At 66.2% G+C, this 41528-nt stretch carries 38 protein-coding genes; 21 read left to right on the top strand and 17 right to left on the bottom strand.

Translation table 11 applies throughout. The features are described 5' to 3' along the window. Positions 1-73: 73 nt before the first annotated feature. Both AC0Z2B_RS29105 and moaA read right to left on the bottom strand, forming a co-directional pair. Positions 74-958, bottom strand: a complete 885-nt coding sequence (locus AC0Z2B_RS29105) for a LysR family transcriptional regulator (protein ID WP_476301288.1) — start codon at positions 956-958, stop codon at positions 74-76. Between the two features lie 66 nt (positions 959-1024). Then, positions 1025-2023 carry a GTP 3',8-cyclase MoaA gene (gene moaA, locus AC0Z2B_RS29110; RefSeq protein WP_476301290.1) on the bottom strand — a complete coding sequence of 333 codons (999 nt, stop codon included), beginning with the start codon at positions 2021-2023 and terminating at the stop codon, positions 1025-1027. A 208-nt stretch (positions 2024-2231) separates the two neighbouring features. Here moaA and AC0Z2B_RS29115 point away from each other — a divergent pair, with 208 nt between their 5' ends. The 4 genes from AC0Z2B_RS29115 to AC0Z2B_RS29130 all read left to right on the top strand — a co-directional run bounded on the left by AC0Z2B_RS29115 (position 2232) and on the right by AC0Z2B_RS29130 (position 8113). Next, on the top strand, positions 2232-4556 hold the full coding sequence (locus AC0Z2B_RS29115) for an FdhF/YdeP family oxidoreductase (protein ID WP_476301292.1): 2325 nt from the start codon (positions 2232-2234) through the stop codon (positions 4554-4556). Between the two features lie 189 nt (positions 4557-4745). Beyond that, entirely contained in the window at positions 4746-5237 is a 492-nt protein-coding gene (locus AC0Z2B_RS29120; RefSeq protein WP_476301294.1) for a sugar dehydrogenase complex small subunit, read from the top strand. Then, a complete protein-coding gene (locus tag AC0Z2B_RS29125) occupies positions 5230-6828 on the top strand; it encodes a GMC family oxidoreductase (protein WP_476301295.1) in 1599 nt (532 codons plus the stop codon). Before AC0Z2B_RS29120 ends, AC0Z2B_RS29125 begins: the two co-directional genes overlap by 8 nt. 103 nt (positions 6829-6931) lie before the next feature. Beyond that, the gene (locus tag AC0Z2B_RS29130; RefSeq protein WP_476301297.1) at positions 6932-8113 is read left to right on the top strand and encodes an acetyl-CoA C-acetyltransferase; all 1182 of its coding nucleotides are present in this window, start codon (positions 6932-6934) and stop codon (positions 8111-8113) included. 72 nt (positions 8114-8185) lie between these two features. On the opposite strand, the gene AC0Z2B_RS29135 is transcribed toward AC0Z2B_RS29130, so the two are convergent. Next, positions 8186-9532: an MFS transporter gene (locus tag AC0Z2B_RS29135; RefSeq protein ID WP_476301299.1), complete on the bottom strand. Its 1347-nt coding sequence runs from the start codon at positions 9530-9532 to the stop codon at positions 8186-8188. A gap of 456 nt (positions 9533-9988) precedes the next feature. Here AC0Z2B_RS29135 and AC0Z2B_RS29140 point away from each other — a divergent pair, with 456 nt between their 5' ends. Next, a complete protein-coding gene (locus AC0Z2B_RS29140; RefSeq protein WP_476301356.1) occupies positions 9989-10420 on the top strand; it encodes an REP-associated tyrosine transposase in 432 nt (143 codons plus the stop codon). 255 nt (positions 10421-10675) lie between these two features. Here the strand turns inward: AC0Z2B_RS29140 and AC0Z2B_RS29145 are convergent, their stop codons facing one another. Next, complete coding sequence (locus AC0Z2B_RS29145; RefSeq protein WP_416424216.1) at positions 10676-12298, bottom strand: NADP-dependent glyceraldehyde-3-phosphate dehydrogenase; 1623 nt, start codon at positions 12296-12298, stop codon at positions 10676-10678. Positions 12299-12482: 184 nt separating this feature from the next. On the opposite strand from AC0Z2B_RS29145, the gene AC0Z2B_RS29150 reads away from it, so the two are divergent. Next, the gene (locus tag AC0Z2B_RS29150) at positions 12483-13421 is read left to right on the top strand and encodes a site-specific integrase (RefSeq protein ID WP_476301301.1); all 939 of its coding nucleotides are present in this window, start codon (positions 12483-12485) and stop codon (positions 13419-13421) included. Between the two features lie 47 nt (positions 13422-13468). On the opposite strand, the gene copD is transcribed toward AC0Z2B_RS29150, so the two are convergent. Together copD and copC are read right to left on the bottom strand one after the other, a co-directional pair. Next, the gene (copD, locus tag AC0Z2B_RS29155; protein WP_476301303.1) at positions 13469-14332 is read right to left on the bottom strand and encodes a copper homeostasis membrane protein CopD; all 864 of its coding nucleotides are present in this window, start codon (positions 14330-14332) and stop codon (positions 13469-13471) included. 4 nt (positions 14333-14336) lie between these two features. Further along, complete coding sequence (copC, locus tag AC0Z2B_RS29160; RefSeq protein ID WP_476301305.1) at positions 14337-14711, bottom strand: copper homeostasis periplasmic binding protein CopC; 375 nt, start codon at positions 14709-14711, stop codon at positions 14337-14339. Positions 14712-14853: 142 nt separating this feature from the next. Between copC and AC0Z2B_RS29165 the strand changes: the two genes are divergently transcribed. Then, a complete protein-coding gene (locus tag AC0Z2B_RS29165; RefSeq protein WP_476301307.1) occupies positions 14854-15390 on the top strand; it encodes a DUF4946 domain-containing protein in 537 nt (178 codons plus the stop codon). A 112-nt stretch (positions 15391-15502) separates the two neighbouring features. Here the strand turns inward: AC0Z2B_RS29165 and AC0Z2B_RS29170 are convergent, their stop codons facing one another. Then, entirely contained in the window at positions 15503-16627 is a 1125-nt protein-coding gene (locus AC0Z2B_RS29170; RefSeq protein WP_476301358.1) for an MFS transporter, read from the bottom strand. Positions 16628-16899: 272 nt separating this feature from the next. Here AC0Z2B_RS29170 and AC0Z2B_RS29175 point away from each other — a divergent pair, with 272 nt between their 5' ends. Continuing rightward, positions 16900-18258: an Nramp family divalent metal transporter gene (locus tag AC0Z2B_RS29175; protein WP_476301309.1), complete on the top strand. Its 1359-nt coding sequence runs from the start codon at positions 16900-16902 to the stop codon at positions 18256-18258. Positions 18259-18534: 276 nt separating this feature from the next. Here AC0Z2B_RS29175 and AC0Z2B_RS29180 read toward each other — a convergent pair whose 3' ends face one another. Further along, positions 18535-19212: a TetR family transcriptional regulator C-terminal domain-containing protein gene (locus AC0Z2B_RS29180; protein WP_476301311.1), complete on the bottom strand. Its 678-nt coding sequence runs from the start codon at positions 19210-19212 to the stop codon at positions 18535-18537. Between the two features lie 197 nt (positions 19213-19409). On the opposite strand from AC0Z2B_RS29180, the gene AC0Z2B_RS29185 reads away from it, so the two are divergent. From AC0Z2B_RS29185 to AC0Z2B_RS29230, 10 genes are all read left to right on the top strand, one after another. After that, on the top strand, positions 19410-20285 hold the full coding sequence (locus tag AC0Z2B_RS29185) for an alpha/beta fold hydrolase (RefSeq protein WP_476301314.1): 876 nt from the start codon (positions 19410-19412) through the stop codon (positions 20283-20285). An 89-nt stretch (positions 20286-20374) separates the two neighbouring features. Beyond that, on the top strand, positions 20375-21280 hold the full coding sequence (locus tag AC0Z2B_RS29190; RefSeq protein WP_416424226.1) for a LysR family transcriptional regulator: 906 nt from the start codon (positions 20375-20377) through the stop codon (positions 21278-21280). A 112-nt stretch (positions 21281-21392) separates the two neighbouring features. After that, a complete protein-coding gene (locus AC0Z2B_RS29195; RefSeq protein ID WP_476301316.1) occupies positions 21393-22193 on the top strand; it encodes a class II aldolase/adducin family protein in 801 nt (266 codons plus the stop codon). Positions 22194-22972: 779 nt separating this feature from the next. Further along, positions 22973-25408 (top strand): TonB-dependent receptor plug domain-containing protein, encoded by a 2436-nt coding sequence (locus AC0Z2B_RS29200; protein ID WP_476301318.1) that lies wholly within the window; start codon positions 22973-22975, stop codon positions 25406-25408. Between the two features lie 10 nt (positions 25409-25418). Beyond that, positions 25419-26375 (top strand): amino acid ABC transporter permease, encoded by a 957-nt coding sequence (locus AC0Z2B_RS29205; RefSeq protein ID WP_476301321.1) that lies wholly within the window; start codon positions 25419-25421, stop codon positions 26373-26375. After that, positions 26368-27153 (top strand): amino acid ABC transporter ATP-binding protein, encoded by a 786-nt coding sequence (locus AC0Z2B_RS29210; RefSeq protein ID WP_416424230.1) that lies wholly within the window; start codon positions 26368-26370, stop codon positions 27151-27153. The genes AC0Z2B_RS29205 and AC0Z2B_RS29210 overlap by 8 nt, the downstream gene beginning before the upstream one ends. A gap of 5 nt (positions 27154-27158) precedes the next feature. Continuing rightward, entirely contained in the window at positions 27159-28076 is a 918-nt protein-coding gene (locus AC0Z2B_RS29215) for an ABC transporter substrate-binding protein (protein ID WP_476301323.1), read from the top strand. 13 nt (positions 28077-28089) lie between these two features. Next, positions 28090-29667, top strand: a complete 1578-nt coding sequence (locus AC0Z2B_RS29220) for a flavin monoamine oxidase family protein (RefSeq protein WP_476301325.1) — start codon at positions 28090-28092, stop codon at positions 29665-29667. A 32-nt stretch (positions 29668-29699) separates the two neighbouring features. After that, complete coding sequence (locus AC0Z2B_RS29225; RefSeq protein WP_476301328.1) at positions 29700-30134, top strand: RidA family protein; 435 nt, start codon at positions 29700-29702, stop codon at positions 30132-30134. A gap of 153 nt (positions 30135-30287) precedes the next feature. Beyond that, positions 30288-31415: a GGDEF domain-containing protein gene (locus tag AC0Z2B_RS29230; RefSeq protein ID WP_476301330.1), complete on the top strand. Its 1128-nt coding sequence runs from the start codon at positions 30288-30290 to the stop codon at positions 31413-31415. 125 nt (positions 31416-31540) lie between these two features. On the opposite strand, the gene AC0Z2B_RS29235 is transcribed toward AC0Z2B_RS29230, so the two are convergent. Then, complete coding sequence (locus AC0Z2B_RS29235; protein WP_476301333.1) at positions 31541-32311, bottom strand: MetQ/NlpA family ABC transporter substrate-binding protein; 771 nt, start codon at positions 32309-32311, stop codon at positions 31541-31543. Positions 32312-32360: 49 nt separating this feature from the next. Continuing rightward, positions 32361-33026, bottom strand: coding sequence for an ABC transporter permease subunit (locus AC0Z2B_RS29240; protein WP_473006681.1), 666 nt, complete (start codon positions 33024-33026; stop codon positions 32361-32363). 502 nt (positions 33027-33528) lie between these two features. Between AC0Z2B_RS29240 and AC0Z2B_RS29245 the strand changes: the two genes are divergently transcribed. Continuing rightward, positions 33529-34005 (top strand): BRO-N domain-containing protein, encoded by a 477-nt coding sequence (locus tag AC0Z2B_RS29245; protein WP_476301335.1) that lies wholly within the window; start codon positions 33529-33531, stop codon positions 34003-34005. Between the two features lie 81 nt (positions 34006-34086). Here the strand turns inward: AC0Z2B_RS29245 and AC0Z2B_RS29250 are convergent, their stop codons facing one another. From AC0Z2B_RS29250 to AC0Z2B_RS29280, 7 genes are all read right to left on the bottom strand, one after another. Beyond that, positions 34087-34848 carry an amino acid ABC transporter ATP-binding protein gene (locus AC0Z2B_RS29250; RefSeq protein WP_476301337.1) on the bottom strand — a complete coding sequence of 254 codons (762 nt, stop codon included), beginning with the start codon at positions 34846-34848 and terminating at the stop codon, positions 34087-34089. Continuing rightward, positions 34841-35491, bottom strand: coding sequence for an ectoine/hydroxyectoine ABC transporter permease subunit EhuD (ehuD, locus tag AC0Z2B_RS29255; protein ID WP_476301339.1), 651 nt, complete (start codon positions 35489-35491; stop codon positions 34841-34843). Before ehuD ends, AC0Z2B_RS29250 begins: the two co-directional genes overlap by 8 nt. Before the next feature lie 2 nt (positions 35492-35493). Beyond that, positions 35494-36165, bottom strand: coding sequence for an ectoine/hydroxyectoine ABC transporter permease subunit EhuC (gene ehuC / locus AC0Z2B_RS29260; protein WP_476301341.1), 672 nt, complete (start codon positions 36163-36165; stop codon positions 35494-35496). Then, complete coding sequence (gene ehuB, locus AC0Z2B_RS29265; RefSeq protein WP_476301343.1) at positions 36153-37007, bottom strand: ectoine/hydroxyectoine ABC transporter substrate-binding protein EhuB; 855 nt, start codon at positions 37005-37007, stop codon at positions 36153-36155. Before ehuB ends, ehuC begins: the two co-directional genes overlap by 13 nt. A gap of 125 nt (positions 37008-37132) precedes the next feature. Then, complete coding sequence (locus AC0Z2B_RS29270; RefSeq protein ID WP_476301346.1) at positions 37133-38170, bottom strand: ABC transporter substrate-binding protein; 1038 nt, start codon at positions 38168-38170, stop codon at positions 37133-37135. A gap of 99 nt (positions 38171-38269) precedes the next feature. After that, positions 38270-39037, bottom strand: a complete 768-nt coding sequence (locus tag AC0Z2B_RS29275; protein WP_476301348.1) for an ABC transporter permease — start codon at positions 39035-39037, stop codon at positions 38270-38272. Further along, the gene (locus AC0Z2B_RS29280) at positions 39034-40008 is read right to left on the bottom strand and encodes an aliphatic sulfonate ABC transporter substrate-binding protein (RefSeq protein WP_476301349.1); all 975 of its coding nucleotides are present in this window, start codon (positions 40006-40008) and stop codon (positions 39034-39036) included. Before AC0Z2B_RS29280 ends, AC0Z2B_RS29275 begins: the two co-directional genes overlap by 4 nt. On the opposite strand from AC0Z2B_RS29280, the gene AC0Z2B_RS29285 reads away from it, so the two are divergent. Then, positions 40007-40180, top strand: a complete 174-nt coding sequence (locus AC0Z2B_RS29285; protein WP_476301351.1) for a hypothetical protein — start codon at positions 40007-40009, stop codon at positions 40178-40180. The genes AC0Z2B_RS29280 and AC0Z2B_RS29285 overlap by 2 nt on opposite strands. Positions 40181-40332: 152 nt before the next feature. Next, entirely contained in the window at positions 40333-40887 is a 555-nt protein-coding gene (locus AC0Z2B_RS29290; RefSeq protein ID WP_476301353.1) for a DsbA family protein, read from the top strand. Positions 40888-41528: the final 641 nt, after the last annotated feature.

Consider the following 41528-nt stretch of genomic DNA (forward strand, 5'->3'; position numbering starts at 1 on the left):
CGACCAAGGTCGGCTCCTACCACGGACCGCGTAGGAGCCGACCTTGGTCGCGATGCAGACGACGCGGTGTTTGTCACGAAGCCAGCAACTGCCGTGCCTGGGCGAAGCATTTTTCGGCGATGGCCGAGCGCGGCTCGGTGCGGCGCATGATCAGGCCCAGCGGCGCCAGTACTTCGGCGTCGGGCAGCTCCAGCACGCCGATGTGTTCGCTCAGCCCCTCGAAGCCGCCGTCCAGAGGCATGACTGCGCAGCAGAAGCCGGCCTGCAACGCCTGGATCAGCTGGAAGGTGGAATCGCTTTCCAGCACCGGGCGCGGGCTGAGGCCGCGGCTGCGGAAGCTCAGGTCCACGGACTTGCGGAAGTGCATGCCGTTGAGGATCATGCCCAGCGGCAGTTCGGCGGCCTCTTCCCAACTGATGTGCGCGCTGGCAAAGCTGAAATAGCGTTTGTCGTAGAGCACGCCGATGCGGGTCGAGGACAGTTCGAAGTACTCGAAGTGGCTGGCGTTGACCTGGTCCAGGTAGCAGATGCCCAGGTCGATGTGGTTGTTGGCCAGGCCGGCGACGATGTCGTCGCTGGTCAGCGTCGAAACGCTGAAGCCCAGTTCGGGAAACTCCTTGGCCAGCGCCTGGATGAACTGCGTGGTGTTGAAGCTGCTAAGCGGCACCACGCCCAGGCGCAGGTCGCCGATTAGCTGGCCGCGGCAGGCAGCGGCTTCCGCGTACAAGCCATCGTGGGCGGCGATCAGCGTGCGCGCCCAAGCCAGCACGCGCTCGCCGGCGGGGGTAAAACCCTCGAAGCGCTGGCCGCGGTTGACCAGCACGATGTTCAGTTCGTCTTCCAGGTTGCGCAGGCGCATGGACAGGGTCGGCTGGGTGATATTGCAGCGCGCGGCGGCCTGGCCGAAGTGCCGGGTCTGGTCCAGGGCAATGAGGAACTTGAGCTGTTTGATATCCAAGGCAACACCGGGGGCTAGGCAGGGGGAGCAGGTTCGATGATAGCGGTTACGCGCGCGCCGTGGGCGCTAACCGCCGGTCATGTTCATGAACCGCACCACCTGCACGTCGTCGTTGACCTGGAAGTCATGCCGCCACGGCTTGAGCTTCATGGCCTCGATAATCGCCTGTTCCACCTTGTGCGGCTGGCCCGGGTTGGCGCGCAGCACGGCCTTGAGGTCCATGCCGTGCTCGTTGCCCAGGCACAGCAATAGGCGCCCTTCGACGGTGACGCGCACGCGGTTGCAGGTGGCGCAGAAGTTGTGGCTGTGGGGGGAGATGAAGCCGATGCGGATGTGCGGTGCCTCGGCCAGCCGCCAGTAGCGCGATGGCCCCTGGGTGGATTCGGCGGAGTCGATCAGGGTGTAGCGCTGGGCGATCACCTCGCGCACCTGGGCGCTGGAGAAGAACGCCTCGGCGCGGCTGTGCTCGCTGATCGTGCCCAACGGCATCTCTTCGATAAAGGAGATGTCCACGCCGCGGTCGATGGCGAACGCCACCAGGTCGTTGATCTCGTGGTCGTTGCGGCCCTTCATCACCACGCAGTTGAGCTTGGTGTGGGTGAAGCCGGCGGCGTTGGCGGCATCGACGCCGTCTATCACCGCCTGCAGGTCGCCGGTGCGGGTCAGTTCCTTGAAGCGCGCCGGGTCCAGGCTGTCGAGGCTGATGTTCAGGCGCTTGACGCCCGCGGCCTTGAGCGGCTGGGCCAGGCGCGCCAGCTGCGAGCCGTTGGTGGTCAGGCACAGTTCACGCAGGCCGGGCAGGGCGCTGATGCGCTGGCACAGCTCGACAATACCCTTGCGCACCAGCGGTTCGCCGCCGGTAAGGCGGATTTTGCGCGTGCCCAGGGCGACGAAGCGTTCGGCCAGCTCGCCGATCTCTTCCAGGCTGAGAATGCGCTGGCGCGGCAGGAAGGTCATGTCCTCGGCCATGCAGTACACGCAGCGGAAATCGCAGCGGTCGGTCACCGACAGGCGCACGTAGTCCACGCGCCGGGCGAAACCGTCTACCAGGGTCCGATCAGACATGCATACCTCGTTGAACAGCTCATTCGTGCGTCCAGAATAAGGGTGCGGTGGGGGCAGGTCTAATTACTTCGAGTGAAGACATGATCAATGGCGTCTATCAAGGCGTGATAGATGGCGTCGATCACGCGTTCACTAATAGCAATTGGACAGCTGGCAGGGCCGGGAATAGCCTGAGATTCTGAATTCACTGCCGAAAACGGAGCGCCCCATGTCCACGCACGAACGCTATAAACCCTACAAAGGTGCCGCAGCTGGTTGGGGCGCTTTAGTAGCGGTGACGCGCAGTTGGCTGGGCAGCAAGAAGGCGCTCACCAACATCCGCGCCATGCTCAAGACCAACCAGAACGGCGGTTTCGACTGCCCGGGCTGCGCCTGGGGCGAGTCGCCGGAAAACGGCATGGTCAAGTTCTGCGAGAACGGCGCCAAGGCCGTCAACTGGGAAGCCACCGGGCGCCTGGTGAACCCGGCGTTCTTCAACAAGTACACGGTAACGGCGCTGGCCTCGCAAAGCGACTACTGGCTGGAGTACCAGGGCCGCCTGACCCACCCGGTGCGCTACGACGCCGCCAGCGACAAGTACGTGGAAACCAGCTGGGAAGACGCCTACGCGCTGATCGCCAGGCACCTGAAGGCGCTGCCGTCGCCGGACATGGCCGAGTTCTACACCTCGGGCCGCGCCAGCAACGAGGCCGCCTTCCTGTACCAGCTGTTCGTGCGGGCCTACGGCACCAACAACTTCCCCGACTGCTCGAACATGTGCCACGAAGCCAGCGGCGTGAGCATGAAAGAGACCCTGGGCGTGGGCAAGGGCACCGTGGTGTTCCACGACCTGGAGCACGCCGACGCCATCTTCGTCATCGGCCAGAACCCCGGCACCAACCACCCGCGCATGCTCGAGCCGCTGCGTGAAGCGGTGGAGCGTGGCGCCCAGGTGATCTGCATCAACCCGCTCAAGGAGCGCGGCCTGGAACGCTTCCAGCACCCACAGCACCCGCTGGAAATGCTCGGCAACGGCTCCAAGCCCACCAGTTCGGCCTACTTCCGCCCCGCGCTGGGCGGCGACATGGCGCTGTTCCGCGGCATGGCCAAGTTCCTCCTGCAGTGGGAGCGCGAGGCCCAGGCCAACGGCGAACCCGCGGTGTTCGACCACGCCTTCATTGCCGAGCACACCACCGGCATGGACGCCTACCTGGCTGAAGTGGACGCCACCACCTGGGCGCACATTGTCGAGCAGTCGGGCCTGCCGTTGGCGGATATCGAACTGGCCGCCAGCATGTACCGCAAGGCCGAACGCGTGATCATGTGTTGGGCCATGGGCCTCACCCAGCACAAGCACTCGGTGCCGACCATCCAGGAAGTCATCAACGTGCAACTGCTGCGCGGCAACGTCGGCCGCCCGGGCGCCGGCCTGTCGCCGGTGCGTGGCCACAGCAACGTGCAGGGCGACCGCACCATGGGCATCGACGAAAAGCCGTCGAAAGCCCTGCTGGACGCCATCGAAAAGCGCTTCAACTTCAGCGTGCCGCGCGAAGTGGGGCACAACGCCGTGCAGGCCATCGGCGCCATGGAACGTGGCGAAGCCAAGGTGTTCATCGGCCTGGGCGGCAACTTCGCCCAAGCCACGCCGGACACCCCGCGCACCCACGAAGCCCTGCGCAAATGCGACCTGACGGTGCATATCGCCACCAAGCTCAACCGCAGCCACCTGGTCACCGGCAAGGACGCGCTGATTCTGCCGTGCCTGGGCCGTACCGAGATCGACGTGCAGGTCAATGGCCCGCAGGGCATCACCGTGGAAGACACCTTCAGCATGGTGCACATCTCCCACGGCCAGCTGAAGCCGCGCTCGCCGGCGCTGCGCTCGGAGCCTGCGATCATTGCCGGCATCGCCGCCGCCACCCTGGGCAACCACCCGGTGGACTGGCACTGGCTGGTGGGCGACTACAGCCGCATCCGCGACCTGATCGCCGACACGCTGCCGGGCTTCACTGACTTCAACAAGCGCCTGGAGCACCCGGGCGGCTTCCACCTGGGCAACACCGCCGCCCAGCGCGTGTGGAAAACCGCCAGCGGCAAGGCGCAGTTCACCGCCAGCCTGCTGCCCGACGACCTGGTCAACGCCGGCGTGCGCAAGATGAACGTCGCGCCGGACCTGATCCTGCAGACCATGCGCTCCCACGACCAGTACAACACCACCCTGTACGGCCTCGACGACCGCTACCGCGGTGTGTACGGCATGCGTGACGTGGTGTTCGTCAACGAGGCGGACATTCGCAAGCTGGGCATGGCGCCGGGCGACAAGGTCGACCTGGTGGCGCTGTGGGACGACAACCGCGAGCGTCGGGTCAAGGGCTTCACCCTGATCGCCTACGACATCCCCGAAGGCCAGGCCGCTGCCTACTACCCGGAGACCAACCCGTTGGTGCCGCTGGAAAGCTACGGCGACCGCACCTTCACCCCGACCTCGAAGTTCATCGCCATCAAGGTCGAAAAGGCTGCTGCCAGCACCCTGATCTCCGCTGCGGTCGCCTGACGGTTCGACGTAAAAAACGTCCGCGCTGTAGCCGCTGCCGCAGGCTGCGCTGGCCCGCATGAACCCTGGAGATCTCCAGCGGGGGTGATGGCCAGCGCCGCCTGCGGCCGCGGCTACGCGTTTTTGGCCAGCAGCTGAATTTCTCCGCGTTATCGTGTTCCAACAGCGATGCCCCGGAGAATGGATGCCATGAACCCCACCCGCCGAACCCTGCTGACGGCCGTGCTGGGCGCCTGGACGGCCTCGCACATCGGCTTTGCCCTGGCTGAACCGGTCGACAGCCCGGCCCAGGCCGATTTCCTCGCCCTGTCGGCGCTGATCGCCGGCCAGCAGGCCCTGGACGCCAGCCTGGCCGCCGCCCTGTACCAGGCCTTGTGCGATCTGCACCCCGGCTTTCCCGAACAAGCCCGCCAACTGCTGAGCCTGATCGAAGCGCGGCGCATCAGCCCCGAGACCCTGCAGCACACCCTCGACAGCGAACAATCGCCGCTGGCCAAAGTCCCCCGGGCCATCGCCCGCGCCTGGTTCATGGGCATCGTCGGCAGCGGCGCCCAGGCGCGCTGCGTGGCCTACGAACAAGCGTTGAACGCACAGATGGTCAGCGACGTGCTGCAGCCGCCCAGCTTCGCCCTGGGTGGCTACGGCAGCTGGACGCAAAAGCCGGTGGCGGGCAATGCCTGAGGTCCTGAGCGCCGACGTGGTGGTGATCGGCAGCGGCATCGTTGGCTCAACTGCGGCCAGGCGCCTGGCGGAGCGCGGGCTGTCGGTGCTGATCCTGGAGGCGGGCGGCCCCATCGACCACGCCCAGGTGGTGGCAGCGTTTCGCGCCGCGCCGCGCAAGCACGACTGGCTGGCGCCGTACCCGTACCACGACTGGGCGCCGCACCCTATCTACCAGCCCGAGCCCAACGGCTACCTCGACCAGGCCGGCCCGTACTCCTACGACACCCAGTACATCCGCGGCGTGGGCGGCACCAGCTGGCACTGGGCCGCCCAGGCCTGGCGCCTGCTGCCCAACGATTTTCGCCTGAAGAGCCTGTACGACGTGGGCGTCGACTGGCCGCTGGCCTACGCCGACCTGGAGCCGTTCTACCAGCAGGCCGAGGTGCTGATGGGCGTGTCCGGCGCCGCCAACACCGGCTCGCCGCGCAGCCAGCCGCTGCCCATGGCGCCGGTGGCCGAACCCTACGCCATGGCGCGCATTCGCGAGCGCCTGGCGCCGACCTACAGCGTGGTGGGCAACACGGCGGCGCGCAACAGCCAGGTCTACGATGGCCGGCCACCGTGCTGCGCCAGCAACAGCTGCCAGCCCATCTGCCCCATCAACGCCCAATACCACGGCGGCATCGCCATCCAGCAGGCTGTGGCGGCGGGCGTGCGCCTGCAGATCAAGGCAGTGGTCTACCGCCTGGAGCACGACGCCCGGGGGCGCATCATCGCTGCGCATTACTATGACCCGGACAAGCAGAGCCATCGGGTCACCGGCCAGACCTTTATCGTCGCCGCCAACGGCATCGAAAGCCCCAAGCTGCTGCTGATGTCGGCCAGCGACCGCTATCCCCACGGCCTGGCCAACGGTTCGGGGCAGGTGGGCCGCAACCTCATGGACCACCCCAGCACCTCGCTCAGTTTCGACGCCGACGAGGAGCTTTGGCTGGGCCGCGGCCCGCAGAGCCCCAGTTCTATCAACACCCTGCGCGACGGTGATTTCCGCCGCCATCGCGCCGCCTACCGGTTGGATTTCACCAACGTCTCGCGGGTCGACACGGCCAGCGAGGCGCTGCTCAAGGCCGGGGTTTATGGCGTAGCGTTCAAGACCCAGTTGCGCCACCGCGCCGCCTTCGAAATGAGCGTGAAGGACGTGCTGGAGCTGCTGCCCCACCCCGACAACCGCGTGACCCTCAGCGACCGCCGTGACAAGCTGGGCCTGCCCACGCCACGCCTGCACTACGCCATCGACGATTACACCCGGCGCGGCGCCGAAGCCTCGCGCCAGGACTTCCTGCGCATTGCACAGCTGATGGGCGGCACTAACCTGCGCCACAGCGCCGACGGTAAGTTCTCCAACAACCAGCACATCACCGGTACCTTGGGCATGGGCCACGACCCACGCACCTCGGTGTGCGACGGGTTTGGCCGCTGCCATGAGCATGACAACCTGTACCTGTGCGGCACCGGGGTGATGCCGACCTCGGCCACGGTCAACTCGACGCTGACGGCGGTGGCCCTGGCGCTGCGTAGCGCGCAGGCGATCATTGATAAGCAAAGCTGATGAACTGCTTTGAAAAACAAAATTATCAAAATAATCTAATGGCGTGACAATCCACTGATGCCCGTATCGTATCGAATCGTCCAATAACAACGAGGTTCACACCATGCAAGACGTCGTCATCGTCGCCGCCACCCGCACCGCGGTCGGCAGTTTCCAGGGCTCGCTGGCCACCATTCCCGCCGTCGACCTGGGCGCTGCGGTGATCCGCCAACTGCTGGCCCAGACCGGCCTCGACGGCAGCCTGGTGGACGAAGTCATCCTTGGCCAGGTGCTCACCGCCGGCGCCGGCCAGAACCCGGCGCGCCAGGCCGCCATCAAGGCCGGCCTGCCCGTGGCCGTGCCGGCCATGACCCTGAACAAGGTCTGCGGCTCGGGCCTCAAGGCCCTGCACCTGGCGGCCCAGGCCATCCGCTGCGGCGACGCCGACGTGATCATCGCCGGCGGCCAGGAGAACATGAGCCTGGCCAACTACGTGCTGCCCGGCGCGCGCACCGGCCTGCGCATGGGCCACGCGAGCATGGTCGACACCATGATCAGCGACGGCCTGTGGGATGCCTTCAACGACTACCACATGGGCATCACCGCCGAGAACCTGGTGGAAAAATACGGCATCAGCCGCGAAGCTCAGGACGCCTTCGCCGCGCAGTCCCAGGCCAAGGCTGCGGCCGCCATCGAAGGCGGGCGCTTCGTCGCCGAGATCACCCCCATCCTGATTCCCCAGCGCAAGGGCGACCCCATCGCCTTCGCCACCGACGAGCAGCCACGCGCCGGCACCACAGCCGACAGCCTGGCCAAGCTCAAGCCGGCGTTCAAGAAGGACGGTACGGTCACGGCCGGCAACGCCTCGTCGCTGAACGACGGCGCCGCCGCCGTGCTGCTGATGAGCGCCGCCAAGGCCCAGGAACTGCACCTGCCAGTGCTGGCCCGCGTCGCCGCCTACGCCAACGCCGGCGTCGACCCGGCCATCATGGGCATCGGCCCGGTCAGCGCCACCCGTCGTTGCCTGCAGAAAGCCGGCTGGACCCTCGACCAGTTGGACCTGATCGAAGCCAACGAAGCCTTCGCCGCGCAGGCGCTGTCGGTGGGGCAGGAGTTGGGTTGGGACGCCGCCAAGGTCAACGTCAACGGTGGCGCCATCGCCCTGGGCCACCCCATTGGCGCGTCGGGCTGCCGCGTGCTGGTGACCTTGCTGCATGAAATGATCAAGCGCGATGCGCGCAAGGGGTTGGCGACCTTGTGCATTGGCGGCGGGCAGGGTGTGGCGTTGGCGTTGGAACGGGTTTAATGCCAGGACGCGGCCTTTGGCCGCTGCTACAAGCCCCGTAGCAGCGGCCGCAGGCCGCGTCACCAGCGCCGCTTAATCGGCGCGCGTCGCATGAGCCCAGCGGTAATCCAACCGCGGCACCCGCACCTTGATCCGGCGCGTGGCCTGGGTCAGCACCGGTTCATGCACCGGTTCCGGGTCACGCAGGAACACCACCATCACCGCGCTCAGCGCGTACAGCCCCGAAAACGCCCACACCACGCCTTCCAGGCCGAAACGGTCGCTGAAGATCGCCACCACGGCCGGGCCCACCCACGTGGATGCACCCGCACCCAGGCTCAGCACTGACAACGCCGCCGCCTTGTTCTGCGGCGCCAGGGCCGGTGCCAGCGCCGACAGCGGCACGAAGCACGCCAGCGTCAGGCCGTAGAACGCGCCGAACACCGAGGCCAGCAGGAAGTTGTGCGGGAACGCCTGGGGCATGAAGAAGAACAGCGGCGTGCTGATGGTACTGCCCACCGCGCCCAGCCAGAGGATGGTGTTGCGGTAGCCGATGCGTGTGCTGACGATGCTCGAACCCATGTTGCCGATGATGTTGAACACGAACACGATGGTCAGCAGGCGCAGCCATTGCTCCAGGGTGAAGCCCACGGTGTGCATGAAGAAACCGGGCAGCACCACCAGGAAGCCGAACATCGACGCGGTGTTGATCACCCGCACCAGCCCGGCCAGGGTCACCTTGGGCTGGGTCCACATGATGGTGATGTTCTTCGCCATCGACACCAGCGGTTTTTCACCCTCGGGCGCCAGGCGTTGCAGGCCATGGCTTTCACGCATGCCTACCAGGCCGATGAGGCCGCCGATGACCACCAGGCCGAACGACAGCCAGAACGTCTGCAGGGCGCCGATGATGGGGATGCTGATGCTCGCCACCAGCGAGCCCAGGGTTGGCAGGCCCGCCGCGTAGGCCACCCAGAACCAGCCCACGGCCAGGCCCATCTTGCGCGACGGCGTGGCGGCGGCGATCCACACCAAAAAGCCGTAGGCGAACAGCGGGTAGCCGAAGCCGCGCAGGCCGTAGGTGAGCAGAATCATCGGGTAGCTGAGCTTCTGCAGGCCGTAGATCAGGAACAGCGCCTCGAAGACGCTCCAGATGATCAACCCCAGGGTCATCACCCGTTTCGGGCCCCAGAGGTTGGACAGTGCGCCGGCCAGCCAGGAGGAAATGCCGACCGTGACCCCGTACAGGGTGAAGACCATGGCGATCTGGTGTTCAGGCAGGCCGCGTTGGCCGAGGAAGGGCGAGAGGTAACCGAGTTCGACGCCGTCGCCGATCATGAAGATCAACAGGCCGACGAAGCCCCAGAACAGCGGGTAGGGAATGCCGATTTTGGCGCATAGGCGGGCGAGGGGAGAGTGCGGAGTGGATTGATCGCTCAATGTTCCGTTTCCTTGTGTGCAGCAGGTGCTTGGGCGCACCAATGAATGGCCTCGAGGAGGTTGAAGGGCAGGCTCAGGTGAGCGGTCATAAAACGACGGGAAAACGACAGTGATGCGGGCGTGGTTTCTGGCTTTTATCGGGTGTCGAGTCGCGTTACCTTTTTAGTTATCGCACCTGAAAACCGATAGCGCAACCGTTTGCGTGGCGCTAGCCTGCGACATCCCGCCCGGTTGCAAGGCCTCTGGCCACCATTCCCCGTGGCCTGCCGCGCCCACAAAAAACTTCCGGACACCGCCATTTCGCGGGTCCACGCGGGTGTATTTGTAGCAGCGGCCACAGGCCGCGTCCGAAATCCCCCGCAACGCACCCAAGGTAGCCATTCCCTAGCCTCGCCATTACCGTACTGTCTTCAGCCAGGGAGGCATTACCATGGAAGGAAACGCCGCGCCTACACACTGCGCACCGGCCGTTACAGCGAACCGGGCCGCATCTATCTGCTCACCACGGTGACCGAGGGGCGCACGCGATATTTCGAGCAGTTGCGGGCGGGCCGGTTGGTGGTCCAGGAGCTGCGCTCGGTGCACGAGGCAGGGCTGGTCGAGTCGTTGGCTTGGGTGGTGATGCCGGACCATCTGCATTGGTTGGTCGCGCTGCGGGAAAAATCGTTGGGCGAAGTCATGTGCAGGGTGAAGGCGCGCAGTAGCCAGAGCATTAACCAGTATCTGGGCCGCACCGGGCGTTTCTGGCAGAAGGGTTACCACGACCGTGCGTTGCGCAAGGAAGACAACCTCAAGCAGATGGCGCGGTACGTCGTCGCCAATCCATTACGCGCCGGCCTGGTCAAACGCCTCGGCGATTATCCGCTGTGGGATGCTGTCTGGCTGTAGCAGCGGCCACAGGCCGCGTCCCGGACGCCGCAATTCTGCAGGTACGCCGCCGGACGCAGCCTTCGGCAGCTGCTACGCGAAACCCTGTAGCAGCGGCCACAGGCCGCGTCCCGGACGCCGCAATTCTGCAGGCACGCCGCCGGACGCAGCCTTCGGCAGCTGCTACGCGCAACCCTGTAGCAGCGGCCACAGGCCGCGTCCCGAGCGCCGCGGTTCTGCTGGCACGCCACAGGCCGCGTCCTGCGGACGATCACATCAGAAGATGTAATCCGTGGTCAGGAAGTTCGACTTCCGGTCATGGATGATGTCGCTGATCAACGTCTTGTTCGCGTCCTGGAACTTGGTGGCCACCAGGGTGCGAATCGAGAAGGTGCGCAGGGCATCGAACACCGACAGGGTGCCTTCGGCCGAGTTCTTGCGGCCGTTGAACGGGTAGGTGTCCGGGCCACGCTGGCACTGGGCGTTGATGTTGATGCGGCCGACCTGGTTGGCGAAGATGTCCACCAGCTTGCCCACCTGGGTGGCGTCGGTGCCGAAGATGCTCGCCTGCTGGCCGAAGTCGGACTCCAGCACGTAGTCGATCACGGTCTCCAGGTCACGGAACGGCACGATCGGCACCACCGGGCCAAACTGCTCTTCCTGGTACACGCGCATCTGCGGGGTGACCGGGAACAGCACGGCCGGGTAGAAGAAGTTGCCGCGAATGGCGCCGCCACCGGCGTTCACCACCTTGGCGCCCTTGGCCTCGGCGTCGGCGACCAGGCCCGACAGGTACTCGGTCTTGCCCGATTCCGGCAGCGGCGTCAGCGACACGCCCGCGTCCCACGGCATGCCGGATTTCAGCGCCGCCAGCTTCTGGTTGAATTTCTCGATGAAGCTGCCCACCACGTTCTCGTGGACGAACAGGATCTTCAGCGCAGTGCAGCGCTGGCCGTTGAACGACAGCGAGCCGGTGATGGCCTCGTTGACGGCGTTGTCCAGGTCCACCTCGGGCAGGATGATGCCGGGGTTCTTGGCGTCCAGGCCCAAAGCCGAGCGCAGGCGGTGCGGCTTGGGGTGCAGCTTCTTCAGGTCGCTGGCGGCCTTGTGGGTGCCGATGAACGCGAAGATGTCGATCTTGCCGCTGGCCATCAGCGCGCTGACGGTCTCGCGGCCGCTGCCGTAGATGACGTTGATGACGCCGGCCGGGAAGCTGTCGCGGAACGCTTCCAGCAACGGACGAATCAGCAGCACGCCGAACTTGGCCGGCTTGAACACCACGGTGTTGCCCATGATCAGCGCCGGGATCAGCGTGGTGAAGGTCTCGTTCAGCGGGTAGTTGTACGGGCCCATGCACAGCGCCACGCCCAGCGGCACGCGACGGATCTGGCCCAGGGTGTCCTGTTCCAGCTCGAAGCGGCTGGACTTGCGGTCCACGTCCTTGAGGGCGTTGATGGTGTCGACGATGTAGTCGCAAGTACGGTCGAACTCTTTCTGCGAGTCCTTGAGGTTCTTGCCGATTTCCCACATCAGTAGGTTGACCACCGCGTCGCGCTGCTCGCGCATGCGCGCCAGGAAGCCTTCGACGTGGCGAATACGTTCGGCCACGCGCAGGTTCGGCCAGGCGCCGCGGCCCTTGTCGTAGGCGCGCACGGCGGCGTCCAAGGCGGTCAAGGCGGTGTCGGCGTCGAGCAGCGGCGTGCTGCCCAGGATCACCTGCTGGTCGCCTTCGGGGGTGTCGAGGAAAATCGGGCTGCGGACGGTGGCCAGGGGGCCTTCCCAGCGGCGCAGTTCGCCATCGACCAGGTAGTCGCGTTGCTCGACCTGGCCGCTCAGGCGGTACTGCTCGGGGATATCCGCTGCTGTGGGGTACAGACTGCTCAGTGGATCTTGGCTCATGACGCTACCTCCATGGATGACCGGGACAAAGAAATCAGCATAGCGCTATTGCGGGCCGGCTGAAACGTGTCAGCACCAAAATCGGTCGGGTTTTCATCAGCTTGCTGCAAAAGGGTGAGCGCCCATCATTTGCCAGGGGCTGTTAACATGGCCGCGCTTTGAAGCCCACGAGGAACCCCGCGTTTTGCCTGAAATCCCCGCCCTAGACCCGTTGCCGGACGTGCGCAACCCCCTGGTCCAGTACCTGGCGCGGCTGGTGCCGTCCAGCCAGCTGACCATGAAATACGTGCTGCAGGACGCCGCCGATCGCTTAGGCTTTGCCGACACCGACATCCGCGACGTGCCCTGGCACGTGCTGCAGCCGGGCCATATCACCGGCCTGGTGGCCGCCCTGCGCACCGATGGCTATGCGCCCAACACCTCGTCGCTGTACGTCAACGCCATTCGTGGGGTGATGAACGAGGCCTGGCGCCTGAGCCTGATCGACCAGGACCACCTGCTGAAGATGCGCTCGGTCAAGCCGGCCGCCGGCACGCGGCTCAGCCAGGGCCGCAACCTCAAGCGCACGCTGATCCGCGAACTGATGGACGTGTGCGCCGCCGACCCGCGGCCCCAGGGGCTGCGCGACGCGGCGGTGATCGCGATTCTGTACGGTTCGGGCATGCGCAAGTCGGAGTCGGTGAACCTTGACCTGGCGCAAATCGATTTCCATGAACGCAGCCTGCAGGTCACCGGCAAGGGCAACAAGCAGCTGGTGAAATACGCCCCGGCCTGGGCGTTCGAGAAGCTGGAAGCCTGGCTGGCGTTTCGCCGCGAGCACCTGGGCGAGGGCGAGCAGGACGACACGTTCCTGTTCAACCGCATCCGCCGCGGCAGCCACATCACCCGCGAGCGCATCACCAAGCACGCGATCTATTACATCGCCCGCCAGCGCGGCACCCAGGTCGGCGTGAAAATCATGCCCCATGATTTCCGCCGCTCGTTCATCACCCGGGTGATCGAAGAGCACGACCTGTCCATCGCCCAGAAACTGGCGCACCACACCAATATCCAGACCACCGCCAACTATGATGTGCGCGACGACAACGAACGCCGCCGCGCGGTAGACCGTTACGATTTATAAGGAGAAGGACGCCGCCCCGTAGCAGCTGCCGCAGGCGGCGTCCAAACTCACACCAACGGCACCGGGCTCAACGTACCCAGCAACGACACCGCCGCCAACGCCCCCAACCCCAACAGCCACTCCACCAGCACCGTCTGGCGCAAGGTGTTCAGGGCAATGCGCTGATTGGCCAGCGCCGCGCGGTTGAACAGCGCCAACGCCAGCATGCACGCCACGATCGAGGCCTTCACCGCCAGCACCAGAGCAAAGCCCGAGTCCATGGGCGTGGGCCACAGCGCGCCGGTCAGCACGCGCACGTTGATCAAGCCGGTGACCAGGATGCCGGCCACCAGCACCAGGCCATAACCGCTGAAGCGCAGCAGGGTGCCGCGCAGGTCGTAGCCGGCGGGGCGTGCCTGGATGATCATCAGCAGCATCAGCGCGCCCATCCAGCCGGCCACGCACAGCAGGTGAACCAGTTGGTTGAGCATCAGCAGCGCGCCGGGCACGCCACTGAGCATGGCGGCGTGGCCAACCGGCGCCAGGGTGGCCAGTTGCACGGTGCTCAGGCCCAGGGGCAGCCAGACGGGCAGGCGCATGGGAATGCGCAGGCACATCAGCAGCACCAGGCTGGCGAACAGGTGCACGAACCAGGCCTTGCCGAAGAAGGTCTGGGTCAGCACCTTCATGATCACTTCACTGTTGAGCGCCGACTGCCAGTTGCCGGACATGTCGGCAGCGGTCAGCATCAACCAGGCCACCGCGGTGATCAGGCCGACGCCGGCCAGCAGGCACAGCAGCGGGTCCAGCCACTGGCGCAGGCGCGCCTGCTGGCGGGCGTCGCCCAGCAGCAACGGGCGGAAAACCAAAGTGCCGAACACCAGCAGCACCACGCAGAAATGCACGAAACGAACGACGACCAAAGCACTCATGGGGTTACGGGGCCACCTTGAAGCTGTAGCTGCCGTCGCTGTTGTGGGTGTCCACCGACAGCGCATGCCACTTCACGGTGTAGGTGCCTGCCGCCAGCGGTGCGGCCGGGGTGACGATCAGGGTCTTCTTGTCGGCCCCCTGGGTGGCGATGCTCTTGACCAGCACGGGCTCGCCGTCGCGGCTGAGGTCAACCTTGGTGAAGCTTTCCTCGACGCCTTCGGTGAACACCAGGCTCAGCTCGGCCGGGGCGCTGACGGTGGCGTCGGCCGCCGGCGTGGCGCTTTTCAGGTGGGCATGGGCGAGCACCAGCGGCGACACGGCGCAGCCAAGTAGCAGCGCGGTGGCACCCAGCAGTTTTCTCAAGGGCAGGGCAGGCATATGCAGTACCTCGGGCAGTTAAATAGGCGCAATTAAACACGATCTGAGGGTAGCAGGCGGGTGAAATGTTTTACTTGAAGTCTAAGTTGCGTCACGCTCGCGGTTTCATCGGCCCCCTTTCTCAACGGACCCCGCGCTTTCCATGACCTTCCCGCACAGTGGCTGTACCTTGTTTGCCCTTGGCCTGTTGCTGGCCGCGCCCCTGGCCCTGGCCGACGAGGTGGTGATCACCTGGCCGGCGGGCTGGAGCGTCGAGGAGCTGCCCGCCGGCAGCGACCCGGCCGTGCACCGCCAGCGCGCGGCGAAGAATGACGCCAACGGTGACCCGCAGATGGTGGTGGAACTGACCCGCACGGCGTTGGCGCCGGACCACCAGGTGAACCTGGGCGGCGTGGTGCTGGAAATGCGCAAGGCGCTGCAGATCAACTTCAGCCATGGCGGGTACCAGAGCGTGTGCACTAAGGTCCACGACTCGAAGCTGGGCGACATCGCCGCGGTGGAAACCACCTGCAAGATCAGCCTCAACGGCGGCCACGTGATGACCCAGACCCTGGTGGCAGGAAGTGCGCCGGGGGCGGCGTATTCGTTGTCGTATGCGGGGTCGGCGCAGGGCTATGCCGACAACGAGGCGCAGGTGCAGGTGATTCGCGATGGCCTGAAATTGCAGCAAACCCAATGAGTCCGCCGCTATCGCCCGTAGCCGCTGCCGCCAGGCTGCGCTGGCCATCGCGTACGCTGGAGATGTGCAGCGAGGCATAGGGGCAGCGCAGCCTGCGGCAGCGGCTACGGCATCAGTGGCGTGGCATGTGGCGCTGCAACGCCACCACCGTCCCCACGTTGACCAACGCCAGCACCCCCAGCACCGCCAACGTCGCCGTGGCACCAAAATGCGCCTGCAGATACCCACCCAACAGCGGCGTCAGCGCCTGGGCAATCAACACCGGGCGCGCGATGCGGCCCAGCACCACGGCGTAGGTGGCCGGGCCAAACAGCGCCAGGGGCAGGGTGCCGCGCACAATCGACCGAATACCGCTGCCCAGCCCGTACACCACGATAGCCACCAGCGCCCACTGGGTCGCGAACAGCAGCCCTGCCAGGCCCGCGGCCACCAGCAGCACCGACGCCAGCGTGCTCCAGATAGGGTGCGCGTTGCGCCCCAGCACCACCTGCAGCACCCGTACGCCCACCTGGCTGGGGCCGATCAACGCGGCCACGCCCAGGGCTGCCGTAAGGCTGAAGCCGAGGTTTTGCAGCAGGCTGATCAGTTGCACCGAAATAGCGGTGAAAATCACCGCCGCCAGGGTGAAACTGGCGGTCAGCAGCACAAATACCCGGCGGTCCGGCGCCGCGCCGCTGGCACCAGGCGCTGCCGCGTGGCTGGCGGGCAGGGCGGCCAGCGGTGGCAGGGTGCGCAGGTAAATCGGCAGCACTATCACCAGCAGCAGGCCGCTGTAGGTCAGGCAGGCGCCGCGCCAGCCCAGGTGCGCCACCAGCGCCGCCACTAGCGGCCAGGTGATCGAGGTGCAGAACCCTGACACCAGGGTGATCTGGGTGATGGCGCTGCGTGCGTCGCTGCCAAAACGCTGGCCCAGGGCCGCGAACAAGGGGTCATACAGTCCGGCGGCCATGCCGATGCCGATCACCACCCAGGCCAGCAAAAAGCACGGCAGGTTGGGCGCCACCGCCAGCAGCGCCAGGCCGGCGGCCAGTATCGGCGCGCTGGCCACCAGCACCCGGCGGCCGCCCAGGCGTGCCACCAGGCGGCCAACACTGGGCGCCAACAGGCCAGACAGCAGGATGGCCAGCGACAGTGCACCATACACCCAGGCCTGGCTCCAGCCCGTGTCGGCCACCACGGGCGCGGCGAGCACGGCAATCAGATAGAACGAGCCACCCCAGGCGATGATCTGGGCGATACCCAGCAGGGTGGAGGTAGTGAGCGTGGGGCGATGGGCAGAATCAGTCACGGCGGCTCCGGTGGCCAGGCGGGGAAGGCTGGCAAGGGTATCCCAGCACGGGGCCGCTCGCCCAGTGAAGGTGCCGCTGATCGCCTGCAATCGACCTTCGCCCAGCCCTGTGGTCGGAAATAATTCGCCAGGCGAGTAAATTTCCGCAAAGCCGCTACGTTCAGCAGATAGGCGCTTTGTTTCGCCGGCAGTTTTCGACTCAGTAACAGCGAAGCGCGACCTTGAATACGGATAACCACCAGGCCGACTACACGGCCCGCCACAGGCGCACGCTCCCCCTTGCCGCCCGCCCCAGCCTGGGTGCGATGAACGGCAGCGTCGCCGTGCCCGCGAATGGCCATTGGCTGCGCCGCCTGCTGGCGTTCGCCGGGCCCGGCTACATGGTTGCGGTGGGCTACATGGACCCGGGCAACTGGGCCACCGACATCGCCGGCGGCTCGCAGTTTGGCTACACGTTGCTGTCGGTGATCCTGCTGTCGAACATCATGGCCGTGCTGCTGCAGGCCCTGGCCGCGCGCTTGGGTATCGCTACCGGCCTGGACCTGGCCCAGGCCTGCCGCCAGCGCTACCCCAGGCCGGTGTGCATTGCCCTGTGGCTGGCCTGCGAGGCGGCGATCATCGCCTGCGACCTGGCGGAGGTGATCGGCACGGCCATCGCCCTCAAGCTGCTGTTCGGCATACCCATGCTATGGGGCGCTGTGCTCTGCGTGCTGGACGTGTTCCTGATCCTGCTGCTGATGAACCGCGGCTTCCGCGCGCTGGAAGCCTTCGTCATTGCCTTGCTGACCCTGATATTTGCCTGCTTTGCCGCGCAATTGGTGCTGGCCCAGCCGCAATGGCGTGAAGTGTTCCAGGGCTTTATCCCTCAGGCGAGCATCGTCACCCACCCGGCCATGCTGTACATCGCCATCGGCATCATTGGCGCCACGGTGATGCCGCACAACCTCTACCTGCATTCCTCCATCGTCCAGACCCGGGCCTACCCACGCACCCCGGAAGGCCGTCGCAGCGGCCTGCGCTGGGCGGTGGCCGACAGCACCATCGCCCTGACCCTGGCGCTGTTCGTCAACGCCGCCATCCTCATCACGGCCGCCGCCGTCTTCCATGGCAGCGGCCACACCGACGTGGTGGAGATCGAGCAGGCCTACCACCTGCTGTCGCCGCTGCTGGGCGTGGGCATCGCCTCGGCGTTGCTGGGCGTGGCGCTGTTGGCCTCGGGCATCAACTCCACGGTGACCGCCACCCTGGCGGGGCAGATCGTCATGGAAGGCTTTCTCGACCTGCGCATCCCCGACTGGGCGCGGCGGCTGCTGACCCGTGGCATCGCCATTGTGCCGGTGATCGCGGTCACCAGCCTGTACGGCGAGGAGGGCACCGCGCGCCTGCTGGTGTTGAGCCAGGTGGTGCTGTCGATGCAGCTGCCGTTCGCGGTGATTCCGCTGGTGAGCTTCGTCTCCGACCGCCGCAGCATGGGCGAGCTGGTCATCGGCCCGGTGACCAAGGTGCTGGCCTGGCTGGTAGCCGCGGTGATCGTGGTGCTGAACCTGAAGCTGCTGTGGGACACGCTGGCCAGCCTGTAACCCCCTCCTTTTCTCCAACGTAGCAGCGGCCGCATGGCCGCGTCTTTGCGTGCCCGTTATTCGGTGGTGCGCCGGACGCAGCCTGCGGCAGCTGCTACGATTTCGTACTGTATTACGTACCATGTAATTACATATTTTTTGTCGCTTGGTGTTTTGCGGTAATTTCAATTTATAAAGAGTTGATAATATAGGATTATCAAATGTCATCGTCCGAACACGGCAAAACCGCCCGTAAAACAGGTACGAAACCCAGGGGGAGTCAGTAGGTGGGGGGTATCAGGCGCGCTTGCGCTGGGCCGCTGGCTGCACGGGCGTCAGGCCTTCCACCAGCAGCCGCGTGGCGGTCTGGGTGGCGGCGGCGTAGTCGATCGCTTCCAGCTGCTCGCGGCCGCGCAGGCCTGGCACCTGCCAGCCCAGGCTGATGCACGACTGGGCGATGGCCCAGGTCGACAGCAACAGGTGCCGCGGGTCCACCGGAGCCAGCAGGCCGGCGTCGACCCAGCGGCCCAGCCGCTCGATGTGCTCGCGCACCCGCGCCGCCCAGCGTTCGGCGTAGGCGGGCGGCAGGCGCGTGGCGCCTTCCTTGAGCTCGACCATGAACACCTTGGAAGCAAACGGCTGCCGCTCGAACAGCTGCACCATGGCGCTCACCGTGCGGGTCAGGGCTGCCACCGGCTGGTCGTTGTCGTGCAGTGACAGGCAGGCGTCCAGGTACGGCGTGGCAATGCTTTCCAGCACCTGGGCGTAGAGGTTGTCCTTGGACTTGAAGTAGTACAGCACATTGGGCTTGGGCAGCCCGGCGTGCTGGGCGATGACGTTGACCGTGGCCGCATCGAAGCCTTCGCGGGCGAACACCTGGCAGGCGGCCTGCAGGATGTGCTCGCGCACCGGCAACTGCGGCGCGGGGGCAGGGGGGCTGGCGTCCAGCCGGGGGTCGAAAGGCATAATGTACATCGGCGGATCCTTGTTGTGCTTCATTCCCGTGCTGTGCGCGGAAGGGAATTGAGAATCGCAATATACAAAACTATATAGCGTTTGCGTAGAGGCCCGTGTTCACAGTTCGTGGCTTATGCGGCCACGGCGACGCTATTGATTGGATTGCCGTTGCTAATATGCTTTGGCAGCCCTCCCAATAAAAAGGATCACCGCTCATGTTCGCTGGCTTCCGCAAGGCCCATGCCCACGTCAACGGCGTCGACATCGCCTACCGCATCGGCGGCAGCGGCCCCGGGCTGCTGCTGTTGCACGGCCACCCGCAAACCCACGTAATCTGGCACAAGGTGGCCGAGCAACTGGCCCAACACTTCACCGTGGTGGCCGCCGACCTGCGCGGCTACGGCGACAGCGGTCGGCCGCCGGCCAGCGCCGACCACGCCGCCTACAGCAAGCGCGTCATGGCCCAGGACAACGTGGCGCTGATGGCCGCGTTGGGCTTCGAGCAATTCGCGGTGCTGGCCCACGACCGTGGCGCGCGGGTGGCGCACCGCCTGGCGCTGGACCATCCCGGCGTGGTGCAGCGCATGGTGCTGCTGGACATCGCGCCGACCCTGGCGATGTACGCGCAGACCAACGAAGCCTTCGCCCGCGCCTACTGGCACTGGTTCTTCCTGATCCGCCCGGCGCCGTTGCCGGAAACCCTCATCGAAGCGAACCCCGATGGCTACCTGCGCAGCGTCATGGGCAGCCGCAGCGCCGGCCTGGCGCCGTTCACCGACGAGGCCTTCGGCGAATACCTGCGCTGCCTGCAGCGGCCCGGCAGCGCCCGCGGCATCTGCGAGGATTACCGCGCCAGCGCCGCCATCGACCTTGAGCACGACCGCGCCGACCTCGCCCGTGGCCATGGCCTGGAGCTGCCGCTGCTGGTCCTGTGGGGCGCCGAAGGCGTGGTGGGGCGCTGCTTCCAGCCGCTGGACGAGTGGCGCAAGGTGGCCAGCGACGTGCGCGGCAAGGCGCTGGCGGCCGGGCACTACATTGCCGAGGAGGCGCCGCAGTTGCTGCTGGATGAAGCCCTGGCTTTCCTGGCATGAGGCCATAACCGAATCGCCGTTGCCTGCCCAGGGCGAATGGGACTATGCTTTTCGCACATCTTGTCCCATCTTTACCATGTGCGGCCCGAATGAAAATTGATGATATCGATGCTTTTGTCGCAGTGATCCGTTGCCAATCGATCAGCCATGCCGCCGAGTCCTTGCAGTTGACCCAGCCGGCGATCACCCGGCGCGTGCAGAACTTCGAGCAGGCACTGGGGGTCGAGCTGTTCGACCGCAACACCAAGCCGCTCAAGCCGACGCTCATCGGCCACCAGGTGTACGCCCAGTGCCGCACCATCCTGCGCGAGATGGACGCCCTGCGCGAACTGGTCGCCAGCGACGCGCCGCCCACCGGCGTGCTGCGCCTGGGCGTGCCGCAGACCATCGGCGATGTGGTGCTGCTCGATGCCCTCAAGCACCTGCGCCACCAGTACCCGGCGCTGCGCGCCCAGGTGGCCACCGGCTGGGGCAGCCACCTGGTGGGCAAGATCGAGAAGGGCGAGCTGGACGCCGCCGCCGCGCTGTTCCCGGCGGGCAAGATTTTCCCGGACAACATCATCGGCGAATCCATCGGCAAGATGGAGCTGGTGGTGGTGTGCGCCAAGGACCGCGTGCCCAAGCGCCCGTGCAAGCTGGCCGATGTCTATGACGGCGGTTGGGTGCTCAACCCCGACGGCTGCGGCTTCCGCGCCGGCCTGCAGCGCACGCTGTCGGACCAGGGCCTGGGCCTGAAGATCAACCTGGAAACCTTCGGCACCGAGCTGCAGCTGGGCCTGGTGGCCGAGGGCATGGGGCTGGGCCTGGTGCCTCGAGACCTGCTGGAGCGCAGCGCCCACCGCGACCTGCTGGCGGTGGTGCCGCTCAAGGACTTCAAGCCAGTGATGGACCTGTGGCTGATTTTCCCGCGGTTCCTCGGCAACCTGCAGGGGCCGGTGGAGGCGTTCGGCGAGCTGGTGGCCCGGTCGCTGAAGAAAAGCCGCGACGCCGCCTGACAACATAAAAAAATATAATAATTAGCTTAGAATAAAATGTGATTTTTAAATGCTCCCCGAGGCGCTTAGGCTGCGTGCACGACAGTCCTCGGCCCCACAGGGAGCAGTGCCCATGAGCAGCGTCACATCCTTACCGCTTCAACCTACCGCCACCCACGTCCGCGACCGCGTCAGCCCCGAGGAGTGGGAAGTGCGCGTCAAGCTGGCCGCCGCCTACCGCCTGGCGGCCCTGCACCGCTGGACCGACCACATCTACACGCACTTCTCGGCCCGCGTGCCCGGCCCCGACGAGCACTTCCTGATCAACGCCTTCGGCCTGCTGTTCGACGAGATCAACGCCTCCAACCTGGTCAAGGTCGACCTCGACGGCACCATCGTCGACGACCCCACCGGCCTGGGCATCAATTACGCCGGCTACGTGATTCACAGCGCCATCCACGGCGCCCGGCCGGACCTCAAGGCCGTGCTGCACACCCACACCCGCGACGGCATTGCCGTGTCGGCGCAGAAGGACGGCCTGCTGCCCATCTCCCAGCACGCCATTGCCTTCTCTGGCCGCGTGGCCTACCACGGCTACGAGGGCATCGCCCTGGACCTGGACGAGCGCGAGCGCCTGGTGGCCGACCTGGGCGACAAGAGCGTGATGATTCTGCGCAACCACGGCCTGCTCACCGGCGGCATCAGCGTCGAGCACGCCTTCCAGCAGTTGCACGGCCTGGAGCGCGCCTGCGCCATCCAGGTGGCGGCCCAGGCGGCTGGCAATGGGGAGTTGGTGTTCCCGCCACGGGAAGTGGTGGCGAAGGTGGAAGAACAGGCCAAAGGCCATTCCGCCGGCGACGGCCCGGGCGTGGCGCGCCACTGGAACGCATTGATTCGCCAGCTGGAACGGACCGACGTCGACTATAAAAACTGAGAGGCAAGTGGCGCCGCGCTGGGCCCGGACGCAGCCTTCGGCAGCTGCTACGCGAATGCGTATCCCCGCCGAACGTGTCGCCTGCATCACGGCCAAGGCCGGCTCCTACCCCGCACGCAACGCGGTTCCTGTAGCAGCGGCCGTAGGCCGCGTCCCAGGCGCCGCGCTGTTCCCGGTACACCGCGGTGAACCCGGACGCCGCCTGCGGCAGCTGCTACGCGAATGCGTATACCCCGCCGATCGTGTCGCCTGCATCGCGGCCAAGGCCGGCTCCTACCCCGCACGCAACGCGGTTCCTGTAGCAGCGGCCGTAGGCCGCGTCCCAGGCGCCGCGCTGTTCCCGGTACACCGCGGTGAACCCGGACGCAGCCTTCGGCAGCTGCTACGCGAATGCGTATCCCCGCCGATCGTATCGCCTGCATCGCGGCCAAGGCCGGCTCCTACCCGCACGCAACGCCACTTCTGCAGCAGCGGCCGCAGGCCGCGTCCAGCGCCACCGCGGTGTGGCCTTGGACGCGGCCTCGCGGCCGCTGCTACGTGGGTGGGTGAAAACCAAAAATATAATTCATTTATGTAATGTAATAAGCAAAAAACAATAAAATAAAATCATAGATACATATGCTCAAATAGAATTATACGTCTCACCGTTATTTCCCTATCTTAAATCCCAGACCACCTACCCCCACCCCCGGATGGTATCCATCAGATCAGGCCTGCAGCCTATCGGTGCCCCGGACGGGCACCCCGCGTGCAGGTGTTGGACGGGAGTCGCAACACCCATGGAATTCGTCAGCCAACGCAGTGGACGCAATCCTTTCACCCCCACGGTTACCTTCAGCCCCCTGGCCCTGGCCGTGGCCGGCGTGCTGTTCGCCGGCGCCGCCCAGGCCGATGACAGCGCCCTGGACACCGTGGTGGTCACCGGCAACCGCGGCGCCGAGCAGCGCACCGTCACCAGCAGCCCGGTGCCCATCGACGTGGTCAGCGCCAAGCAGCTGCAAGCCACCGGCAAACCCGGCCTCATGGAAGCGCTCAGCGCCGTCATCCCGTCGCTGAGCCTGCCGGAGAAGACCGGCTGGGACGCCAGCGGCATGGCCCGCGCACCGAACCTGCGCGGCATGAACGCCGCCGAGGTGCTGGTGCTGGTCAACGGCAAGCGCCGCCACACCGCTGCCACCCTGAACATCAACGGCATCAACACCGGCGCCGCCCCGGTGGACCTGGACATGATCCCCATCGGCGCCATCGACCACGTCGAAGTGCTGCGCGACGGCGCTGCCGCCCAGTACGGCTCGGACGCCATCGCCGGGGTGATCAACGTGATCCTCAAGGCCGACGCCAGCGGCACCTCGGTGACCAACGTCGGCCAGGGCTACGACGGCAAGAAACAGACCGTGCAGCAGAGCCTGGACAAGGGCTTCGAGATCGGCAACGGCGGCATCGTCCACCTGAGCCTGGACGCGCGCAACCAGAACGACGACAACAAGGCCAGCGCCAACGGCTACACCTACGCCCAGGCCTACAACAAGGCCGGCACCTCCACCTACGGCGGCTACGGCACGCCGAAGATCGACCTGTACAACCTGGCCTACAACGCCGAACTGCCGCTCAACGATGACCTGAGCCTGTACTCGTTCAGCACCGTGTCGCACCGCGAGGCCGAGCAAGGCCAGAACTTCCGCCTGCCGACCATCACCAACACCATCACCACCGGCCCCAACGGCTACCCCGGCGGCTACACGCCGACCTGGACCATCACCGAGGACGACTACCAGGCCGCCTTCGGTGCCAAGGGCCTCGTCGGTGCCTGGGACTGGGACCTGTCCACCACCTATGGCCGCAACGAAGCCACCCAGGGCAGCTTCCACAACCAGAACCCGTCCCTGGGCGAGGCCACGCCCAACAGCTTCACCAACGGCACCTGGGTGTCGGACGAGCTGACTACCAACCTCGACTTCAAGCGCAACTACGACGTGGGCCTGAGCAAGCCCATGGACGTGTCCTGGGGCCTGGAGCACCGCCGCGACAGCTATGAAGTGAAGAAGGGCGACTACGCCTCGTACGCCGACGGCGGCTATTGTGTGTCGGCCGGCAACTGCGCGTCCTCCGGCGCCCAGGTCACCAACGGCATCTCGCCAGCGGAAGAGGCCAGCGCCAGCCGCAACGACGTCGCCAGTTACCTGGACCTGGGCATCAACCCGCTGCCGCAGTGGTACCTGGGCACCGCCGTGCGCTACGAGCATTACAACGAAGGCGTGGGCGCCACCCGCAGCGGCAAGCTGACCACCCGCTACGAATTCACCCCCAAGTTTGCCGTGCGCGGCACCGTCAGCAACGGCTTCCGCGCGCCGTCCCTGGCCGACAGCCTGTTCAGCGCCCGTTCCACCACCTACGGCGTGGTCGATGGCGTGTACCAGTCCATCAACTACGGCGTGCTGCCGGTGGATTCGGCAGCGGCCAAGGCCCTGGGCGCCAAGTCCCTGAAGCCCGAGCGCTCCACCAACTTCAGCCTGGGCCTGACCTATACGCCCATCGACGACCTGACGCTGACTGCCGACGCCTACGTGGTGAACATCCGCGACCGCATCACCCTGACCGGCACCCTGCTGGGCGACGAGGTCACCCAGGTGCTGCAGAGCAACGGCATCACCTCCACCTCTGGCGGCCAGTACTTCCTCAATGGCGCCGACACCCGCACCAAGGGCCTCGACCTGGTGGGCAACTACAAGCAGGACCTGGGCGTCTGGGGCGCGCTGAAATACACCGCGGCCTTCAACTGGAACGAAACCCAGATCCTCAGCTACACCGCGGCCACCGACATCGGCGGTACCCAGTACCAGCTGATGGACCGCGAGGCGCGCAACCTGCTCACCGGCGTGCAACCCAAGACCAAGCTGATCCTGGGCGGCACCTGGAGCATCGCCAGGTTCGACGTGAACCTGGGCTTCACCCGCTACGGCTCGTGGAAGGAGGTGAACGACGCCGACGACCGTTCCCTGGACCGCGTGTGGAAAGCCCAGTGGATCACCGACCTGGACGTGGGCTACCACCTGACCAAGGACCTGAGCCTGGCCGTGGGCGCCAAGAACCTGTTTGACGTCTACCCCAAGAAACAGGGCGTGCCGTCTTCCACCATGGTCAGCAGCTACGGCACCTATTCGCCGTACGGCTTCACCGGTGGCTACTACTACACCCGCCTGACGTACACCTTCTGAGGAGTCTGCCATGCCTATTGTTTCCGACGCCGCGCACTACCGCGCCCCAGCCCGGCCCGCCGTGACCACGCCCAGGGTCGACACCACGCTGCACATCGTCCCGGCGCGCCACCCGTGGCGCTGGGTCGGTTCGGCCTTCGCCGCCCTGGTGCTGGTGGGCATCGTCCATTCCCTGGCCACCAACCCGCGCTGGGAGTGGGGCGTGTTCGCCGAGTATTTCCTCGCCCCGGCGGTGCTCAAGGGGTTGGGCAAGACGCTGGCACTGACGGTGCTGGCGGCGCTGCTCAGCACCGTGCTGGGCACCGGCCTGGCGCTGGCGCGGCTGTCGCGTTCGCCGCTGCTGGCGGCCCTGGCCTGGGCCTACATCTGGGTGTTCCGCTCGCTGCCGGCGCTGCTGGTGCTGATCATCCTCTACAACTTCGCCTACCTGTACGAGTACCTGTGGCTGGGCGTGCCGTTCACCGAGCTGGGCATCAAGTGGTCGACGGTGGACGTGCTCAGCCAGTTCACCGTGGCGGTGCTGGGCCTGGGCATGATGCAGGCGGCCTACACCGCCGAGATCATCCGCGGAGGCATTCTGGGCGTGGACCACGGCCAGCATGAAGCGGCCGCCGCCCTGGGCCTGCCGGCCAGCCGGCGGATCTTCCGCATCATTCTGCCCCAGGCGCTGCGCTCCATCGTGCCCACGGCGTTCAACGAGGTGATCGGCCTGGTCAAGGGCACTTCCATTGTCTACGTGCTGGCCTTGCCGGAACTCTTCTACACCGTGCAGGTGATCTACAACCGCACCCAGGCGGTGATCCCGCTGCTGATCGTGGCCACGGTGTGGTACCTGCTGATCACCAGCGCACTCACCAGTTTGCAGTTCTACGTGGAGCGCTATTTTGCCCGCGGCGCGCTGCGCAACCTGCCGCCCACGCCGCTGCAACGCCTGCGGGGCTGGCTGAAGGAGCACACCCATGGCTGAGGGGCGCATCGAAATTCAAGGCGTGAGCAAGCGCTTCGGCAGCCAGTGGGTGCTGAATGATATAGACCTGACGGTCGAACCTGGCCAGGTCACGGTGATCCTCGGGCCGTCGGGCTCGGGCAAGTCGACGCTGCTGCGCACCATCAACCACCTGGAGAAGATCGACGCCGGGCACATCACCATCGACGGTGAGTACGTGGGCTACCGGCGCAAGGGCAACCAGCTGCACGAGCTCAAGGAGCGCGAGGTGCTCAAGCGCCGGCTGGACGTGGGCTTCGTGTTCCAGAACTTCAACCTGTTCGGCCACCTGACGGTGCTCGAGAACCTTACCGAAGCGCCCCTGGCGCACAAGCTGTGGCGCCGCGCCGACGCCCGCGAACAGGCGCTGGCGCTGCTGGCCAAAGTCGGCCTGCAGGACAAGGCCGACGCCTACCCGCGACAGCTGTCCGGCGGCCAGCAACAGCGCGTGGCCATCGCCCGCGCCCTGGCGCTGCGGCCCAAGGTGCTGCTGTTCGACGAGCCGACCTCGGCCCTGGACCCGGAACTGGTAGGCGAGGTGCTGGACGTGATCCGCCAGCTGGCCGCCACCGGCACCACCCTGGTGGTGGTCACCCACGAGATCGGCTTCGCCCGCGAGGTGGCCGACCACGTGGTGTTCCTGGTGGACGGCAAGCTGGTGGAGCAGGGCCCGCCCGAAGTGATTTTCCAACACCCGCGTCACCCACGCACCGCTGCCTTCCTGGGCAAGGTGCTGACTGCCCCCCTGTTAAAGGAATGACTGCCATGAAACATGCCTTCGTGTTGTTGGCCCTTGCCGCCGCCTTGCCGGCGCTGGCTGCAGAACCCCCGGCGCCGTTCGACCTCAGCCCGCAGCAGGCGCACATCGATGCGCCGCGCAACCCGGCCGCCATCGCGCAGATCCCGGCGGGCTTCAAGTTCGTCGAGCCGGGCACCTTCACCGTGGCCATCGCCGGCGCCTCGGGCCCACCCCTGGCGCTGTTGGCCAGCGACGACAAGACCACCATCGGCAGCGAGGCCGACACCGCGCGGCTGATCGCCGACAGCCTGGGCCTGCAGTTGAAAGTGGTGCAGACCAGCTGGGAGGACTGGCCGCTGGGCGTCAGCTCGGGCAAATACGACGCGGTGCTGAGCAACGTCACCGTGACCGAGTCGCGCAAGAAGCGCTTTGACTTCGCCACCTACCGCCAGGACGTGCTGGGTTTCTACGTGAAAGCCAGCAACGCCATCACCTCCATCAAGGAAGCCAAGGACATCGCCGGCCTGAAAGTCATCGTCGGCTCGGGCACCAACCAGGAGAAGGTGCTGCTGGCCTGGAACGAGGCCAATGAAAAGGCCGGGTTGGCGCCGGCCACCCTGGTGTACTTCGACGACCAGGCCGCCGCCACCCTGGCCGTGCAGTCAGGCCGCGTGGACGCGTTCTTTGCGCCCAACTCGCTGCTGGCCTACATCGCCGCCACCCGCGGCGGCATCAAGCAGGTGGGCCTGGTGAACGGCGGCTGGCCGCTGAAGGCCGATATTGCCGTGACCACGCGCAAGGGCAATGGCCTGGTCACGCCGATCCAGACCGCGCTGGAAGGCGCCATCGCCGGCGGCCAGTACGCCAGCGTGCTGCAGCGCTGGGGCCTGGCCGACGAGCGTATCGACCATTCGCTGATCAACCCACCGGGCCTGCCGGACTGAGAGGAGCGCGACCATGACCCTGACACGACGTGAAGCGCTGGCCAGCATCAACGCGGTAGGCGGCGAAACAGCCGCCAAGGCCGCCCTGGCAGCACTGGGCCTGGGCCCTTCGACCCACCTGCAACACCAGCCGCTGGACTACAACGGCCAGGCCGGCAAGGGCGCCAAGGTGCTGATACTGGGCGCCGGCATCGCCGGCCTGGTGGCGGCGTTCGAACTCAAGCGCGCCGGCTTCCAGGTGCGCATCCTGGAAGCGCGCCAGCGCGTGGGCGGGCGCAACTGGACCCTGCGCCACGGTGACGAAGTCGAGTACCTGGACGGCCGCCGGCAGACCGCGCAGTTCGCCCCGGGGCTGTACTTCAACGCCGGCCCGGCGCGGCTGCCCAGCCAGCACAAGACCATCCTCGACTATTGCAGCCAGCTGGGCGTGCCCCTGGAAGTGCTGGTCAACACCAGCCACAGCGCGCAGCTGCGGCCGGACCTGGAACAACCGGCGTTCAGCGTGCGCCAGGCCTTGAACGACACCCGCGGCCACCTGGCCGGGCTGCTGGCCACCGCCATCAACCGCGACGCGCTGGACGATCAGCTGTCGGCCGAGGAGCGCAGCCGCCTGCTGACCTTCCTGCAAGGCTACGGCGACCTGTCCCAGGAACTGGTGTACGAGGGCAGCCTGCGTGCCGGCCACGGCATTGCCGCGCCGGCGCCCGGCGCGCTGCCGGGCTTCGGCGCGCCGGTGGCGCTGGAGCGGCTGCTGCACCCGGAGCTGTGGGGCGCACTGCTGCACACCGAGTACCCGGAGTTCTCCGCGACCATGCTGCAACCGGTGGGCGGCATGGACCGCATCGCCGCGGCGTTCGAACAGCGGCTGCAGGACGAGCTGCAGTTCGGCGCGGTGGTGCGCCAGTTGCGGCAAAGCGGGGAAGGGGTGAGCGTCACCTACGACGACGCGGCCAGTGGCGAGAGCCGCCTGGAACGCGGCGACTACCTGATCTCGACGCTGCCGCTGCCGCTGCTGGCGCGCCTGGACACCGACTTCAGCGAACCCTTCAAGGCCGCCCTGCACAGCACCCGCAACGACCAGGCCACCAAGGTGGCGTGGCAGGCGCCGCGCTTCTGGGAGCAGAAAGACCGCATCTATGGCGGCCTGTCGTGGCTGGAGCACCCGGCGCGCCTGCTGTGGTACCCCAGCAACGACCTCAACAGCCCGCAAGGCCTGCTGGTGGCCGGCTACGTGACCGGCGAGGGCGCCGCCGAGTTCGGCCACAAGGCCCTGGCCGAGCAATACGCGGCGTCCGCCGAAGCCGTGGAGCTGTTGCACCCTGGCCAGTCCCGGCACCTGCGCCATCCGCTGGCGGTGTCCTGGGAGCAGGTGGCCTACAGCGAAGGGCCGTGGCTGCAACGCGAGCATTTCCCGGCAGCCGCCCACGCCTTGCTGGAGGTGCCCCAGGGCCGCGTGTACCTGGCCAGCGACGGCCTGGGGCAGAGCGGCATCGGCATCTGGCAGGAGTCGGCGGCCAACGCCGCGCGGCGGGTGGTCGGGCAACTGGCCGAACAGGTGATTCGCCAACGCCAGACGGCGTTGGCTTCGTAAGCATCTTTTCATTTCACACAGAGAGCACACACATGACCCAAACCATCGTTCGCACCGGCCCGGCCACGGCCCCCATCGCCCAGACCGTCAGCGTGCCGGCCAATGCCCAGCTGGTGTTCCTCAGCGGCGCCTTGCCCGATGTAGCCGACCCGCAGGCCCCCCAGGGCACTTCGGCGGCCTATGGCGACACCCGCACCCAGACCGAATCGGTGCTGCGCAAGCTCAAGGCGGTGCTGGAGGCGCAGGGCCTGGGCCTGGGCGATATCGTCCAGTTGCGGGTGTTCCTGGTGGGTGTGCCCGAGCTGGACGGGCGCCTTGATTTTGCTGGGCTGCAGTCCGGCTACACGCCGTTCTTCGGCACCGCCGAGCAACCCAACAAGCCGGCGCGCACGGCCATCCAGGTAGCCGGCCTGCCGTTGCCGGGCGCGCTGGTGGAAATCGACGGCATCGCCGTGCGCCAGGGGTGATTGCGTCGCCTGCGGACGCGGCCTTTGGCCGCTGCTACACAGCCCCTCGTAGCAGCTGCCGCAGGCTGCGTCCGGCGGCACTGCGGTATTAGGTTGTGACCCAGCCAACCCAATGCGACAATCGGTTTTTCGTCGCAGGATCAGGCGGATCGAATGGATCACCGGGGGCGTCAACAGGACGTACACATCGCTGCACAGGTACGCACGGACCAGCTGCAACAGCTGTTCCGCCAATCGGTGTCGGCCGTGTTTGGCAGTTACCTGGCCGCGCTCATGCTCAGCTGGCTGTGCTGGGACCGCTTCGACCACGCCACCGTGGTCACCTGGCTGGGCCTGCTCAGCGCCTCGACGCTGCTGCGCACCCTGCTGTTCCTGCGCTACTACCGCAGCCCCGAGGCCGAACGCACGCCCCAGCGCTGGGAGCGGCCGTACTGGCTGACCCTGGCGCTGTCCGCGACCATCTGGGGCGCGGGGGCGTTGGCGGTGATGCCGGCGGGCGACCTGCTGGCCCAGGCCCTGGTGATGCTGTTCGCCGTGGGCATGTCGGTGAGCGCGGTGTCGTGCTACTCGGCGTACCGGCACATGACCGTCATGTCGATCCTGCTGGTGCTGCTGCCGCCCACGTTCTGGCTGCTGTTCCAGGCGTCCGAAGTGCAGGTGGGCATGGCTCTGGCGACGCTGGTGTTCGCCTCGTTCGTGGTGCGCGCCACCCACAAGCTGTCCGACGCGCTGGTGAAGGCCTACACCCTGACCCACGAAATGGAGAGCGCCCACCGCATTTCCACCTACGCCGCGCAGACCGACGAACTCACCGGCCTGAAGAACCGCCGCGCGTTCTTCGAACACGCCCAGCAGCTGTTCGCCTACTGCCGGCGCAACCAGCTGCCGCTGTGCGCGGTGATGCTGGACATGGACCACTTCAAGTACATCAACGACACCTACGGCCACCAGGCGGGCGATGAGGTGCTGCGGCAGATTGGCCAGGTGATCACCCGTTCGTTCCGCGCCGCCGATATCCACGGCCGCCTGGGGGGCGAGGAGTTCGCCGTGCTGCTGCCCGACACCACCCTGGCGCAGGCCCGGGACATCGCCCGGCAGGTGCTGCAGACCATCGCCGGCCTGCAGGCCGACCCGGTGCTGAGCATCACCGCCAGCCTTGGCGTGGCCGAGGTGGACGGCGGGGTGCTGGACCTGCACAAGCTGATCAACAGCGCCGACAAGGCGCTGTACCGGGCCAAGGCCCAGGGGCGCAACCAGGTGGTGGTGGCCGAGACCGCGTGACGGCCACGCCCTGTAGCCGCTGCCGCCAGGCTGCGCTGGCCCTTGCGTACACCGCAGATCTCCAGCGGGGCACAGGGCCAGCGCAGCCTGCGGCAGCGGCTACAGGGCGTTGCGCGACGGCTTTATTAAAACGCCGGGGTGATCTCGCCTTTGTAGCGGGTCAGGATGAACTGCCGTACTTCAGGTGAATTCAACGCCTTGGCCAGCTTCTGGATGCGCGGGTCGTTGATGTCGTCGGGGCGCGCCACCAGGAACTCGGCGTACAGGTCCTTGCCTTTTTCTACGATCAGCGCGCTCTTGATGTCGATGCCTGCTTCCAGCGCGTAGTTGGCGAACACGAACGCCAGGTCCACCTGTTTCACCGAACGCGCCAATAGCGCACCTTCCAGCTCGCGAATCTTCAAATGCCTGGGGTTGGCGGTGATGTCGTGCTCGGTGGACTGCGGGTTGCTGGGGTCCTTGAGCTGGATCAGGCCCTGCTCGGCCAGCAGCACCAGGGCGCGGCCGGTGTTCACCGGGTCGTTGGGGATGGCCACCGACGCCCCGTCCGGCAGTTCGGCCAGGGACTTGTACTTGGTGGAGTAGGCGCCGAACGGCTCGATGTGCACGCCTACCACCGGCACCAGGTCGGTGTGGCGGGTCTTGTTGAAGTCATCGAGGAACGGCCGGTACTGGTAGTAGTTGGCGTCCAGGTTCTTCTGCGCCAGTTGCAGGTTGGGCTGGATGAAGTCGGTGAACACCTTGATGTCCAGGTCCACGCCTTCCTTGGCCAGTTCCGGTTTCACGAATTCGAGGATTTCGGCGTGGGGCACCGGGGTGGCGCCTACCACCAGTTTTTCACCGGCATGGGCACTGAAGGCAACGAAGGCTGCCAATACGGCAAGGGCTTTTTTCATGGTGTTGGTCTCGTGGGCAGTGAAGGAGCAGGGTGGGGTTGAACGGGGGTCAGCGCCGGCTGAAGTGCGCCACCAGGCGGTCGCCGGTCATTTGCAGGGCCTGTACCAGCACCACCAGCACGGTGACAGTGATCACCATCACGTCGGTCTGGAAGCGTTGGTAGCCAAAACGAATGGCCAGGTCGCCGAGGCCGCCGCCACCGATCACCCCGGCCATGGCCGTGTAATCCACCAGCACGATGGCGGTAACGGTGACTGCGGCGATCAGCCCGGTGCGTGATTCGGGCAGCAGGGTGTGCCAGATGATCTGCCAGGTGGTGGCGCCCATGGCCTGGGTGGCTTCCACCAGGCCCTTGTCCACCTCGCGCAGCGCCGCTTCCACCAGGCGCGCAAAGAACGGCGTGCAGCCCACCACCATGGGCGGAATGGCCCCGGCCACGCCCAGCGACGTGCCGGTGAGCAGGCTGGTGACCGGTATCAGCACAATCAGCAGAATGATGAAGGGCAGCGACCGCAGGATATTCACCACCAGCGATAGCACCCGGTAGGTGCGCGGCATGGCGTGCAATTGCGACCGCCCGGTCAAATACAGCAGCACCCCCAGCGGCAGGCCCAACAGCACGGTGAACGTCAGCGCGGCGCTGAGCATCGACAGCGTATCGACGCAGGCCTGGCCCAGGTCGCTCCAGATCAGGTTGGCGAACCATTGCTTCATGGTTGGCGCTCCCCGGGAGCAGGGGTGGCGGGGAGGGTGGTGTAAGTTGGCATGGCGTTATCCTTGGCTCAAGCAGCGTTGCAGGAGCCTGTGCACAACCTGTGCCAGCGCTTTTATCCTTTAAAATCAGTTGTGTAGAGCCGGTAGTTGCGCGGCTGTCGATCAAAATGTAGAACCGCTGTTGCCCATTCAACACCCCGGCAGGCACCCTGGCCGGGGCTGGACACAACCCTTAACACTCCTTTGATTGCCACTGCCTCGGTGCCCCCTTACCCTGCGCGGCGTCTCCGAAGCCTCGGGGATCAGGTTTAGCGACCTGTGCTAGTACACTGCAGCACCATACCGCTTGTTTCGGGCGTTTACGCCTGGGATAAGTGTTATGGCAGCTGCGTGTGGGAGGCCTTCGGGCCTGCCGGTTCTAGCCCGGTTCGCTAACCTGCACGCAGCTGCCACCCTAACTCCAATGACCGTGGCAGCCCTTCATCCGCAAGGAGCTTTCGCCATGGATGCACTCGCCGCCACCACCTTTTTCCGCCACCAACTCCCGCTGCGCGCGCTGATGCTCGAAGGCCAGGCCTGGCTGTGCATTCACGACCTGGGCCGCTTGATGGGCGTGCACTTCGTGGAGCGCCGCATCCGCCGCCTGGACGCCGACCAGCACCGTGAGGTGTGGGTCCAGGTGGAAGGCGAGTGGAGCAAGCGCCTGCTGGTCAGCGAGACCGGGGCGGTGACCTTGATCATGCACAGCCAGATGCCCGAGAACCGCGCGCTGCGCCAGTGGCTGACGCTGGAAGTGGTGCCCATGCTGCGCAGCAGCGCGCCGGGCACGGTGCCGGCGGTGACGTCCATGTGCACGCAAGGGGGGCAGGTGAAGGTGTTGTATTGGCAGGACGAACCGTGGATTCGCCTGCGCGATATGCCCGATGTGCTGCCCACGAAGGGCCAGCAGAAAGTACCCTGGTGGCGGGTGTGGGCCTAAGCCCGTAGCAGTGGCCAAAGGCCGCGTCCTGGCAGCCATGCCCTGGGGCCCCCGGACGCGGCCTTTGGCCGCTGCTACGGGTTAGTGTTGTGCTACCAGGTTGAGGAAGCGGCGGGTGCGCTCGTTCTGGGGATTGACCAAGATCTGGTCCGCCGAACCATCGGCAACGATGCGCCCGTGCTCCATGAACAGCACGCGGTCGGCCACGTCGCGGGCGAATTTCATTTCGTGGGTCACCAGCAGCATGGTCATCTGCTGTTCATGGGCGATGCGGCGGATCACCCCCAGCACTTCGCCCACCAGTTCCGGGTCCAGGGCCGAGGTCACCTCGTCGAACAGCATCACCTGCGGGCGCATGGCCAGGGCGCGGGCGATGGCTACCCGTTGCTGCTGGCCGCCAGACAGGGTGGCGGGGTAGGCGTGGACCTTGTGGGCCATGCCGACCATGGCCAGGTAGCCGTGGGCGCGCTCCAGCGCCTCCTCGCGGCTCAGGCGCAGCACCTGCAGCGGCGCCTCGATGACGTTGTCCAGCACGCTCAGGTGTGGGAACAGGTTGAACTGCTGGAACACCATGCCCACCCGGTGCACCACCGGTTCGGGCCGCCAGCGCCAGCCACGGCGCGGCGCCGGCACGGGGGCGCCGGCCACCTCGATGTGACCGTGCTGGTAGCTTTCCAGGCCCTTGATCAGCCGCAGCACCGTGGACTTGCCCGAGCCGCTGGGGCCGATCATGGCCACTTTCTGGCCCTGGGGGATGTTCAAGTCCAGGTGGTCGATGACCCGCGTGCTGCTGAAGTCCTTGACCACCTGGGTGAGGCGGATCTGTGCGGGGGAATCAGGCATGGCTGCGCTTCTCCAGGTGGTTGAACAACAGCGAGGTGGGCACGCTGATCAGCAGGAACAGCAGCGCCATCAGCGTGTAGGGTTCGTTGTAGCGGTAGGTCATGCCGGCCACCTGCTTGGCGGCCTGGAACAGCTCGGGAATGGTGATCACCGCCAGCAGCGGTGTCTCCTTGAACATGCCGATCAGGTAGTTGCCCAGCACCGGCACCATGGGCTTCCAGGCCTGGGGCAGGATGACCCGCCGCCAGGTCTGGGCAGTGTTCAAGTCCAGGGCGCGGGCCGCTTCCCACTGGCCGTTGGCGATGCCGTCGATGGCGCCGCGGTAGGCTTCGGCGATGTAGGCGCTGTAATACAGGCCCAGGCCGATGACCCCGGTGGCGAACGCCGGCAGGGTGATGCCCGCCTGCGGCAGCACGAAGAACAGCGCGTACAGCTGCACCATCAGCGGCGTCAGGCGCAAGAAGCTCAGGTACCCCGCGGCAGCGCGGCGCACCACGGCCCAGGGCGCGCGGCCGGCCAGCGCCAGCACCAGGCCCAGCACCACGGCCAGCACGAAGCCCAGCAGCACCACCTCGACGGTCACCAGCAGCCCGGCCAGCAGGTCGGGCAGTATCGACCAGGTGAATGCGAAATCGAAATCCATGGCTACTCCTTGGCCCGGCGCCAGGCCGTGCTGTGGGTTTCATAGCGGCGCACCAGCCAGCTCAACGGCCAGGCCATGACGAAATAACACACCAGCACGATGCTCCAGATCAGCGATTGGTTACCCAGGGTGGTGATCAGCTGGCTGCCCGAGAAGGTCAGGTCGGTGAGGGTGATCAACGACACCAGCGAAGTGGTCTTCATCAGTTCCACCAGCTGGTTGCCCAGGGGCGGCAGCATGAACGGCAGCGCCTGTGGCAAAAGCACCCGGCGCAGCGCCGCCAGCCGGCCGAAGTCCAGCGCGCGCACGGCGTCGCGCTGGCCCTGGCTGACGTTGGCCAGCGCCGCGCGGATGATCTCCGCGGCGTAGGCGGAGAACGTCAGGCCCAGGCCGATGACCCCGGTGGCCATGGGCGGCAGGCGAACGCCGAACAGCGGCAGGATGAAGAACAGGTAGAACAGCAGCACCAGCGCCGACAAACCGCGCAGCACCTGCACGTAGGTGACGGCGAAAGCCCGCAGCAGCCGCGAACGCGACAGGCGCATCAGGGCGATGGCGAAACCCAGGGCCAGCACCAGCACTTCAGCCAGCACGGTGATTTCCACCGTGACCAGCGCGCCATGGCCCAGCTGCGTGGCGATGAACAGCGCGCTGTCCAGGGTCACAGGCTGCAACGCTGCGCGGCGGTGACGGCAGGGTCTGGCAGTTCGTTCTCGGTGTAGCCGTACTTGCTCAGGATTTTCAGCAGCTCACCGGAGGCGCGCAGCTTGGCCAGTTGTTCGTTGAAGGCCTGGGCGAACACCGGGTCGTTACGCGGCAGGCCGTAGGCGTGGTAGTTCCAGCTGGGCTTGCCGTTGGCGTCGGGGATCTGCTCGAACGGCAGCGCGCGCTCGATGCTCGGGCTGTTGGCCTTGGCCAGCAGGCCGATGATCTCGGCGTCGGGGAAATACACCACGTCCACGCGGCCGGCTTCCAGGGCGGCCAGGGCCTCGGTGTCCTTGTCGAACAGCACCACGTTGGCGGTGGCGATGCCGCTGTCCTTGGCTTCCTGCACCTGGTTGGAGCCGGTCTGGGTGGCCAGGCGCGCCGTGCCGCTGGCGGCGACGTCCTTGAGGCTGTGCAGCTTCAGCGGGTTGCCGGCCTTGACGATGAAGGCGCCGCCGGAACGGGTTACCGGGTTGGAGAAGCTGATGACCTTGCAACGGCTGGGGTTGATGAACAACCCGGCGCCGATCAGGTCGAAACGCCCGGCGGCCAGGCCCGGTACCAGCGAGCCGAAGTCGGTGATGGGCGTGTCGATGTGGGTGATGCCCAGCGGCGTGAGAATGGCCTGCAGCACTTCGATGTTGGCGCCGGTGGCCTTGCCGTCGGTGCCCAGGTAGGCGTACGGCTGTTCGTTGGCGATGCCGGCGGTGAGGCCGTCGCTGCGGCCCTTGTCCAGCAGGCCGGCGGCCAGGGTGGCGGTGCTGCACAGCAACAGCGCGGCGAGCAGGGGCAAACGTTTGTTGATTGTCATTGGGGAAAGCTCCTGTCGTTAACGTGTAGCAGCGGCCGCAGGCCGCGTCCGAGGACGCCGCGATAGGCTGTTGTCGCGCGGTGATTTCGGACGCGGCCTGCGGCCGCTGCTACGGGGGGGGGGACTCAGCTGCCCTGCAGGGGCTTGGCGTCTTCGAAGAAGTAGTCCTGCCACGACGCCGGCTTGTGCTTGATGGCGCCCACGCGGTACATGAACTCGGCCAACGGGTAGGTGTTCTTCGGGTTGATGGTGAACTCGAAGCGCGGGTTGCTGATGATCTTCAGCAGCGCGTCGCGGTCGATCGTGGCGTGGGTGACGCGGATGTAGGTGTCGGCGGCGCCGGCCTTGTCCTTCTGGATGTAGGCGGCGGCCTCGGTCAGTGCCTCGATGAAGGCGTGGTAGGTCTTGGGGTTGTCGTTGCGGAACTTCTCGGTGGCGAACAGCACGGTGGGCGAGTTCGGGCCCAGCAGGTCGTAGGTGTCGAGCACCGTATGCACGCCAGCCTTGGCCAGTTCCTGTTCCTGGAACGGCGGGTTGGAGAAGTGCCCGGTGACCTCGGTGCCGCCCGACGTGATGCTGGTGGCCGCGTCCGGGTGGGGCAGGTTGATGGAGTACTGGTCCAGGCGGGCGAAATCCTTGTCGCCCCACAGCTTGGCCGCAGCATATTGCAGGTAGCGCGACTGCACCGAGACGCCCACCGCCGGCACGGCGATGCGGTCCTTGGCAGTGAAGTCGGCGATGGTCTTGACGTTGGGGTTGTTGCTCACCAGCAGGTACGGGAAGTTGCCCAGGGAGGCCACGGCCTTGACGTTCTGGCGGCCGTAGGTGCGGTCCCAGATGGTCAGCAGCGGCCCGGTGCCGGCGCCGGCGATGTCCACCGCACCGGCCAGCAACGCGTCGTTCACCGCCGAGCCGCCGGACAGTTGGGTCCAGTCCACCTTGATGTCCAGGCCTTCCTGCTTGCCGTATTTTTCCACCAGATGCTGGTCGCGCACCACGTTGAGCAGCAGGTAGACCACGCCGAACTGCTCGGCGATGCGCAGCTGGCCCTCGGCCTGGGCCGCGCTTGGCATCACCAGGCTGCCCGCCAGCAGCGACAGGCCGAGGCCCAGGGCGGTGGTCAGTTTGCTCAGGCGGGGAAACGCGGTGCTCAGTGATGCCATGGGGGTTCTGCCTTGCTGTCAGCGGGTAGGTGCGCTGAAGATATAGCTATAAGAGAATAAATTTAAATAACTTAAATTCATAAACTAATGCCTGGCCGATCAGCCCTCCGCCGGCTGCCCGGTGAAGGTGTCACGCCAGCCCAGGCAGCGCTTTTCCAGCCCAGCGAGCAGGCCATCGCTGAGCTTGCCCAGCAGCGCCAGGACGATGATCGCCGCCAGCACGATATCGGGCCGCGAGGTTTCCCGGCCGTCGCTCAGCAGGTAGCCCAGGCCGCGGGTAGCAGCGATCAGCTCGGCCGCCACCAGGAACATCCACGCCAGGCTCAGGCCGCTGCGCAAGCCGGTGAACAGGCCGGGCAGGGCGGCTGGCAGCAGGATGCGCCGCACCAGTTGCCAGCGATTGAAACCGTAGATGCGCCCGACCTCCACCAGTTTGCGGTCGATGTCGCGGATCGCCGCCACGCCGTTGTGGTACACCGGGAAGAACGCGCCGATGGCGATCAGCACGACCTTCGAGGTTTCGTCGATGCCCAGCCACAGCAGCAACAGTGGCACCCAGGCCAGGCTGGGAATCGAGCGCAGGCCGGCAAACGTCGGTGCCAGGTAGGCTTCGGCCTCGCGGCTCAGGCCCACCCAGGCCGCGAACACCAGGGCCAGGCTGGCGCCAATCACAAAGCCTGCCAGCACCCGCGCCAGGCTGGCGCCGATGTGCTTCCACAGCGCGCCCTCGGCCAGGTCGCGCAGGGTCAGCACGACGTCGCTGGGGGCGGGCATCTGGTAGGCCGGCAGCCAGCCTGCGCGCACCACGCCTTCAAGGATCAGAATGATGGCGACGGGCAGGGCCAGGGCTTTGAAGCGGCTGCTCATTGGCCGGCGACCGCTTGGTCTAAACCTGGCGTGATCAGCTGGTCGATCACCTGGTTGACGTCGGTACCGCGGCGCACCAGTTCCTCGGACACCAGGATGGGCGCGGCGGCCTTCGAGGCGGCGACGTCCTGGGCGGTCAGTTGCGGGCTGCTCAGGTCAGTGCGCGACAGCTGCAACTTGGCCACGTCCAGCGGCAAACCGGCTTCGCTGGCCAGCAGCTGGGCAAACTCCTCGGGGTGGCCGACGGACCACTGGCGCGCCTGCTCATAGGCGCCGATCACGGTCTTGATGGTGTCCGGGTGCTCCTTGGCGTAGCGCTCGGTGACGCTGACCACGCCATAGCTGTTGAAATCGCGGTTGCGGTACAGCAAGCGCGCGCCGGCCTGCACCTGGCTGGCGGCCATGTGCGGGTCGAGGCCGGCCCAGGCGTCGACGTCGCCTTTTTCCAGGGCCACGCGGCCGTCGGGGTGTTGCAGGTGCACCAGCTCCACGTCGTCCTTTTTCAGGCCGGCCTGCTGCAGCGCGCGCAGGGTAAACAGGTAGGGGTCGGTGCCCTTGGTGGCGGCGATTTTCTTGCCCTTGAGGTCCGCCACGCTGTGCAGTGGCGAGTCCTTGCGTACCACCAACGCGGTCCATTCGGCGCGGCTGTACACGTACACCGACTTGATCGGCGCGCCGTTGGCGCGGCTGAGCACCGCCGCCAGGCTGGCCGACGAGGCAAAGTCGACGCCGCCGCTGTTGAGGTACTCCAGCGAGCGGTTGCTGCCCTGGCTGAACACCCAGTCCACCTTGGTCTGCGGCAGGGCTTTTTCGAGGAAGCCGAAGTGCTTGAGCACCAGGCTCACCGGCGAATAGTAGGCGTAATCCAGGTGCACCTCGGCCGGCGGCGCGTCAGCAGCCTGGGCGCTGGGGTGCACGGCCAGGGTCAGGGCGCAGGCGCCGATCAGGGAGTAGAAGAGGGTGCGTTGCATGAGCGGGCTCCAGGACGGTTGTTATGTCGGAAAAGTCGGTGCGGGTATGGATTTTCTGCTGGAATGGAATATTGCAGGCTTTGTGCCAGTTGCTGGGACGGGGGTTCCAGAGGGGCTTGCGTTGATTCTGCTGTTTACCGCGCAACAGACTGTGGAGTCACTGTTGCAGTAGCAACAGTCATCTGTAGCCGCTGCCGCCAGGCTGCGCTGGCCTTATGCCCGCTGCAGATTTTTGGCGTACATCATGGCCAGCGCAGCCTTCGGCAGCGGCTACGCGCGGTGTCTGATGGGTATACTGCGGCGCTGACTTCAAGGAGATCGACCATGGAAAACACCACCTGGCACGCCGACCCACTGACCTGGGGCCACGGCCCGCGGGTGTTCGAGGTGTTCCTCGAACCTACCTGTCCGTTCTCGGTGCGCGCCTTCAACAAGCTCGACGACCTGCTGGCGTTGGCTGGCGAAGACCGCATCACTATCAAGGTGCGTTTGCAGTCCCAGCCCTGGCACCTGTTCTCAGGGGTGATCGTGCGCTGCATCCTGGCCGCCTCGACGCTGCCCGGCGGGAAGGCCAACGCCAAGGCGGTGATGGCGGCCGTGGCCGCGCACCGCGAGGAGTTCGAATTCAGCCACCACGCCAGCGGGCCGAACCTGGATGCCACGCCCAATGACATCATCGCGCGCATCGAGCAGTACAGCGGCGTGCAACTGGCCGCGGCGTTTGCCATTCCTGATCTGGACCGGGAGACCAAATGGCACTGCAAGTACGCGCGGCAGAACGGCATTCATGTGTCGCCGACGTTCATAGTGGATGGGTTGGTGCAGGGGAATATCAGCAGTGGTGATACCGTGGAGCAGTGGTTGGGGCAGGTGAAATAAGCCCACTTCAAACCGCCACGAACTGCTTCTGATCTTGATCCCGTGAGGCCTTTGATCTTGATTGTGTGCCCCGTAAAGCGCCAGGGCCGACTGGAGGCGTTGGCCAAGCGGTCCCTGGCGTAGCCAGGGAAGACGGAACCGGAGGCGCTTCTATTCCGGGCCGTCGGCCGCTTGGGCGACGCCGGAGGGAGGGGACCCGTAGCGAAGCGTAGGGACCAAGCAGGGGCAAGCCTTTTTTGGTTACTTTTTGGGGCGTTTGCCAAAAAGTGACCCGGCGTAAGGCCGGAAAGGTGAAGTGGCATCACTCGAAAAAATGGATATGTTCGTGGTGTTCGTATCCCGCTTCGGCGTTTTCGAGCATATCCATTTTCGCGGGGATACCACCGACCGTTTCGCCCTTACGGCGAGTAACTTTTTGGCAGTCGCCCCAAAAAGTCACCAAAAAGGGCTTGCCCCTGCTTGGGCCCTACGCTTCGCTACGGGTCCCCTCCTTCCGGCGCCGCTCAACGGGCAGACGGCACCCGCTATAGAAGCCTGCGGGTTACCGTCTCTTCGGCCTGCGGCCTCGGCCCTTCGGGCAGCCCGTTGATCGACGCCTCCAGTCGGCCCGGGCGCTTTACGGGGCATACAATCAAGATCAA

This window comes from Pseudomonas sp. GYB4201, from assembly GCF_056312595.1.

What these genes read in the sequence shown, in the direction of transcription:
- AC0Z2B_RS29200 (WP_476301318.1), top strand. Translation starts at nt 22,973, where the DNA reads ATGGAATTCGTCAGCCAACGCAGTGGACGCAATCCTTTCACCCCCACG.
- copC (WP_476301305.1), bottom strand. Translation starts at nt 14,711, where the DNA reads ATGCCTGCCCTGCCCTTGAGAAAACTGCTGGGTGCCACCGCGCTGCTA.
- AC0Z2B_RS29245 (WP_476301335.1), top strand. Translation starts at nt 33,529, where the DNA reads ATGGATGCACTCGCCGCCACCACCTTTTTCCGCCACCAACTCCCGCTG.
- moaA (WP_476301290.1), bottom strand. Translation starts at nt 2,023, where the DNA reads ATGTCTGATCGGACCCTGGTAGACGGTTTCGCCCGGCGCGTGGACTAC.
- AC0Z2B_RS29125 (WP_476301295.1), top strand. Translation starts at nt 5,230, where the DNA reads ATGCCTGAGGTCCTGAGCGCCGACGTGGTGGTGATCGGCAGCGGCATC.
- AC0Z2B_RS29240 (WP_473006681.1), bottom strand. Translation starts at nt 33,026, where the DNA reads ATGAAGCAATGGTTCGCCAACCTGATCTGGAGCGACCTGGGCCAGGCC.
- copD (WP_476301303.1), bottom strand. Translation starts at nt 14,332, where the DNA reads ATGAGTGCTTTGGTCGTCGTTCGTTTCGTGCATTTCTGCGTGGTGCTG.
- AC0Z2B_RS29130 (WP_476301297.1), top strand. Translation starts at nt 6,932, where the DNA reads ATGCAAGACGTCGTCATCGTCGCCGCCACCCGCACCGCGGTCGGCAGT.
- AC0Z2B_RS29235 (WP_476301333.1), bottom strand. Translation starts at nt 32,311, where the DNA reads ATGAAAAAAGCCCTTGCCGTATTGGCAGCCTTCGTTGCCTTCAGTGCC.
- AC0Z2B_RS29225 (WP_476301328.1), top strand. Translation starts at nt 29,700, where the DNA reads ATGACCCAAACCATCGTTCGCACCGGCCCGGCCACGGCCCCCATCGCC.
- ehuB (WP_476301343.1), bottom strand. Translation starts at nt 37,007, where the DNA reads ATGACAATCAACAAACGTTTGCCCCTGCTCGCCGCGCTGTTGCTGTGC.
- AC0Z2B_RS29280 (WP_476301349.1), bottom strand. Translation starts at nt 40,008, where the DNA reads ATGCAACGCACCCTCTTCTACTCCCTGATCGGCGCCTGCGCCCTGACC.
- AC0Z2B_RS29275 (WP_476301348.1), bottom strand. Translation starts at nt 39,037, where the DNA reads ATGAGCAGCCGCTTCAAAGCCCTGGCCCTGCCCGTCGCCATCATTCTG.
- AC0Z2B_RS29285 (WP_476301351.1), top strand. Translation starts at nt 40,007, where the DNA reads ATGAGCGGGCTCCAGGACGGTTGTTATGTCGGAAAAGTCGGTGCGGGT.
- AC0Z2B_RS29120 (WP_476301294.1), top strand. Translation starts at nt 4,746, where the DNA reads ATGAACCCCACCCGCCGAACCCTGCTGACGGCCGTGCTGGGCGCCTGG.
- AC0Z2B_RS29210 (WP_416424230.1), top strand. Translation starts at nt 26,368, where the DNA reads ATGGCTGAGGGGCGCATCGAAATTCAAGGCGTGAGCAAGCGCTTCGGC.
- AC0Z2B_RS29220 (WP_476301325.1), top strand. Translation starts at nt 28,090, where the DNA reads ATGACCCTGACACGACGTGAAGCGCTGGCCAGCATCAACGCGGTAGGC.
- AC0Z2B_RS29145 (WP_416424216.1), bottom strand. Translation starts at nt 12,298, where the DNA reads ATGAGCCAAGATCCACTGAGCAGTCTGTACCCCACAGCAGCGGATATC.
- ehuD (WP_476301339.1), bottom strand. Translation starts at nt 35,491, where the DNA reads ATGGATTTCGATTTCGCATTCACCTGGTCGATACTGCCCGACCTGCTG.
- AC0Z2B_RS29270 (WP_476301346.1), bottom strand. Translation starts at nt 38,170, where the DNA reads ATGGCATCACTGAGCACCGCGTTTCCCCGCCTGAGCAAACTGACCACC.
- AC0Z2B_RS29185 (WP_476301314.1), top strand. Translation starts at nt 19,410, where the DNA reads ATGTTCGCTGGCTTCCGCAAGGCCCATGCCCACGTCAACGGCGTCGAC.
- AC0Z2B_RS29195 (WP_476301316.1), top strand. Translation starts at nt 21,393, where the DNA reads ATGAGCAGCGTCACATCCTTACCGCTTCAACCTACCGCCACCCACGTC.
- AC0Z2B_RS29250 (WP_476301337.1), bottom strand. Translation starts at nt 34,848, where the DNA reads ATGCCTGATTCCCCCGCACAGATCCGCCTCACCCAGGTGGTCAAGGAC.
- AC0Z2B_RS29215 (WP_476301323.1), top strand. Translation starts at nt 27,159, where the DNA reads ATGAAACATGCCTTCGTGTTGTTGGCCCTTGCCGCCGCCTTGCCGGCG.
- AC0Z2B_RS29290 (WP_476301353.1), top strand. Translation starts at nt 40,333, where the DNA reads ATGGAAAACACCACCTGGCACGCCGACCCACTGACCTGGGGCCACGGC.
- AC0Z2B_RS29190 (WP_416424226.1), top strand. Translation starts at nt 20,375, where the DNA reads ATGAAAATTGATGATATCGATGCTTTTGTCGCAGTGATCCGTTGCCAA.
- AC0Z2B_RS29115 (WP_476301292.1), top strand. Translation starts at nt 2,232, where the DNA reads ATGTCCACGCACGAACGCTATAAACCCTACAAAGGTGCCGCAGCTGGT.
- AC0Z2B_RS29180 (WP_476301311.1), bottom strand. Translation starts at nt 19,212, where the DNA reads ATGTACATTATGCCTTTCGACCCCCGGCTGGACGCCAGCCCCCCTGCC.
- AC0Z2B_RS29205 (WP_476301321.1), top strand. Translation starts at nt 25,419, where the DNA reads ATGCCTATTGTTTCCGACGCCGCGCACTACCGCGCCCCAGCCCGGCCC.
- AC0Z2B_RS29165 (WP_476301307.1), top strand. Translation starts at nt 14,854, where the DNA reads ATGACCTTCCCGCACAGTGGCTGTACCTTGTTTGCCCTTGGCCTGTTG.
- AC0Z2B_RS29230 (WP_476301330.1), top strand. Translation starts at nt 30,288, where the DNA reads ATGGATCACCGGGGGCGTCAACAGGACGTACACATCGCTGCACAGGTA.